This is a genomic window from Gaoshiqia sediminis (assembly GCF_025907915.1).
GTDB lineage: Bacteria > Bacteroidota > Bacteroidia > Bacteroidales > Prolixibacteraceae > Gaoshiqia > Gaoshiqia sediminis.
In genome coordinates this window covers 1-57,671 of sequence record NZ_JAPAAF010000024.1, presented here as the reverse complement: position 1 = coordinate 57,671, position 57,671 = coordinate 1, and the positions used below count along the sequence as shown (strand labels likewise).

General features: G+C 46.3%; 35 protein-coding genes (1 of these 35 running past the window's edge). 5 read left to right on the top strand and 30 right to left on the bottom strand.

Annotated elements, in window-relative coordinates; translation table 11 throughout:
- Positions 1-1,024 carry the 3' portion of a glycosyltransferase family protein gene (locus N2K84_RS14290; RefSeq protein ID WP_282592502.1) on the top strand. The gene continues 128 nt to the left of window position 1, outside the view, so only the last 1,024 of its 1,152 coding nucleotides appear in the window; its start codon lies beyond the left edge, outside the window; its stop codon occupies positions 1,022-1,024.
- Entirely contained in the window at positions 987-2,420 is a 1,434-nt protein-coding gene (locus N2K84_RS14285) for a redoxin domain-containing protein (RefSeq protein ID WP_282592501.1), read from the top strand. The genes N2K84_RS14290 and N2K84_RS14285 overlap by 38 nt, the downstream gene beginning before the upstream one ends.
- 47 nt (positions 2,421-2,467) lie before the next feature.
- Here N2K84_RS14285 and N2K84_RS14280 read toward each other — a convergent pair whose 3' ends face one another.
- The 10 genes from N2K84_RS14280 to N2K84_RS14235 form a co-directional block, all read right to left on the bottom strand.
- Positions 2,468-3,718 carry an MFS transporter gene (locus tag N2K84_RS14280; RefSeq protein WP_282592500.1) on the bottom strand — a complete coding sequence of 417 codons (1,251 nt, stop codon included), beginning with the start codon at positions 3,716-3,718 and terminating at the stop codon, positions 2,468-2,470.
- Positions 3,711-4,478 (bottom strand): creatininase family protein, encoded by a 768-nt coding sequence (locus N2K84_RS14275; protein WP_282592499.1) that lies wholly within the window; start codon positions 4,476-4,478, stop codon positions 3,711-3,713. Before N2K84_RS14275 ends, N2K84_RS14280 begins: the two co-directional genes overlap by 8 nt.
- Positions 4,471-5,661, bottom strand: coding sequence for a n-acyl-d-glucosamine 2-epimerase (locus tag N2K84_RS14270; protein WP_282592498.1), 1,191 nt, complete (start codon positions 5,659-5,661; stop codon positions 4,471-4,473). Before N2K84_RS14270 ends, N2K84_RS14275 begins: the two co-directional genes overlap by 8 nt.
- Positions 5,662-5,702: 41 nt before the next feature.
- On the bottom strand, positions 5,703-6,881 hold the full coding sequence (locus tag N2K84_RS14265; RefSeq protein ID WP_282592497.1) for a tRNA wybutosine-synthesizing protein 4 beta-propeller domain-containing protein: 1,179 nt from the start codon (positions 6,879-6,881) through the stop codon (positions 5,703-5,705).
- 3 nt (positions 6,882-6,884) lie between these two features.
- Positions 6,885-7,814 carry a dihydrodipicolinate synthase family protein gene (locus N2K84_RS14260; protein ID WP_282592496.1) on the bottom strand — a complete coding sequence of 310 codons (930 nt, stop codon included), beginning with the start codon at positions 7,812-7,814 and terminating at the stop codon, positions 6,885-6,887.
- 59 nt (positions 7,815-7,873) lie between these two features.
- The gene (locus N2K84_RS14255) at positions 7,874-8,548 is read right to left on the bottom strand and encodes a GDSL-type esterase/lipase family protein (RefSeq protein ID WP_282592495.1); all 675 of its coding nucleotides are present in this window, start codon (positions 8,546-8,548) and stop codon (positions 7,874-7,876) included.
- Between the two features lie 43 nt (positions 8,549-8,591).
- On the bottom strand, positions 8,592-10,559 hold the full coding sequence (locus N2K84_RS14250; protein ID WP_282592494.1) for a family 20 glycosylhydrolase: 1,968 nt from the start codon (positions 10,557-10,559) through the stop codon (positions 8,592-8,594).
- Between the two features lie 21 nt (positions 10,560-10,580).
- Positions 10,581-12,197 (bottom strand): sialidase family protein, encoded by a 1,617-nt coding sequence (locus N2K84_RS14245; protein WP_282592493.1) that lies wholly within the window; start codon positions 12,195-12,197, stop codon positions 10,581-10,583.
- A gap of 130 nt (positions 12,198-12,327) precedes the next feature.
- The gene (locus N2K84_RS14240) at positions 12,328-13,806 is read right to left on the bottom strand and encodes a RagB/SusD family nutrient uptake outer membrane protein (protein WP_282592492.1); all 1,479 of its coding nucleotides are present in this window, start codon (positions 13,804-13,806) and stop codon (positions 12,328-12,330) included.
- Between the two features lie 18 nt (positions 13,807-13,824).
- Positions 13,825-17,094 carry a SusC/RagA family TonB-linked outer membrane protein gene (locus tag N2K84_RS14235; RefSeq protein ID WP_282592491.1) on the bottom strand — a complete coding sequence of 1,090 codons (3,270 nt, stop codon included), beginning with the start codon at positions 17,092-17,094 and terminating at the stop codon, positions 13,825-13,827.
- 136 nt (positions 17,095-17,230) lie between these two features.
- Between N2K84_RS14235 and N2K84_RS14230 the strand changes: the two genes are divergently transcribed.
- Positions 17,231-17,965, top strand: coding sequence for a FadR/GntR family transcriptional regulator (locus tag N2K84_RS14230; RefSeq protein WP_282592490.1), 735 nt, complete (start codon positions 17,231-17,233; stop codon positions 17,963-17,965).
- 189 nt (positions 17,966-18,154) lie between these two features.
- On the opposite strand, the gene N2K84_RS14225 is transcribed toward N2K84_RS14230, so the two are convergent.
- The 3 genes from N2K84_RS14225 to N2K84_RS14215 all read right to left on the bottom strand — a co-directional run bounded on the left by N2K84_RS14225 (position 18,155) and on the right by N2K84_RS14215 (position 25,468).
- Complete coding sequence (locus tag N2K84_RS14225) at positions 18,155-21,493, bottom strand: glycoside hydrolase family 2 TIM barrel-domain containing protein (RefSeq protein ID WP_282592489.1); 3,339 nt, start codon at positions 21,491-21,493, stop codon at positions 18,155-18,157.
- 213 nt (positions 21,494-21,706) lie between these two features.
- Positions 21,707-24,001: a family 20 glycosylhydrolase gene (locus tag N2K84_RS14220; protein ID WP_282592488.1), complete on the bottom strand. Its 2,295-nt coding sequence runs from the start codon at positions 23,999-24,001 to the stop codon at positions 21,707-21,709.
- Between the two features lie 12 nt (positions 24,002-24,013).
- Positions 24,014-25,468: a Gfo/Idh/MocA family protein gene (locus N2K84_RS14215; protein WP_282592487.1), complete on the bottom strand. Its 1,455-nt coding sequence runs from the start codon at positions 25,466-25,468 to the stop codon at positions 24,014-24,016.
- A gap of 461 nt (positions 25,469-25,929) precedes the next feature.
- On the opposite strand from N2K84_RS14215, the gene N2K84_RS14210 reads away from it, so the two are divergent.
- A complete protein-coding gene (locus N2K84_RS14210) occupies positions 25,930-27,015 on the top strand; it encodes a LacI family DNA-binding transcriptional regulator (RefSeq protein ID WP_282592486.1) in 1,086 nt (361 codons plus the stop codon).
- 130 nt (positions 27,016-27,145) lie between these two features.
- Here N2K84_RS14210 and N2K84_RS14205 read toward each other — a convergent pair whose 3' ends face one another.
- From N2K84_RS14205 to N2K84_RS14155, 11 genes are all read right to left on the bottom strand, one after another.
- Positions 27,146-29,602 (bottom strand): glycoside hydrolase family 2 TIM barrel-domain containing protein, encoded by a 2,457-nt coding sequence (locus tag N2K84_RS14205; RefSeq protein WP_282592485.1) that lies wholly within the window; start codon positions 29,600-29,602, stop codon positions 27,146-27,148.
- A 291-nt stretch (positions 29,603-29,893) separates the two neighbouring features.
- Complete coding sequence (locus tag N2K84_RS14200; protein ID WP_282592484.1) at positions 29,894-30,958, bottom strand: MraY family glycosyltransferase; 1,065 nt, start codon at positions 30,956-30,958, stop codon at positions 29,894-29,896.
- A 486-nt stretch (positions 30,959-31,444) separates the two neighbouring features.
- A complete protein-coding gene (locus tag N2K84_RS14195; RefSeq protein WP_282592483.1) occupies positions 31,445-32,875 on the bottom strand; it encodes a glycoside hydrolase family 125 protein in 1,431 nt (476 codons plus the stop codon).
- A gap of 119 nt (positions 32,876-32,994) precedes the next feature.
- Positions 32,995-35,154, bottom strand: a complete 2,160-nt coding sequence (locus N2K84_RS14190) for a GH92 family glycosyl hydrolase (RefSeq protein ID WP_282592482.1) — start codon at positions 35,152-35,154, stop codon at positions 32,995-32,997.
- Positions 35,155-35,172: 18 nt separating this feature from the next.
- Positions 35,173-36,276: a glycoside hydrolase family 43 protein gene (locus tag N2K84_RS14185; RefSeq protein ID WP_282592481.1), complete on the bottom strand. Its 1,104-nt coding sequence runs from the start codon at positions 36,274-36,276 to the stop codon at positions 35,173-35,175.
- A gap of 194 nt (positions 36,277-36,470) precedes the next feature.
- The gene (locus N2K84_RS14180; RefSeq protein ID WP_282592480.1) at positions 36,471-37,601 is read right to left on the bottom strand and encodes a glycoside hydrolase family 76 protein; all 1,131 of its coding nucleotides are present in this window, start codon (positions 37,599-37,601) and stop codon (positions 36,471-36,473) included.
- 66 nt (positions 37,602-37,667) lie between these two features.
- The gene (locus tag N2K84_RS14175; RefSeq protein WP_282592479.1) at positions 37,668-38,810 is read right to left on the bottom strand and encodes a SusE domain-containing protein; all 1,143 of its coding nucleotides are present in this window, start codon (positions 38,808-38,810) and stop codon (positions 37,668-37,670) included.
- A gap of 9 nt (positions 38,811-38,819) precedes the next feature.
- Entirely contained in the window at positions 38,820-39,944 is a 1,125-nt protein-coding gene (locus tag N2K84_RS14170) for a SusE domain-containing protein (RefSeq protein ID WP_282592478.1), read from the bottom strand.
- Between the two features lie 35 nt (positions 39,945-39,979).
- Positions 39,980-41,599 carry a RagB/SusD family nutrient uptake outer membrane protein gene (locus N2K84_RS14165; protein ID WP_282592477.1) on the bottom strand — a complete coding sequence of 540 codons (1,620 nt, stop codon included), beginning with the start codon at positions 41,597-41,599 and terminating at the stop codon, positions 39,980-39,982.
- 12 nt (positions 41,600-41,611) lie between these two features.
- Positions 41,612-44,962 carry a TonB-dependent receptor gene (locus N2K84_RS14160; protein ID WP_282592476.1) on the bottom strand — a complete coding sequence of 1,117 codons (3,351 nt, stop codon included), beginning with the start codon at positions 44,960-44,962 and terminating at the stop codon, positions 41,612-41,614.
- 218 nt (positions 44,963-45,180) lie between these two features.
- Complete coding sequence (locus N2K84_RS14155) at positions 45,181-46,155, bottom strand: FecR family protein (RefSeq protein ID WP_282592475.1); 975 nt, start codon at positions 46,153-46,155, stop codon at positions 45,181-45,183.
- A gap of 176 nt (positions 46,156-46,331) precedes the next feature.
- On the opposite strand from N2K84_RS14155, the gene N2K84_RS14150 reads away from it, so the two are divergent.
- The gene (locus N2K84_RS14150; protein ID WP_282592474.1) at positions 46,332-46,907 is read left to right on the top strand and encodes an RNA polymerase sigma factor; all 576 of its coding nucleotides are present in this window, start codon (positions 46,332-46,334) and stop codon (positions 46,905-46,907) included.
- A gap of 50 nt (positions 46,908-46,957) precedes the next feature.
- Here N2K84_RS14150 and N2K84_RS14145 read toward each other — a convergent pair whose 3' ends face one another.
- The 6 genes from N2K84_RS14145 to N2K84_RS14120 form a co-directional block, all read right to left on the bottom strand.
- Complete coding sequence (locus N2K84_RS14145; protein WP_282592473.1) at positions 46,958-47,932, bottom strand: glycoside hydrolase family 43 protein; 975 nt, start codon at positions 47,930-47,932, stop codon at positions 46,958-46,960.
- A gap of 74 nt (positions 47,933-48,006) precedes the next feature.
- The gene (locus tag N2K84_RS14140) at positions 48,007-49,113 is read right to left on the bottom strand and encodes a Gfo/Idh/MocA family protein (protein ID WP_282592472.1); all 1,107 of its coding nucleotides are present in this window, start codon (positions 49,111-49,113) and stop codon (positions 48,007-48,009) included.
- A gap of 57 nt (positions 49,114-49,170) precedes the next feature.
- Entirely contained in the window at positions 49,171-51,456 is a 2,286-nt protein-coding gene (locus tag N2K84_RS14135) for a GH92 family glycosyl hydrolase (RefSeq protein ID WP_282592471.1), read from the bottom strand.
- Positions 51,457-51,606: 150 nt separating this feature from the next.
- Positions 51,607-54,861 (bottom strand): alpha-mannosidase, encoded by a 3,255-nt coding sequence (locus N2K84_RS14130; protein WP_282592470.1) that lies wholly within the window; start codon positions 54,859-54,861, stop codon positions 51,607-51,609.
- A 37-nt stretch (positions 54,862-54,898) separates the two neighbouring features.
- Complete coding sequence (locus tag N2K84_RS14125; protein ID WP_282592469.1) at positions 54,899-57,181, bottom strand: GH92 family glycosyl hydrolase; 2,283 nt, start codon at positions 57,179-57,181, stop codon at positions 54,899-54,901.
- A gap of 280 nt (positions 57,182-57,461) precedes the next feature.
- Positions 57,462-57,671: glutaminase domain-containing protein (locus N2K84_RS14120; protein WP_282592468.1), on the bottom strand; the 210-nt coding region annotated here is incomplete at its 5' end.

The following is a 57,671-nucleotide window of genomic DNA, read 5'->3' as shown; positions in this document are numbered from 1 at the left end:
AGCTTTACACCAGGCCGGGGCGCATATCCGGCTGCATTGTTTTGAGTACGACCGCCCACCCGCTCCCGAACTTGAAAAACTGTGCGACCAGGTGCATTATTATCCGCGCAAGATGGGCCTCCGGCGGCAGCTGTCGTGGCTCCCCTACATTGTTACCAGCCGGAACCATCAGGCATTGCTGGAAAACCTGCTGGCCGACATTGCCCCCGTTTTGTTCGAAGGGCTGCACAGCTGTTACTTTCTCGACCATCCGCTGCTGGCCGCTTATCCCAAGTTGGTAAGGGCACACAATCTGGAGCACACCTATTATCATTCGCTGAGCAAGTCGGAAAACACCTGCCGGAAATATTACTACCTGATTGAGGCCCTCCGGTTAAAATACTTCGAACGGAAACTGGAAGAAGCCTCGCTGATCCTGGGCATTTCTGCTACCGAAACGGACTACTTTCAGGAAAAGTACGGGCACAGCCTGCACCTCCCCGCCTTTCATCCGTTTACCCGGATCAGCTCGCAGGAAGGGAAAGGCGATTACATTTTGTACCACGGGAACCTGAGCGTCAGCGAGAACCAGCAAGCCGTAAGTTTCCTGCTCGATGAAGTCTTCTCCGAAATCACCTGCTCATTTGTTGTTGCAGGAAAGAACCCACCGGGATGGCTGATTGCAAAAATAAAAGACATCCCCCATGTTACGCTGGTTGAAAATCCCTCCATCGAAAAGATGGACGTTTTAATCCGCGAAGCCCACATTTGCCTTATTCCGACATTTCAGTCCACCGGCTTAAAACTGAAACTACTGGCTTCTCTTTTTGGCGGAAGGCATTGCATCACCACCCCACAGATGCTGGAAGGCACCGGGCTGAACGACCTTTGTCATGTAGCCGGTTCGGCCCCGGAAATGATCGCCCTGATCAATAGATACCTGGGGAAAAGCTTTATGAACACCGAAATTCATCAACGCAAAGAACAACTCGACAACCTCTACTCGAATGAAAAAAACGCTCAAAAAATCATGGCTGTCCTTTAAGCTGTCCCTGTTGTTTGTGTTGCCTGTTGTCGCCTCCGGGCAGGGCTATTCCATCCGGCTTTCGCTGTCCGGCCACGCCAACTCCCAAGTATTGGTAACGTACTACTATTTCGGGAACATCTACGTGAAGGACACGCTGCAAACCAACCCGGAAGGGCTGGCGCTTTTTTTCGGTTCAAAATCCCTTCAGCAAGGCATTTACCAGCTGTACTTTGATCAGGAAAAACAAGTTGATTTTCTGGTCGGCCAGGATCAGAATTTTGAAATTAGCCTGGAAAATAAAACCTCATCCCCGCAAATCAAAGGAGCCTGGGAAAGCGAAAAATTCCAGGAATACCTCAACCGGGTTGCTGAACAAAAGTCCCGCTACGATACTATTACAGCAAAAAAAGAACAGTATAAGAATCAGCCTGATTCGGTCAGCCGGTACAACCAACAACTCCGGAAAATGAATGAGAATCTAACGAGCTTCCGGTTAGAGGAAGGTCTGAAATTCGCGGATAGCTTTTACGGGAATTTCATGACTGCCAACCAGGTACCCAAACCCGAGGAAAACCAATTGCCGGCGGCCAGCCTGAAAAACGATTCGCTGCGCTGGGTATATGAATACAACTACCGGGCAAAACATTACTGGGACTATTTCGATTTGAGCGACCTGCGCATGTGGCACACGCCCTACATCAAAGAGCGCCTGAACAATTTCCTGAACAAGGTGCTGCTTCAACATCCGGACACCGTGCTCCCGGCAGCCATCCGGCTGATCGAGAAGCACAGAAACAACAAAGCTATCTTTCAAAACCTGACGTCCTTCATCCTGAACAACAGCATCCAATCGCGGATCATGGGCATCGAAAATGTGTTTGTCGGGCTGGCCGAAAAATATTACTTGTCGGGGCAAGCCTTTTGGGTCGATGCCCAAACGCTGGACTACATCCGGCAGGAGGTTGCCATCCGCAAGAACAACCTGATGGGCAACACGGCCAGTGAATTGCTGTTGGAAGATGCCAACGGCGAGTTTCACAGCCTGAAACAACAGGCAACCAACTATACGGTTGTCGCCTTTTGGGAGCCTGAGTGCGGACACTGCAAAACCGAAATCCCCCGGCTTTATCAGGAAGTATTTCTAAAAGCGAATCCATCCAACCTTTCGGTGTATGCCGTTTACACGATGAACGACAAAGATTCGTGGCTCCGTTTTGTGGAAGAACACCAAATCCGGGACTGGCTCAACGTTTGGGATCCGCATCAGTCATCGAATTTCCGGTATCTGTACGGGGTACGCACCACCCCTTCCCTCTTCCTGCTGGATAAGGACAAAAAAATCATCGCCAAGAACATGGATGTCAGCAACCTGAAACAGATTTTGAGTTCGCTGGGTGTTTTGCAGCCGGAATAAATCGGCCTGCTATCCACCCAAAATTATCATTCAGTCCTTTGCTGAGATTAATCCTCCGTTTTATCGGCAACGTTGGGTTTCAGGGTGATCAGTTGCAAGACGACAGCCAGCGCCACGGGAATGGCCAACAACGCGAGATCGTGTCCCAGGTTTCCGGCGTCGGTTGATTTTCCCAACCAACTGGTAATAAAGGCACCGGCAAAAACGCCGGTCATATTCATTAGCCCGTAACCGGCAGCACGGTGACGCGGCGAAACAAACTGGCACAGGATAGGCATATTATTCGCGTCGAACATGCCATAGCCAATTCCAAACAACATGCCGCCACCCACTACATACGCAAAGCTGTGGCCGAAACCGAGCAATATCAAGGAAGGGATCATCAGCGTCAGCCCGATGGCGCCCGTATAAATACGGCCACGCAGGTTGCGGGTGATCCATCGGTCGGCCAGGATTCCGCCTCCAATAACGCCAATAAACGAAGAAAGCGCGATGGTAAAGGTACTCAGCGGACCGGCAACCGACATGTCGATACCCAGACTTTCGGAGAACAAGGTGGGCAGCCAGTTTTTGGTGGCCCATCCCGGAAAACTTGGAGCGGCAAAATAGAACAGAATCACCCAGAAACTAATGGTTCCCAGCAGCATACCCAAACTATGCCGTACCGATTTGAGACCGGAAGCAAATCTTGCCGGTTCTTTCGGCTTAATTTCGGGAGTTCGTTTTTCCTTCAAAAACAGTAAGAGGACGACACTGTAAACGATGCCCACCAATCCAAAACTGTGGAAGGCCGTTTGCCAGGTCCAGGTATGGGCCACCGTAGCGCCAAAACCACCCAGTGCCTGCCCGAAATACAAACCGGTCATGTGGATACCCACAGCCAGTGAGCGTGTATTTCCGCGGTGATAATCGGCAATCAGCGCCAGCCCGGCCGGGATGTACAACGCCTCGCTCACACCCATCAGCGCGCGAAGCGCATATAATTGATCGAAACTGGCGGCATAGCCCATCGCCAGCGTAACGCCCGACCACACGCCCAAGCTGCCCACAATCAACCACTTGCGGTTGATCCGGTCGGCAATCAGGCCGGCCATCGGGCTCATCAGCCCGTAAATCCACAGAAAGACGGCCATCAGCCGGCCAAAATTCTCGGCAGTTTCCAACTCCTGAATATCGCCCATCATGGCTACCTTCATGGTCGAAAGCATTTGCCGGTCCATGTAATTTAAAAGGGCTACAACCCATAAAAGGGCAACTACAACCCAACTGTATGCCTTTTCTTTATTCGAATTATTCATAGATCTCATTTATGTTACAGGAAGAAAGCTCCGTAATAAACTTCGCTATCTTCTGTGTTACGTCGTTTAAAAAATGCGCTCCCTTTTCAGCAGTTGCCTGTTTGGGATTTCCAACGCCTGTGCTTTCCGTTATGGAAGTCCATTGGCGCTGGGCCCACGCCCAACGAGCCTTTAATCCTTCCGGTTTAAAATTCTTAGCGCTCCCGTCTCCGGCAATATCGAGGGGCAATACCAACCCCGGCACCAAATGCATCATGACACTTGTTTCAAGTTCACCGGCGTGATCTCCCGGTTCGTCAAAATACGTTTCGGCTTTACAAACTTTCCACCAGTCGATACAACAAATAAATACCTCGGGATGTGTAACAGACAATTCCCGGATCATCGGGATAAAATTATTCCCCCCGTGCCCGTTCACCAGAATCAGCTTTTGAATACCGTGGCGTTTCAGATTCTCAACCAGGTCTTTCAAAATGACCAGTTGGGTCGAAGGCATCATGTTCAAACACAATTTCAAATCCAGTTGTCCGGTATTGACACCCCAGGGTACGGTTGGGAGAACGATTACCCTTGCTCCTTCCTCCCACGCAAGCCGGGCGCTTTCCAGCGCGACAGCCTCCGCCTGAATGACATCGGTAGCGAAGGGCAAATGATAATTATGCGGTTCAATGGCCCCCCATGGCAGAACCGCTACATCGTAGGTTTGCTGTTTCACGTCGGCCCAACAGCTTGCTGAGAGATTATAAAGTTGTTTACTCATGTTTTTGATTTTTTGCATGAAGCTTTTCCAAGGTAGAATAGCATTGGTACAAACCTCTCGGAACGTGGAAACAGCCCTTCCATTTTCCCCCTTTCAGAGGCAAAAGCACTTCTCCCCGGCGATTCAGATAACCAAACCATTCATCATATTCCGGATCGGCAAAATGCGACCAGGTGAACTCGTGTACCGTTTCGAACCAGCTCAAACATTCTTCGTTTTGGGTTAGATAATACCCTTTAATCAGGCTGATCAACGTTTCGATATGCACCCACCATAGCTTCTGGTCCCACTCGAGTTGCTGCGGCGGATTTCCCTTGATATCCATAAAATAGAAAATACCGCCAAATTCGTTATCCCAGCCATAATTCAAGGTATCCAGCACAATCTTGACCGCCTTTTCCAACAAAGCCCGATCGTTTTTTCGCTCGGCCAGATCCATGATAAACCACATGGCCTCGATGGCATGTCCGGGATTTAACAAGCGGCCTTCAAAACAATCCGAAAAGCCACCCTCGGGCGTTACGTTTTCCAGGATGAGGCCGGAATCCGGATGGTAGAAAACCTCCATCACTTCATGAATGGCCTTGTCAATGGTTTGATCAACCAGCTCTTTGGGAAGAAGATGCTCAATTTCCAGGGCCAGGTTGCACAAAATCATGGGAAGTGAAAAACCTTTCAACGGGCGGGTTCCCTGAACCAGTTTATTGTACTTTCCCTTAGGATCGTTCTGTCGCTTTAAAATATTATCGAAGGTCAGTTTGGCCATACGGCCATATTCTTCGTTGCCGGTAGCCTGGTAAAGCTGGCCGAAAGCCATGGTGGCAAAACAATCCGAAAAAATATTGTACGGCTGCACCAGCGGTTTTCCTTCGCGGGTCAGCGAAAAGTACCAGTTCAGGCTTCCATCGTGCCCGTATTGCTGCAAAAAACGGGCGCCGTGTTCGGCCATTTCCAGCCATTGCGCTTTCTTTTCCACCCGGTTGTACAGCGACGAAAACATCCACACCTCACGGGCCTGAAGCCACACAAATTTGTCGGTATCAAACACGTTTCCCTGCCGGTCGAGACAGGTATAATACCCGCCAAACTGCTCGTCTTTCGAATGTTTTTCCCAAAAGGGAACCACCTTTTCAAGCAGTTCCATTTGGTACTTTGATGCTGTTTTACTAAAATCCAAACTCATTATCCTGTTTTTTTGTGATGAACGGTGCCCGTGCAACTGAACTACTCGTCCAACGAAATTATTCCCCGTGTGATAACTGCCGATCGTACCCCCGGACGGATTTCGCCGCCGGGAATGATAATTTGCTGGTCCCACCAGAAAGCGTTTGTGGTTACCTGAGCCAGTCCGTCCAAAGCGCCGATCCGGCTTAATTTACCGGTGAGGGTATTGAACAGATAAACATCCCTGGAAAAACCCGGATGATTGGTCAGGTTTTCCGCCTTCTGCTGCTGAATTTTTTCGCGCTCATCGGCCGTTTCCGCTTTGGCAGCAGCATCAATCAATCGTTCCGTTTGGTTGAAAATGTTGCCTCTATCGCCGCCAAAAAGTAAAATACCATGCTCACCAACGGCCAGTCCGGTCCCCGCAGAAAAGCCAAATACCTCATCTCCCTCCACCTGCAATTTTCCAGCCTGCTGCCATTTGTTTTTTGAAGGAACAAATTTCCAGATATCGCTTAAAAAAGTAGATGTGATGCCCGATTTATTTCGACCGCCCAACACGAAGACACAGTCTTCCTGACCGTCGAACTGGCAAGCTACCACGGCGTGCGAAAGGGGCACGGGCAAATCGGGCAAGGCTTTCCAACCGGAATCAACTGCTGCCAGGTCGAGCGCAAAAAAGTGGCTGGTAGCGCCCGCCAAATCAAGTCCGCCGGCGAGGTACACCACCGAACCCTTCTGGGCGGCACCCGCGCTGGTCAGCCCGATGGGCAAATGCGGATAATCCGTTATCCGGATCTTTTCGCCGTCCACCGAAATCATAAAAACCCGTTTAACAGGGCCTTCAGCTGTTTCGCCCCCGATACTCAGCACCCCTTTGCCGTTTGAAACACAGGCGCTGTAAGCCAAAGGCACCGGTAACTTTTCATCTGGCTGCCACCAATCGTATTGGTTGTTTGCGTTTTGTGTCAGCACATAAATCCGGTCGTGATACAGCTTTGTTCCTCCCTGCCAGGGCATGGCATCTTCAAAGTTAGAGCCGCCTGCCACGATCAAGTTGTTTTGATAAGCCCCCGCAACCGGCCCGGCCAGGCCTAGCTGAACAGTTTTCTCCTGTGCCGGGGGAATGACGGCCAACGTGTCCCAGGTAATTTTCATTATTTTACTTTCTATGGTTTTAGGTTGATTGCAGGCCAACAAAAACAGGCTAAGAACCAATCCCCATCCAAAACTTTTCACTTCCTACAATTTAGAGAATAAATCTTCCATGTTCAGCGAATTTACATCGGCTTCAAATACCTTGTAAGCCTCGGCCGTCATATTTTTAACCGGCAAACGGAATTCGCCGCATTCCAGGCCAACGTACCGCATATAGGCCTTTCCGGTAGCAATGCCTCCGTATTTGCCCAGCAGACGAATCATATCGATCGATTGTTGCTGCAACTTACGCGCTTCAACAAAGTTACCTTCATCGTAAGCTTTAATCAACTGATGATACAAGGGTGCGGCATAGTTGAACGTACTTCCCACACCGCCGCGGGCACCCAACACAAGGGCCGACAGCAGGTTTTCATCCCTTCCCCAAAGCATGTCGTATTTGCCTTCTTTATAACTCAAACAGCTCAGAAAGTCCATAAAATCCTCGTGGGTGTATTTGATCCCGGCCAGGTTGGGAATCATGGAATCCGCTTCTTGTAAGAAATCGAACATAGATACATAACAACCTGTCAGCACCGGAATGTGATAGAAATAAACCGGCAACTGAGGTACCGATTCAGCAATTCTGGCACAAAATTCAGCCAGCGCCTTACCCGAACCCGGTTTAAAATAGTATGGCGCCAGAATAGCGATGGCATCCACACCCATAGCCGCCGATGCCTGCGCACTGTCGATACACTCGGCATACGAAGTTCCGCCAACCAGGTTGATCACTTTCAGCCCCTTCTTTTCCTTATTCCTGGCCGTCCAGGCTTCGGTAATCGTTTCTTTTTCTTTTTGTGAAAGCGAAACGCCCTCACCGGTTGAACCGTTGATAAATGCGCCAACTACTCCATTTTTTTGTAAAAAATCATAGTAAGTCGGTATCAAATCAATATTTATTCCCCCATCAACATTCATCGGAGCAAACGGTGCTGCGATGAGTCCTTCAATTTTCATCATTCTTGTTTTCATAATCCGTATATTTCCTTCAATAATTTATTAATCAATTTATTACCCCCTAATTCCTCTGATTATAAGAGCCTTTGTATAATTGTCGCCCATAACTGATAACCTTCTCCGGTCAGATGCAGTCCGTCATTAGTATATGAAGGATTGATCCAATTATTGTCTTCATTTTTAAAATGCGAGAACAGATCCACAAACGGAACAGAAGTTTTGGCACACCATTCACGCAACTGTTGATTGATCCACATGATCTCCTCAGTTTTTGAGCAGTGGCCGGAAAACTTGCCAAACTCCGGATTGACCGGTAAAATGCTTTGGATATACACCTTGGTTTTGGGTGAATGTTCTTCGATCAAGCTTGCGATTCGATATATGTTGTTAAAAACCGTGTCTTTTGAAATTCCCCGTGCCAGATCATTAATTCCTATTAACAGGAAAACCTTGGCCGGCTTTGATTCGGTGACTTCATACAACCGAAACAGCAGTCCTTCGGTAACATCGCCGCTAATGCCGCGATTTTTTATTCTTTTATTCTGAAAAAGCTCGGCCCATTCGCCACCGTCTGTTATACTGTTTCCCAGAAAAATAATTTCCTTTTTGGAGTTTGGAAGACTTTCAAACAGCGTTCTGCGCTGCTCATAATACGTTGTTTGAAAGGATTTTTCCTGTCCGTCAGCGGTGACCACCAGCATGAGGTTCAAAACGAGAACGATGGGTAGTGTTAATTTTATTATGCTCATTTATCTGTCTTTTTTTCAGAAGTTAAATTGGTATAAAGCGATTCTAACGTTCTTTTTTCAGATCAGCTGAAAATCGCAAGTCCTTGACCTCACTCACCGTGAGATAATCAAATTGAACCGGCACAAAGGTGAACATGCGTTTCCAGGTGTCGTTTTTCACCGGAATTTTCAGCAGCACTTTGTTCCATCCTTTTTTCAGGTGAATGGACGCGGGTTCTCTGAAAAAGTAATTTTCGTCGGTGAATGGAATTTCTTCGGTATTGCTGGCCAGACCCGGTTTATTCCATTTTGGAGCGGCAATCAGTTCGCCGTTCAGCCAGGCTTTCGGATGGGTATTGTGCCATTCGCCATCTTCCGGAAACGGTCCTCCCCGGCGGCCTGCCGAGCGCGACCAATCGTGGAATCCAATCCACGCCCCCACGGTTTGTGCTTTTGGCGACCAAATTTGGGTGTAGGCGTAATATGTTCCCTCTTCACGGGGGAAGTAAGACGGGTAGCCAAAAAAGTGTGTCAGGTGAATGGTGCCGCCTACAAAAGGCCCCTGCCAGGTATAATTGGCCGAATCGATCTGGTACGTTTCCAGCAATTCATTTTCGACCGGAAATTGAACTTCAACATCGCCGCCATGGGCAATCGGTCCCAAAACCCTCCACTCCATATTGGTTTGTTTCACGTAGGGGAAGGGTTTTCCGGCGAAATATTTATCGCGGTGCTCGATCAGGCGATCTTCAAAAGCCCTGAATTCATTTAGCAACTCACTTCCTTTTTCGGGCAGTTTGACAAGGTAGTTTTCGCCAATGTCTTTTTGCTGCCCGGTCCACGATGTTTCGCTGTAAGTGAGTATTCCCGGGTACACCGGATTTTGTGTGAGAATGTCGTATTCGTCATTGACATTATTGTCGTTCCAGCAACACAAAATCCCTCCCATCCGCAGCGAATCGCCGTGAGCAGCCCCGTTAATGCGTTCGAAGTATAATTGTGTAATACCGGCCAACGGATCGAGGTGATTGAGATAATTCAAGCGCGAATCAAGATAACGGTGCCCCGGTTTTGGGTGCCCGTTTGACGACCACAGTTGCGTGATGGAAACTGAATCGCCCTCAATATGTTGTCCCGGTCGCCACACAATAAGTTCGCGGCCGTGGTGTTGCGTTACCCGCTCAAGCAGTGCCGGCAACAGCGTTGGCGACGGTTCTTCGTAATTGTGCCAAACTTCATCGGTTCCCAAATGAATGTAGGGCATTACCTCTGCCGGAGCCAGGCTGCACAATTCATCAACCAGATCGATCAATACCGGTTGCACGCGCGGATCGCTCATCGATTCAAATCCCATGGCCTTGCGAAAAGCCGCACTGTGTCCGGGAATGTCGAACTCAGGAATCAGCGTAATTTTCCGATCCTGGCAATAAGCCACCAATTCTTTAAAATCTTCCTGTGTATAGACTTTACCTTTTTCGCGCGTCATGCTTTCCGCTGTGTTCAGTTGCGGATAAATTTTGCTTTCGAGCCTCCAGCCCGGATTTTCGGTGACATGAAAATGAAAGACGTTATACTTGTAAGCCGCCAGCACATCAATTTGCTCTTTCAGCATATCCATGGGCTGGAAATTACGGCCCACATCCTGCATAAAACCACGAATGCGAAAAGCCGGCCAGTCAACAATGGCACAGCCTTTCAGGTAACGTTTCCCGTTTTTTTCGAAAACCAGCTGTTTTACAGTTTGCAGGCCGCGGTAAATTCCCGTTTCGCTTGTGGCTTCCAGAATAACGGAATCAGCTGAAACATTCAATGTATAAGCTTCATTGCTGTTTAACTGAGCCTGCGGAATTGCGGGTACAATCCGTTGTACAAAACGGGCACTGCTGTCGGCCATATCAAACTGCTGTGAGCTCCACTCTAATTGTTGTGGCATGGGAATCAACGCCGGAGCTGGTTCTTTTTCTGCCTTGCATGAAAAAAGCAGCACAATGACGATCAAGCCTATCAATGGTTGAAAATGTAGTCGGCTCATTATTATTGGTTCAGTTTTTTCTTATTTGATGATGTCAGAAACAGGAATGCTTTGAAAGTAAAGCTCCTTTACCCCTTCGTATAAAATTCCAACGGTTTCATCATCAATCATCGTCATGCAGGAATAACCAAAGCCTCCAGGTTCATAAATCTCCAGCTGAAACTCCTCTGGCCAGCTCATTCCTTCGTCCACACTGCCTTTGATGGTCATGTTGGTTCGCTGGTGTTTGTTGTTCGGGTTTGAAAAGAACAGCACCCGTTTCTTTTCGCCATCTACCTTCAGATCGGCCGAAATAATGCTGGCCATGCAATTTGGTTCTTGCAAAGCCGAATTCGTTGTGGGATGAATTTCCCAGGTTTTTCCCAGGTCTTTTGTAACAGCAACTGCTCGTCCGTTGGTTTCCGATTTATCTTTGCGGTTTTGGTCGTCGCGCATGTTCAGCATCAGGCTGCCATCCGTTAGCTGAACCACCTGAGCTTCGGTGGTATTGGGTTTGGCGCCGGTTCCAATCTGCCAACTTTCACCGCCATCGGTGCTGTAAACGATGGTTGAATGACTGGTATATTGTCCGCCATCCAAGGCTTTTTCGCCAATATCGGCTTTAAACTGCGCCGGAAAAACGAGGGTGCCATCTTCCAGCGTAATCCCGCGTCCGGGACCTTGCAGCAGCAGTTGCCACGAAGGATCTTTAATTTGATCAGTGATGTTAACTGTTTCCGACCAGGTCAATCCATCGTCGGTACTTTTGGCAATGATAAACTGTCCGGTCTCCTCGGGACTCATTCCGGGTTTTGAGGCCCACCAAAGCATATCTTTCTCCGTCGCGCCACTCATCCACAATCCGGCTACCCAAAGCGTACCTGTTGTGTGGTCGTATAACACGCTGGGGTCGCCAATACCGTTCAGCCGTTGCGAACGTCCACCCCATTCGCCCATGTCCATAATCACTTTCATGGGTTCCCAGGTTTGTCCGCCGTCGGTACTGCGGCTCATGCCGACATCAATATCCTCCTGTAAATCTTTGCTGTTGTTATAACGATTGTCGTAAACGGCGATGAGCGTTCCTTTGTTGGTTGTCACAATTCCCGGAATGCGGTAAGTATCGCAATTATCCTGCCCCACAGCGCGCAGCACTTTGGCCAGTCGATACGTATGCGGGGTCGCTGGCCCTGACGAAACTACCGAGCCGTCACTAAAGGTCACATCGACCCGATCGAGCTGCAAGGTTGACAACAGTCGGGCGTTTTGGTTAACCGAAAGATTGAGATGAAATAGCTGCACCGGTTGAGAAGCGCTTACCGATCCCTCGATTTGAGTTGTTTTACCAATTTCAGTAGAGGTACCAAACAGCAATTCGTTGTTTCCTTCATACGCGATGGCAGAAACGGATGTGAGGCAGTCGGTATCACTTTCAGGTGTAAAAACCACTGTCACCCCAACAACTTCGATTGCCTTATTTTCCTCTCCGGTCTGAACCTCCAAACGTATCAGTTTGTCGTTTTCCTGCCCCGTAAACAGTGGAACCGATGCCTGAACGATTTCCACGGAAACGGAAGCGCCATCCGAAGTTTCAGAGTTGGCTTTTTCGCACCGAAAAAAGGCTAGCAACATCATCAGCGATAAAACAAATAGCTTCATTTTTTTAAGTTTTTTAGTTTCGTTGGTTTTAACGGATATTGGAGGCTGATCAAAAAAATTCCTGAACAGCCTCCTTATCCTGTAAAGCTACCAAAAGCTAGTAAACCATCATCTATCTATCACGTCTCAATTAGTACCCTTCGGTTTGTGTCAGTTCCGAATCATTGGCCAACATACTCTGCGAGATGGAATAGTAAATTTTATAAGCTTCGGAAGCGTTTAAAGTTGCCACTTCATCGAAAACGATGCCATCGCCCGCGCGCACCAAATCCCACCATCTTTTTCCTTCGCCTACAAACTCTTTCAGGCGTTCATCCAGAATAGCCTGGGTATTCTCAGCTTTTGTTCCATTCGTAAATTCGTTTCCGGCGAAATTTTCGCCATATGCCCGTTCGCGAACTGCGTTGATTTCTGCCGAAGGATCTTCATTCAGGTTATTCTTGGCTTCGGCCAACAGCAACAGCACATCGGCGTAGCGATACAACGGAACATTGTTGTAGTTTTTGCGTGAGCCATCGTCACCAATTATTCCCAGAAATTTAGCAAGTACAGCACCTTTGTAAGTAGCATCCCCGGCTTGATACGGAAAATGTACCGCGCCATCGCTGTACAAGCGAACAAAGGTTTCCCGGCGTAAATCGTTGGCGTCATCCATTGCCAGCAACAGTTTATCGGACGGTCCAAAACGGCTTGCCCCGTTAACCACCAGGCTGGCTACCGAATTTCCGGCATCATCAAACAAGCCTGCAAAATCGACCGCACGCCCGGTAAAGGAAGCGTAATAGTTATCCGCCTGGTCTTGCTGATAATCGAACGAGAAGATGAACTCGTTGTTATTTTCATTGGCCTGTCCCCAAAGCTTGTTATACTCTACCAGACTGAACCCGGTAACTTGCGAGAGAGCATTTTTTGCTTCGGTGAAATCGGCCGTACCGCCTCCCAATACTTTGCCCGACCACAGGTAAACATCGCCTTTCAGGGCAAGGGTAGCTGCTTTTGACCAATACACATTCTTATTCAACCACAAACCGTTATCGCTGCCAAAATATTCGAGCGACTTGGCAATATCGCTTTTGATTTGCTGCATCACCTCCGCTTTTGGCGAACGCGGTTTTTTCAGCTTTTCCAAATCAACCTCGAGCAAGGGTTCGGTGCTAATTGGCACATCTCCCCAGGCTTTTACCATGGTGTAATAAATTTGTGCCCGGATGCCGTAAACCTGTCCAAGCATATGATTTTTATCGGCCTCATTGGCAAAAGTGACATTGGGAGCATTGGCAATAAAATCATTGATGTAATGCAGAAGTCCGTAAAAGTTAGCCCAGTTGCCAAAGTGTACAATCGAGGTGCTAATATTGTTATCAATCAGATCGGTTCCAAAAGGAGATTCAATCGTGTTTCCTCCCCAAATGTCGGAACGCAATTCGCCCATCTGCCAAATCGTGTAGGCATATCCCCGGTAGCTGGCATAAATACCGGTATGGGCAGCCTTCACGGCTTCTTCAGACTCCCAGAAGCCATTGTAGGTCAGTTCACTCTCCGGCTGCATGTCGAGTTCACAGGCGCCGAAAAGAGCAATTGATAGTATTAAAATGATATATTTTTTCATGTTCATTGTAATTGAGGATTAAAAAGTTACGTTTACACCAAAAGTCACTGTTCGTGGCAAGGGGAAGCGCCCCATATCGATACCATCGCCGGATTCTTCGGGCGAACTACCGGAGAAATCATTGAAATAGGCCAAATTCGATCCGGTTACATAAAGCCTCATATTTTGGAAAAGGTCTTTTACCACTTTTCCGCTCAAATCGTAGCTCAGGGTTACTTCGCGAAGGGCCAGATAGTCGCCTTTTTCCCACATCCGCGAGCTGCTGTGGTCCATCGAACCCTGGTCGCCACCGGCTGCCAGGTGGTTCCGTTGCCGGTCAACTAAGGTGAAAATCGGTACGTCTGATGTTGGATTCTCGGGAGTCCACGAATCGCGGATTTCTAATGGTCCGTTTTGGTTCCCCTGTGTCTGGGAAATTCCTTTCACCCGGCGTCCGTTGATGATGTAATGACCTACAGCAAAGTCGGTTTTCACAAATAAGCTGAAGTTTTTGTAGCTGAAATCGGAGGTGAACCCACCGGTAAAGTCAGGTGTTCTTCGGCCAATCACAACGCGGTCCAGGTAGTTGATCACGTCGTCGCCATTCTGGTCTTTCCAGCGTGCATCGCCCAGGAAGCGGGTGTTTTTACGGTAAGCAAATTCCACGGTCCTGTCGGCATGCTCATCAATTTCGGCTTGGGTTTTATATACACCATCAAACACATAAGCCGTAATCACATCATAGCCCACACGTTCGCCTTCCTGCAATCCACCAACGTATTTTGTTCCTCCAGTTTTGGGGTCGTAAATTTCAGTTCCTCCCTGACGGTTTTTATCCACACCATTTTCAGGTAACTGTTGAGCAAAGTTACGTACGCGATAGTAAGTTAATCCCAGGTTCCAGTTAAAGTCATTGGTTTTAACGACATCAGCATTCACCTGCAGTTCAAGCCCTTTATTGCGTAGCGTTCCATTATTGGTAGTAATACCGGAGAAACCTGTCCACAAGGGCAAGGTCAAGTCGGCCAGTTTATCTTCCACGTCACGGATGAAGTAATCTCCAATCACAGTTACTCGGTTATCAAACAAGCCCAGGTCCAAACCAAAGTTTAAGGTTGTTGAACGTTCCCATTTAAGGTCAAGCAATGGCAAGCTTGTATTTAAGTATCCTGCCTGGGTATCATAAATTGTTGGGATAGGCCTACCATTGCCATCCAGCAAGGGACCATAAACTCCAAACACGCCAAAGTTACTTAAAATGTCGATGTTCCCATTTACCCCATAACTCAAGCGAGGCTTAACTTTTGAGACATACCGCTTTACTTCAGAACGACTGAAGAAATCTTCATTATGGATGTTCCATCCGGCAGAAACCCCCGGGAAGAAACCATATTTGTTATTTCCTAAGCGAGAGGTTCCATCGTAGCGGAAGGTGAATCCAAACAGGTATTTGTAATCAAAATCGTAGTTTACCTGCCCAAACAAGGAAGCGATTTCATACCCTGTATGACGCGAGGAGGGAATACCATTGGCTTCAGCACCTACGTTCATGGTATAGATCAAATCCGTAGGAGAAAGGCGAGTTCCTGCACTAAACTCAAAATATTTCTCTTCGAAATACTCCGTTCCAACCAAAGCACTCACATTGTGTTTATCCTGAATGGTTTTCTTATAATTCAACAGACCGGTAAACTGATTCCGCAATGTTCTACGATGAGAAGCGGAGGCCGCACGCTCCGTGTTCAAACTTCCTGAATTTAGAAAGGCTTTATTAAATGACTCATTGGAATTGTTGATCGTAAAATGACTTCCGCGAACGGTCAAAGTAAAATCATTCAAAAATTTATAATCGAATTGTACCGACCCGGTGAGACGTTGCTCCAGGTTGTAACGGATAAATTTATCGCGGTAATAGAGCGGGTTCCCAAATCCCAGGTAGGTCCCGGGCTGATAGTCGGTAGATAAGCTACCGTCGGGATTATTGTTGTAAATCCTTGAGGTTGGCGCCAAACCCGCAGTACGCTGAAACAGGTTATACTCGCTGTCGAAAGGCAAGTTCTGATTTGAATGTGCATAAATGAAATTCGAAGAAACTTTCAGCGCATCCGTCAACTTGTAAGAAGCATTAAAGGTTCCCGAGTAGCGTTTGAAAGCAGAACCAAACACCAACCCGTTGTCGTCCATATAACCAAGGCCCAGATAATACGTTCCTTTTTCATTTCCGCCATCAAAACTCAGGCTATAATCCTGTGCATGACTATTTTGATAGAACAATTCATTCATCTGATTTTCCTGAAAAATCAACGTGGTCCCCGGGTTAACCGGATCCTCGATGGTTTGCCATCCTTCGTAATTTAATAAATAGCGATTGGCATCAGACAATACCATGGTGGTATAGATCGAATTCGTGGTGTTATTTCCGGTAGCAGCAGCATGATTGCCCGTTAAAAACTGGTCGAGCCAGGCATAGCCCATCACCTCCTGGGCACTTTTCACGGCCATCCGGTTAAATTTTACGTAGTCGGCAGCGCCCAAATAATCCATTGGGTCCTCGCGACGTTCATTACTGGTAAACTTGGCCCTGAAGTTGATATTCGATTTGCCCACTTTACCTTTCTTGGTGGTTACCAGAATTACCCCGTTGGCTGCCCTTGCCCCGTAGATGGCTGTTGATGCAGCATCTTTCAGTACTTCCATGGATTCAATATCGTCCGAGTTCAACGCATAAAACGAACCCGGTACCCCATCCACCAAAATAAGCGGACTACCGGTTCCCGAGAAGCTGGTTCCGCCGCGTACCACCATGCTCGGCGTAGAACCAGGCTGGCCAGTGGTTTGGGTCACCTTTAAGCCGGCAATCGTTCCCTGCAAAGCAGTTGCGGCATTCGAGCGGGGTGCACTTTCCAGCACCTTCGTATTCAATTTTGAAATAGAAGTCGTCATTTCGGCACGCGACTGCGTAGAATAACCGGTAATAACCACTTCATTCAAAGCAGTCACCTCTGTTTTCAAAGCCACATTTATCACCGATAAACCTGCTATTTTCACAGTCTGTTTCTCAAAACCGACCATCGAAAACTCAAGTTGTTCACTTCCGGCCGGAACGGCAAGGGTATAGTTCCCATCAAAATCACTAATGGTCCCGGTTGTGGAACCTGATATAACCACGGTAGCACCGGGCAATGGTTCACCATTTTCGGCATCAGTGATTCGCCCCGTGATGCTCTGCTGGGCAAAGGCATGACTGTTAAGCAGCACCAGCAACACCAATAAACTGATTGACAGCAATTTTTCTTTCATTCTTCTCATAAATTAAGTTTTTTCATTCCATGATTTGCGCTTTATGTCCTACATAAGACACAACAAAAATATCGAATGATTTTTTAATTCCAAATAATTTCCGAAATTTGTTGCTTTATGTAGGACATATTATAAAACACCCGATATGGAAAAAGCAGACAGAACCGATATGTTATCAGCCATTGATACCCGAAGTTTGGTAGATAAAGTTGAGATGAACCTGGTGGAATATTTTACCAGAAAAGCGTTGCAGCCGGGCGATGTCATTCCGAAAGAAGTAGAACTGGCAGCAGCCATGGGCGTGAGCCGGACAGTTATCCGCGAATCGTTGAACCGCTTAAAAACGATGGGGATGATTGAATCGAAAAAGCATAAAGGAACGGTTATTAAAAGTCCGAACCTGGGTTCGCTTTTGCAAAAATCGATGATCCCGCATATTCTTGACAATGCCACACTGAAAGACATTTTTGAGCTCCGGCTGGTGCTGGAAATCGGGATCGCTGATCTGCTCTTTACACACAAAACCCCTGAAGACCTGGAGGAACTAACACACATTGTAGAGCAGGAACCGGAGTTTAGCGAGGATGTTTTATTTGATGTCAGCCACGAGATAAAATTTCATAGTAAACTGTATGAAATGACCCGTAACGAAACACTCCGCAACTTTCAGAACATCCTTCTGCCTGTATTCAACTACGTATATGACAGCGGATTAATCAATAAACCCGTGAAAAACATTCGTTATGTATCGCATAAAGGACTGGTGGATGTCCTGAAAAACGGCACGCCTGACGAATATCGGGTGGCGATGCGCAAACACCTGGAGAACCATTTTCAGCGAATCTCACTAATCGAAAAAAGCGGGAAAGAGACATCTTAAACCAGATACATAGAAAACGAGGCTGTCATTGTGTGACAACCTCGTTATAATTTTGGGAAAATTTCTGACAGCAGAAGCATTATAATCAGAAATATATGTCTTTCTACAACTACTAACAGATCCTCCAACACCGCTAATCAGCACATGTCGCATAAATCCGCGCCAACGTTAAAACAAACAACGATTCCATTAGCGTTGTAGCATTTTGCTAAGTTTTTTACAGTTCTCAACCGTCCCGTTCTCAAGCGGAACCATAAAGAAGCTATACTCATGCCGCTCTTGTCCGCTTAGGGTATATTCTTTTTGCGGACGGGCGCCCCAGCTGTTATCACCACCCAGGCCGCGTTGTCCCAAGTCGATATTCAGCTGCACCAGATCGCGCTCCTTGATGTCGTTGATGTGCTTGCTGCCATTCACTTCAGGAATTCCGTCAATACGAAACTCGGGCTCCACCTCACTGTTTCCTTCGTAATCCAGTCCCTCGGTGGTATCAAAATCTTCGTTAGGCATATGCAGGGCGCTCATGCCTAAACCAACTTTGGGCTGATTAGCAACAATCAACAAACCTTCGCCTTGCTCATTACACAGCGCCCACCAGCCAACATCGGTCCGGTAGCCGTTTTCCTGGGGCCGCACATAAGGCACGTAATGCTCGCTAACACTGGCTTGATAGAGGTCGATGAAAGTGGAAGCTTTGCGATCGACATAGTTTTCCCAAGGGCCACGACCAAAATACGTGATCTGATCGTATGCTTTTGGCAATTGCATGCGCATGCCTACACGGGGAATATCGGCTTTATAGTCGGTCGTATTCAAATGGTTGGAAACTTTAACTACACCGGTCCCGGCAATTTCATACACACTGACAAAGGTCGTATTCACCCCAGGCAGTTGGTAGGTTACTTCCAGCTTGACAAGGTTTTCAGCCAGCGTTTCGGTTTCCATCGCGATCACTTCAGAAAATAACGAAGCTTTTTTCCATTCGCGGTTGTTGAACTGCATGCGGTTTCCAAAATCGTTGTCGGTTGGCGCGCGCCAGAAGTTGGGTTTCGGGCCTTTGCCATCTTTCAGCAGTTCTGTGCCTTTATATTCGAACGAAACCGGACGACCTTCTGACTCATTAAACACGAATCGAAAATCGTTGTTGGACACGGTAACCTGCTTGTCGCTTTGCTGAACTGTCAGGGCTTCACCATTTGAAGCCAGCACGGGCTCCGGCTTGAATAAGCCGGCAAGTTCAATCTGTTCGCGGGCCACTTCAAATCCAGCAGGCAACAGCCCCCAGTCATTTTTCAAGGTAGCCGACAGGTGGACAAAATAGCGGGTATTGGCTTTTTGCTCCAGACCATCCAGCGAGATTCGAATCATCTGTCCGGTGTGGGTTTCCACGTCCAGCTCATTAAAATGGGCGGTCTTCATCACTTTGCCATCCGCCTTAATTTGAGCAGTAAAGTTAAAGGCGTTCAGATTGGTAAAATCGTAGAGATTTTCAACAAACACACGCAGCTCGTTGTGATTATTAACCCCCGCAGATTTAAAATTGATAAACTCGTGCGCTTTTTTAACTTCATATAATCCGGGTTGTGCCGAGCGGTCGGGAAATACAATTCCGTTGTTCAGGAAAGTATTATCGGTGGGCATATTCTCGCCATAGTCGCCACCATATGCGTAAAAGCGCTCGCCTTTTTCGTTTGTTTTCCAAATCGACTGGTCCACCCAATCCCAGATAAAACCACCTTGCAGGTTGTCGTACAACTCAATCACGTCCCAGTAGTCCTGAAAATTTCCGGTGCTGTTTCCCATGGCGTGGGCATACTCACTGGGAATAAACGGCCGATTGGTTTTGTGCTTGCCGATGTACTCAAAAAAGGCAGGCGAAGGGTATTGCGGCACCACAATGTCGGTGTTCCAATCCATATCCAAAATACTGCCGTCGTGATCTTTATACGTACGCTCGTACTGCACGGGACGTTTTTGCGGGTCGGCGGCTTTCATAGCTTCGTAACCAGCGTAAAAATTTACGCCATTGCCGGCTTCGTTACCCATACTCCAAATAATGACCGACGGATGGTTCTTATCGCGCTCCACCAAGCGAACCATGCGGTCAACATGCTGGTTCTCCCACTCCGGTTTTTTGGCTAATGAATGCTCACCGTAATACATGCCGTGCGACTCAATGTTGGCTTCGTCAACCACATAAATTCCATGTTCGTCACACAATTCATAAAAACGGGCCCCACGCGGGTAGTGGCTCAGGCGAACCGCATTGATGTTATTTTCTTTCCACAAGCGAATGTCTTTCATAATCATCTCTTCGCTCATCACATGCCCTGTTTCCGGATCGGTTTCCTGGGCATTCACTCCTTTCAGGGTAATACGCTGCCCATTGACCAGCAACAAACCTTGTTTAATTTCAACCGTGCGAAAACCAACTTTGATGGCCGTAGCTTCGAGGGTTTGGCCTTTCTTGTCCTGAACCTCCAACAACAAGGTGTATAAATTCGGATGTTCCGCACTCCAAGGTCTTACCTTCTCAACGGTTGCCGAAAAAGCTTCCGTTACAGAAGCCTGCCCATTAACTTCCAACTTATTGGAATCGCTGGCCACTAGCCCACCCTGCTCATCAATGAGTTGATAAGCCAGTTGAATTTTCTGCGCTTCGGGCAGATGATTGTTCAGTTCTACCTCCAATTGCAACTCACCATTTTGGTAAGCAGCATCGAACGTTGCGCTGGCCTCAAAATCGCGAATACGTAGCTTGGGTTGTGCATACAGATAGACGCTGCGTTCAATTCCACTGATGCGCCAAAAATCCTGGCATTCCAAATACGAGCCGTCAGTCCAGCGGAAAATTTGCAGCGCAATGGTATTTTCACCTTTCTGAAGAAAAGGCGTAATATTGAATTCGGCAGGCAACTTACTGCCTTGCGAGTAGCCCACATAGTTCCCGTTAATCCACACAAAGCCGCCTGATTTCATGGCACCGATGTGCAGAAAAATTTCCTTGCCATTCCAATCGTCGGCCAGTACAAAGCTGCGGCGATAAGATCCAACCGGATTGTACTCGTGGGGTACTTTCCCCGGATACTTCGGGTAGATCCCGTCCAGTTCAATATCATCGGCTACCGGTGCTTTGTGGTCTGCAAACTCATATTGATGGTTGACATAGATAGGAACTCCGTAACCTTCCACCTCCCAGTTTGAGGGTACTTTGATGTTGTCCCACGCTGTGACATTTTCTTCCGGATTCATGAAACTGGTCGGCCGATCTTTTGGCGAACGCACCCATTTAAATTTCCAAATTCCGTCAAGAGACTGCCGAAAATTGGCTTGTGTCGCTTGGGTATTTAAAGCTGCTTCCTTCGACCCGTGCGACACAAAAGTGGCGTGAGCCGGTTCTTTATTTTCGCCAATCATTTGGATGTTTTCGACGTAATTCCAAACGTTGATCATTGGATCAGGATGTTGGGTAAATCCGACTGTTCCAAACGACAAAGAAATAATGATGAGTAGTATTCGTTTTCTCATGATATTGATATCAAAAGATTTGATTAAGAAAAAGGGGTGCAAAAACTCCGTGGAACACTGTGATTAATATCTATCTCTATGATTTAGTTATTTATTGTTTAACCACAGAGGTGCACAGAGTTACACACAGAGTTTCACGGAGTCATCACAGAAAAGTTTTCATCTTGTTAAAACAACTTCGTCTTTTCACAAAGTCATTTATTGACGACCAATTCAATAGGTAAAATCCTCCAACTTAACCGTCGTGTATTGTTCATCCCCGGCCTTTTTGTACTCAACAACAAAGTGGTTCCACGATTGCGGGAACCCGCCAATGTTGTTGTTCAGATAAATAATCTTCACCGGATGTTTTCCTTTGGCCAGGGCAATCATGGCATTGTTACGCGAAAAACGTTTCACTTCGCCATCATTGTTTATCAGCAATTTATCACCAATAAAAAACTGGTCGAAATTGGTTTTGAATTCATAAACGCCATCCTCGGGGATTTCAAAATAACCGGCCAGTACCGCAGCTGTGGGAGATTGGTAATTATTTATCGTTCCCAGGTTTTCTTTTGTAACCACGATATCAGTCCAACTCTGAACCGATTCAATATCTTTTACCCAAATGAAAGTACCTTCAGCATATTTGCCTTTCAGCCCGGCATTGGTTGTTTCAACAGCTACAGCGGGTACCAACTCCTGTTTTTCAACCTGGATGGTCCGCACACTGCTCATCTTACCGCTATTCAGTACCGAACGGATTTTAACTGTCGCATGATCCGTGAAGATCAGTGGAGATTCATAAACTGTTGAATTTTGATCAGGTTCGCTGCCATCGATCGTGTAAACCATTTTTACCGATCGGGTTGACGTAAATTCGAGATTTGCAGTATCGGTAAAAGCAACCAGATTTACCAGTCCCTCGGGGAGCGGTATGTGGTAATTGATTCCATGATAGTCGAGGCGCACAAACTGCGGGTCCATGCGTTTCAGAAAATCGGGAAAGTCTTTATTTTCTTTCAGCGTCCAGCCTACTTCGGCCAAGGCAATGATGCGGGGATAAATGCGGTGTTCGAACAGTTCCGGCGTGTACATGTATTCCGACCATACATTTCCCTGTGTTCCCAGCACATGTTTGGCCAGTTCACCTTCCAACTCAGCGGGAACAGGATCATAACCGTACGACTTTTCGAGGGTAGTATAGCCGCCGATTGCTACCGGTTCCACCTTGCTGTCGCCCTGATAATGATCCAGATACACCCAACCGCCTGGGGTCATCACCACGTCGTGCCCTTGCTTGGCGGCCTCAATGCCCCCAGCTTCGCCACGCCACGACATCACCGTAGCCGATGGTGCCAGTCCACCTTCCAGAATCTCGTCCCAGCCGATCATCTTTTTACCGTGGGCCAGCAAAACTTTTTCAATGCGCTGCACAAAATAGCTTTGCAACTCATGTTCATCTTTCAGGCCTTCCGCTTTGATGCGCTTCTGACAATCAGCACATTCTTTCCAGCGATCTTTCGGTGATTCGTCACCTCCAATATGAAAATATTCATAGGGAAACAGCGGTACCACTTCATCAATAATATCTTCGAGGAATTGAAAAGTTTCCTCTTTTCCGGCGCAATACACATCTGGCTCAACGCCCCATACATTACGCACCTGGAAAGGCCCTCCGGTGCACGACAAATGCGGGTAGCCCACCAAAGCAGCCAGCGAATGTCCCGGCAATTCGATTTCGGGTACTACATTGATAAATCGCTCTGCCGCGTAGGCCACCACTTCCTTGATTTCGTCCTGGGTGTAATAGCCGCCATATTCCGAGCCATCACCCTCGATTCGCTTCGAGCCTAGTTCGGTGAGCAACGGATATTTTTTAATCTCAATACGCCAGCCCTGGTCTTCGGTCAGGTGCCAGTGGAAAGTATTCATTTTGAACATTGCCATGACATCGAGTTGCTTTTTAATGAATTCAACGGGCACAAAATGCCGGCAAACATCCAGGTGCATTCCGCGCCAGATAAATCGAGGCTCATCGTTTACCCGAATGCAGGGCATCGTCCAGCAGGCATCTTTCGCCAAAGTCGGACTTTCAATCTCGGGAGGAAGCAGTTGCAACATGGTCATCAGTCCATAGAAAGCACCGCGTTCCGAGGCCGCTTTTACCGTGACACCAGTTGTGGTAACGGTCAATTCGTAGGCTTCACTGCCTTGACTAAAAGAAGGATCCATCTCAACGGCAATGTAATTTTTGCCGGGTTTCTCACTCGTAGTTTTCAGGGCAAATCCTGCAGCCCGAACAAAACGTTGATTAATCAAATCGACTGATGCAGCCAGCTTCTCATTTTCGGGAAGCACAAAAGCCGTTTTGGAATTTACAGTGAAAGCGCCTTCCTGCTGAACCATGTCGTTCGGCTGAGGAACAATGGCAACAATCAAGTCAGACTCACTACAGTTATTATTACAGGCAACAACTGTAAATAATACCACACAAAGCGGAATAAAATTTTTTAAAAGCATGCTCATGTATTTTTTAGTTTAATTGATTTCCAATTGAGTTTTCGATTGCGGATCCGTCTGAACCCGGCGAACTTCCGTATTTCCGCCTCCCGCAAGGGTTAGATTTACAGGTGCGTTATGTTTCCAGTTTCCACGGGTAAAATCAGGCACATCAATCGAATTTGAACGGTTGGCCACCGACCATTCGCTGAGCGGGGCAATGACACTCCACAAAGCTGCGTCATACACATCCTGATCCAGCGGAAGGCCATTCCGAAGGCAGTCAATCAGGCGCCAGTCCATCATGAAATCCATGCCGCCGTGCCCGCCAATTTTTTTGGCCATTTCGCCCACTTTCCGAACAATTTCGGGTGTATATTCCTGTTCCAGTTTTTTAAATTCTTCGTCATTTATCCAACTGTGCCCGAACGAAATCCGTGCAGGATCAGGCCATTTGCGGGCCATCCCCTTCGTACCGCTCAACAAATGGATGCGCGAATACGGACGCGTAGAAGTTACGTCATGCTGAATCATGATGGTACGCCCTTGATAGGTTTTCACCACAGTTGTATTCATATTCCCCCGATATTTCTTGCCAGCAAATTCGGAATAGAACGAATCTTCTGCAGCAAGCTCATTAGCCCGGGCAGCCATTTGGAAGTCGTTTGATGCCATAGATACCAGGTAATCCATCTGATCACCCCGATTGATGTTCATGGCCTGACAAACCGGGCCTAGCCCATGTGTTGGGTACAAATTGCCGTTGCGGTAATTCTCTTTCAAACGCCACATACCGTAATAGCCATTCTTATCAAAATTCAAATCCAGCAAGTTGTGAATGTAGGCCCCTTCGCCGTGAACTAACTCGCCGAACAAACCCTGGCGGGCCATATTTAAGGTCAACAATTCAAAGAAATCGTAGCAGCAGTTTTCGAGCATCATGCAGTGTTTGCGAGTCTTTTCCGAAGTTTCCACCAGTTCCCAAGCCTCATCAAGGGTAACGGCTGCCGGTACTTCTACGGCCACATGCTTTCCGTGGTTCATGGCATAAACGGCCATTGGCGTGTGCAAATGCCAGGGAGTGCAGATGTAAACCAAATCAATATCATCGCTTTCACAGAGGGCCTTCCAGGCATCTTCGGAACCAAAATATTCCGTTGCATCGGGCAAGCCTGCTCCCCTTAAATGCTTCTGAGAACCTTTCACCGATTCGTCACGGATATCGCACAGGGCTTTGATTTCTACACCTTCGATATGTGACATCCTGACCACCGCTCCCGGACCGCGCATCCCCAATCCAATAAATCCGACACGAACCACCGGAATTTTGGGGGCAGCATAGTTGCACATATTAAATGAAGAAGTGGATTTCCTACTCACCCGGTTTTTGCTCTTTTGATCTGATTCTAACGACCAGGCAGGCACACCGGTAACGGCCATGCCAACCCCAAGCGACAAGTGCTTCAAAAATGAGCGACGATTATTGTTTTCCATCTGATTAGTTTTTACGGTTTTCTTCACAAACAAGCCCGACACACAATGGGCATTCTTTTAACACGACAGCAGCGGCGACTTGGGCTCAGTTGATTTTTTCACACAAAACATAGCCCCACAACCTTGCATGAGCGACAAATATATTAAATTTGCGTGTTCGTACACACGATTTTTCATCAAAAAATGTTTTTTCCTGAGAAAAGTCTGCTATTTTTACCTTCATGACAGAACACGCTTAACAATAATGACCTATAAACATGCAAGTCACTGGTTTTAAACGGCTATATAGATATCTTTTCATGTACAAAGAAGAAAGTAGAATAGGAATGAAAGCAGTATTTCCGGATAAAACTAGTTATAAAAGAGCCAAAGAAAAGAAGGACACATTACAATCATCATGTACGTACACTACAGCAGGCAGGCAAACAAAATAAGAAAAAACAAAATCTGATAAACCAACTATGGACAAAAGAAATTCATCGAAACGAACTGTAGTCCGGATAAAAGATATCGCCCAAAAAGCCAATGTCTCGACAGGAACAGTGGACCGGGTTTTACACAACCGCGGAAGGGTTTCGGACGAAGTTTCCGAGCGTGTTTTGCGGATTGCCAAAGAAATGAACTATGAGCCGAATCTGCTTGCCCGGGCATTAGTATCGAAAAAAGAATACAGAATTGCCGCAGTCATCCCCGATCCTTCGGTGGATGCTTACTGGGAAGATCCAAAAAACGGAATCGCAAAAGCCGAGGCAGAACTACGGCAATACGGTGTTTGGGTGGACCAGTTTTTATTCAGCCAGTATAGCGTAGATAGTTTCAAAGAAGCCGCCGAAAAAGTTTCAGTTTCAGGTTACGATGGCATCCTGATCGCGCCCATCTTTTACAAGGAATCGCTGGCCTACCTGAGCAAATGGAAACGGCAAAACATTCCATTCAACCTGTTCAACACACATATTCCCGATTACGAACCGCTGGCTTATATCGGGCAGGATTCGTATCAAAGCGGGTTTCTGGCTGCAAAACTGCTACACTACGGGCACCCTACCCCGGCGACCTTTATCGTAGCGCATATTGACGAAGATGTACCAAACTCGTCACACCTGATACGCAAAGAACAGGGTTTTATCGATTATTTTGAACAGCACGGGAACGGCCAATTCCGGATTGCTCATGCCGACTTAAAATACAGCAGCGCGAAAGAACACTTCCGGACATTGATTACCAACTTATTAAATGAAAATCCAGACACCCGGGGTATTTTTGTAACCAACTCCAAGGCATTCACTTTGGCAGAATACTTGTTTGAAAATAAGCTTGACAATATTCATCTGGTAGGATACGATTTAATAAAACAAAACCTGGCTTTTCTGGAAAAAGGGACCATCAATTTCCTGATCAACCAGAATCCCAAAAGGCAAGGCTATTATGGCATCCAGCTACTGATCGACCACTTGCTTTTCAAGAAAAACATCCAACCAATCAAGTATCTGCCATTAGATATCATCACGCAGGAGAACCTGCATTACTATATCGAATCCGAGATCTAATCTTCAACCAATCAGCACAAAAAAACTAGTCCTGAACCGGATAGGCACCACCTCTCCCCTTTCAGGACTATAACTTCGGAATAAACCGGCTAAACTTTGACAACCCTCGACATCAACCGGCTCAATCAGTTCATTTTACGTCTATTTCCAAAGAAGCAGCCTTTAATCCTTTTGCTTTCGCTTCAAGTTTTAAAATCCCTTTCGATTCGGAGGCTTGTGCTATTACGGTCAGCTGTCCGTTAAACGCATGCATTTGCGGCAAGTGAAACAAATCCAGACAGGTGGGATCGCCATTAGCTGAAGCTTTATACTTGCCAGCTCCATCAGCAAAAAAATGAATGAGCCGCTGGTCGTTCGGGCACAGGATGCCATCTTTGTCAACCACCCGAACGGTAATGTAGGCCAAATCTTTTCCATCGGCGCTAATTTCCGTGCGGTCAGCAACCAGTTCCAACTGGTACGGCTTGCCGGCAGTCTTCACGATTTTATCGGCCACGGCATTCCCTTTCGCATCAAAAGCCACCACTTTCACTTCACCCGGTTCGTAAATCACATCCATCCACATCAGGCGGTAGCGGTTTTGCACTGTGCTGTTGTTTTTGTGCTGCTTGCCATAGCTTTTGCCATTTACAAACAACTCGGCCGACGGGTGATTGGTATAAACAAAAACCGGCACGGTATCGCCCTCTTTTCCTTCCCAATTCCAATGCGGCAACACATGCAGCGTTTCCTCATTTGTATTCCAAATGCTGCGGTACAAGTAAAACCGGTCTTTCGGAATACTTGCCAGATCGATGATCCCGAACATCGAGCTGTGGTTTGGCCAGCCATTGGTGTCGTACGGACTTGGCTCACCCAAATAGTCGAAACCGGTCCATACAAATTGGCCCATGCTCCACTCCTGATCGTCGGCCATGGCAAAATCCTCATCCGGAAGGTTCGACCAACTGCAATACTCAAAATCGTAAGACGAGGATTGGTGGTCATCGTATGTGGCATTGGCCTTTTTCTCCACCGGAAACTTATAAACCCCACGTGAACTTACCGTTGACGAAGTTTCGGACCCCAGCACCAGGTTTTGTGGCAACTTCTCATAAGCCTCCTGATAACGATGCACGCGGTAGTTGAATCCCGGAATGTCGAGCATCGCCGCAAAGCCATTTTTCAATACGCACGACACCTGGTCCATGCCGCAAGTTACCGGCCGCGTTGGATCTTCGCGATGACAAATATCCTGCAGAAATTTAGCGACCTGGTAACCATCGGGGCTGCATTGGGTCGGCACTTCGTTGCCAATGCTCCACATGACCACGCATGGGTTGTTCCGGTAATTCCGAAGCATATTGACCATATCTTTTTCGGCCCATTCATCAAAAAAACGATGGTAGCCGTTTTTGCATTTGGCGCGGTCCCACTCGTCAAAGGGTTCAATCATCATCATGAAACCCATTTCATCGCAAAGTTCAACCAGCTCGGGAGCCGGCATGTTGTGCGCCGTGCGGATGGCATCGCAGCCCATGTCTTTCAATAAAACCAACTGGCGTCGCAAAGTGGCCGTGTTGACAGCTGCCCCCAAGGGACCCAGATCATGGTGGTTGCATACTCCTTGAAATTTGCGGTGCTGCCCGTTCAGAAAAAATCCTTTGTCGGCAATGTATTTGATATCCCGAATTCCAAAGCGTGTGGTGTACTCATCAACCAGTTGATCCTGAAAATAGACTTTTGATTCGGCCTGGTATAAAACAGGCGATTCGGGCGACCACAAGGCCGGGTGATCGACAATAAAATTTTGCACGAACGGCTGTCCGTGATTGATCTTTTGAACGTTGATTTTGCTGGCAACCACCTGTTTGCTTTCATCCAGAATCACAGTTTCAACGCGAACATCGGCTCCTTCGGGCACATTCGCCAAAGTTGTTTCCAACTGAACGGACGCGTAATCATCGGAAACAAATGGCGTGGTGAGGTAAGTTCCCCAAACCGGCACGTGAATGGCGTTGGAAACAATCAGGTGCACGTTGCGGTACAATCCGGCACCGGGATACCAGCGCGACGACTGTTCGCGGTTTTCCAAGCGGACTGCCAAGGTATTGTTCTGTCCGTCGGCATTCAAGAAGTCCGTCACATCCACATGAAATGAATTGTAGCCATTGGGCCAAAAAATGGCTTCCTGCCCATTCACATACACCCTTGCTTCGCTCATGGCGCCATCAAACAGCAGGCTCACCCGGCGCTGATCGGGTTTGAAATCAGACACACTGAAAGAAGTGCGGTACCAGCCCACACCCACATAAGGCAAACCTCCGGTACGACCGGTTTTAAGCGATGCCTTTTGCTCCATATTTTGGGTGATCGCCACTTCCTGTAAATCGTTCATCTCGTCGAATGGCCCATAAATCGCCCAATCGTGGGGCACAGAAACCGACTCCCAAGCATGATCGTCAAAGCCGGCAGCACTGGCTTCCGGAAAATCGCCTTTGGTAAACTTCCAATCCTTATCCAGCAAAACAGTATGACGGACATCCTGCGCATTCAGAAAATGACACAGGATGATCATTACAAATCCAAACATGAAGATTGTTTTCATCCTGAAAAATTAAGTTAGCAGATTAAAAAATAGCAGTATAAGGTTCATCATAAAATTGAATGACTTCTTTTAAATGAGTTGGCGAAAGATACAAAACCACGCTGAATATTTTCAAACAGGCATGGATTCATGTAGCTCCAAACATATAATTCGCCCCGAATGACCAAACCAGAAAGTTTTATAACCCGTCATTTTTCAAAAAAAAAGAACAGCAGGTGGTCTTTTTGCAAACACCTGCTGTTCTTCGGGGAGAATGAACCTCTTACTGTTCTTTAGGTTTTGGATTGATGGTTAGCGGTAAAGAGTTTTCCCCTTACGATAGGGTTCCATGCCATCCGAACTTCTTTTCCAGCTCATCAAACGAATAGTCTTTGGCTCGGCATCCAATGCCCCTTCGTTCTCAACACGGGCCTCAATCAGTTTTGTCCTCCGGTAAATTAATCCAACAGATGAAAAACTAATAATCAACATAAGCAGAAAGCCGGATGTTATATCCAGATAATGTTGCAATGTCAATGCTATCAGCGCGAATAAAATAGTATAGGTCACTAAGAAACCACTTGCCTGAATATGGGTGAGCCCCGAGCGAATCAGCAAATGATGAAAATGGTTCATATCTGGCGAAAAGGGTGATCGTTTGTTATAAATCCGCACTGCAAATACGCGCAACGTATCCGTAATCGGGACTATGAAAAGTCCCAATGCGATCAACGGTGCCTGCTCCAGGTAAAACTCATTAAACGTCATGTAATTCAGTTCGCTAAATTTAATAACCATGGCAGCCAGAAAAACTCCCAGGATTAACGAACCGGTATCACCCATAAAAACTTTATTTTCCCCGCCCCACAGGTTGAACCGCAAAAAGGCGAGCAAACTGCCACTCAAGGCAAAGCAGGCAATGCCATAATCGGAGTATCCGGCAAGGTAAAACCAAGTCCCCAAACTGGCCGAAATTAACAAAGCGACACCGGAAGCCAGGCCATCAATTCCGTCAATCAGGTTAAGAGCGTTGATCAAAAACAGCACAAACAATACTGAAAACGGGATACTAACCCAATCATTCAGCTGAGCCAAACCTGCAAATCCGTATGGGTGAACCAACCGGAAATCACCAAATACAACCAATAAGAAAGCCGCAGCAAATTGCACAAGAAACTTCTTTCGTGCAGAAATAACCATAATGTCATCCTTTATTCCGATAAAGAACATCATGATGATAGCCGCAAACAAATAACGAAATCCGGGGGATGAATTTCCCTTCAGGTAGATCAGAGTACTGAGCAATAAGCCAATAAAAATGGCCACTCCCCCCAAGGTTGGCACAACAACAGTGTTCAGTTTCCTATGGTCCGGCACATCAAACAGGTGTTTTGCATGTGATATCTTGACAATAGGAGGAATAACAAGGTATGCGAGTAAAAAACTTGTTAGCAGGTTTAACAGAACGGATATGTGCATGGCTTTTAAGTTTGTGGCAAAGATAAAGCAAAATGTTAAATCTGAGTGATTGAACGTGTTAAGACAACGTTTTATTTCACGAACGATTGCTTTTCACCCCCTAAAACGTTCAATTTCCCGCATGAAGGCCCATCTTAACATTTTGTTAACTTTTAGATCTCCAAGGAAAATGTAATTTATCGTATGTGATTTGGAAACCAAATCTGGAAAGATCTACATCCCACTGTCTTCAGTATAAACACGTAAGAGATCTCTTAAAATCAACCGGGCAGGGATATACCACAAATAACTTAAAAAAAGAAAAAGGAGGAATCTGTATCAAATTCAGCATAAACATAAAGACCCAAGATATGGCGATCTCGGGTCTTTTTTGTCATAATCAGCCTATTCCAACAATTTTTCTTTTCCTTCGTTCACCAGTTTCAACACCAGTTCGCCAAACAGGGTATTGGCCCAGGCAAACCACGACCGGGTGAAATCGGTCGGATCGTCCTTGTGAAAGGTTTCGTGCATAAAGCCGGTATCGGCATCGGTGTCGCGCAAAGTGCGGATACACCAGGCGATTTCCTGATCATCCGAGCTGGTCATGGCCCGCATAATGATGCTCATGGGCCAAACCATGTCGTAGCCCACGTGTGGCCCACCAATCCCTTCGGCCGCTTTTCCCTTAAAGAAATAGGGGTTGTCTTCGCTCCACACCAGCTTGCGGGTATTCTTGTAAATTTTGTCGTTTTTATCGACCAGCCCAAGGTAAGGCAGCGCCAACAAGCTCGGCACGTTGGCATCGTCCATGAACGTGGCATTTCCGAATCCGTCCACCTCAAAGGCATACACTTTACCATATTTGGGGTGCTTCACAATGGCGTACTCCTTAATGGCAGCTTCCACCTCATCGGCCAAACGCAAACACTGCCCGGCAAAGGCCTGGTCGCCGGTCACATCCTGGCTGATTTCGGCCATTTGTCGCAACGACACCACGGCAAACAAGTTGGAAGGAATCAAAAATCCATAGGTTGTCGCGTCGTCCGACGGACGGAAGGTTGAATTAATCAAACCGACCGGTTTCAATGGGCGGCCGTATCCGTGATTGGACACGGTATCCAACTGCTGGGGTGTTTCCCGTTGAAATTTGTAAGGCCCCAAATCATCTTTGCGTTGTTGTTCGATGAACGTCTTCACAATTAAGGCTGCGGCCTGCTGCCAGTCGGCATCAAATACGCTCTTGTCGCCGGTTGTCTTCCAGTAGTTATAGGCCAGGCGAACGGCGTAACACAGTGAGTCAATCTCCCATTTGCGTTCGTGCAAGCCCGGTTTCATATCCGTCAGGTCGCTCATCCAGTGCACTTCTTCATCTTTCGTTTTGTTGAAAGCATTGGCATAGCGGTCGAGCAATACGCATTGCGTTTGACGGTGGACCACCCCGGCCAGCAAGGTCTTCAACTCCTCGTCTTCGTTGGCCAGCGGAAGGTAAGGCCATACCTGCGCGGTGGAGTCGCGCAGCCACATGGCATGAATGTCGCCGGTAATGACAAAGGTGTCGGGTTTACCGTTCTTTGTGCCGAACTCAACGGTCGTATCGAGTGTATTCGGAAAACAGTTTTCAAACATCCAGGCCAATTTCGGGTCTTTCAATTTGGCTTTAGTGGCGGCAATGGTTTTGTCCACCGCTTTCGAGGTAAAATTACGTTTTCCGATAGCCGGACGGTTGGTTACATAACTCGCCTTGCCCGCAGCGGCAAAGGCTCCGGATCCTGCAACAGCCAATCCGGCCACTGTTAAACTTCCGGTTTTTAAAAAGTCTCTTCTTGTTGTCATATATGTAGTTTCAAGTTTCGAGTTTCAAGTTCCAAGTTCCAAATTGTCGGCAAAGCTTGCGGCATCGTCATTCCGATACCTATCGGAATCTGTTAGCTTTACTTTCCCATGCCATTTTCCTATTCCGTAGTGATGGTCAGCGTTTTGCCCGCCTTTAAGTCGTCGTGTGAGACGAAATAACCATCAACCGGCTGTTCACCGATGCTTATTCCGGTCATCTTCCGGCTTGTTCCAGCTTTCTGAATGGTGAAACGGCTTTGGCCGTCCAGGGCCACGTCAATCTGATCAAACAGAGGAACTGACACGATGTACTCGGCATCGCCCGGCGAGTAGGGATAAATACCCATGGCAGCAAACACGTACCAGGACGACATTTCACCGGCATCATCCATGCCGCACAGTGCCAGCCCGTGTTCGCCCATTCCGTAAAAATGGCTCATGATACTGTCGAGCATGGCCTGCGATTTTTCAGGCTTATCGACGAAATGATAAAGATACGGGAAACTGTGGGCGGGTTGATTTCCGTGGCAATATTGTCCGATGAAGGACGATACGTTTCGGGCAATGTAATTACCGTTCCAGGGAATTGTAAACAACTGATCGAGCTTTTGCTCAAACGCATCCTTGCTCTCATACAATCCGATCAACCCTTCGGTGTCGTGTGGCGCAAAAAAAGCAGACTGCCACGCGTTGGCCTCGCGATACATGTACTCGTAATACGGATATTCGGGATTGAAATTGCTCACCCAGTCACCGTTCTCCAACTTGCCGCGCATCAATCCGGTTGAAGGATCAAACAGGTTTTTATAGTTTGACGTTCGCTTCATCAGCATCTGGTAGTCCTCTTCGCGGTTCAGTTCTTTGGCCAACAGGGCCAGCGAATAATCGTCGTAGGCATATTCCTGTGTTTTGGTCACACCGGCTTTTGCTTTGGTTTCCACATGTGGATTTTCCACTTCGGGCGTTGAAATGTAACCTTTCTCCATGTATTCTAAAATATGAGGGCGCGTACCGCCTTCTTTGGTGGCATTGTTTAAGAGCAACTCATAAGCGCTCCGCACATCGTAACCCCTGATTCCGCGCAGGTACGAACCTGAAATAAAAGGTGCGGCATGATCGCCATGGAAAAAGGTAGGCATGAAGCCGGTCTTTTCACCCTTATCAATCAAGGACTGGATGACATCATTGGTGACATCAGGCGACAGCATTCCGAGCAAAACCAGCTTGTTTCGGTAAGTATCCCACAAAGAGGGATTGGTGTAATAGCGGAAATTCTTCTTCACCACTTCCCCACTTTCATCTGTAAATTCGCCATTCACGTCGCTGCGCAAAGCCGGCCACAAAAACGAGCGATACAAGGAAGAATAGAACAATTCTTTTTGACGCTCAGTCCCTCCGGTCACCTGAATCTTCGACAACAGGCTTTCCCAGGTTTGGCTGGCTTCATTTTTCACCTCGGCAAAAGTCTTTGAACCGACTTCTGCCTCCAGATTTTCTTTAGCATTTTCGGTGCTGACAAACGAAAGACCGACTTTAATTTCCAAAGGCTGATCGGAATCTTCAAAGTTCACTACCGAAATTTCCCCTCTCCCTTCGCCGAGCGATTCAATGCTTTTTATGGCGTGATTGGTTTGCGCGTAAAAGTAGATCTTGCCACCGGTTTGCTGGTATCCCTGAAAGGCCTGCTCACCCTGCGGCTCAATTTGCCAGTCGCTCACCCTTTCGTTGGAGCGGGTTAACTGAGCCACCAGTTTTTTGGCTTGATTAGTTTCGAAGGTATATTTGTGATATCCGGCACGCAAGGTCGAAGTCAGTTCCGCGTTGATGTTGTAGCGCTCCAGCACAACCTGGTAATAGCCCGGCTCGGCCGACTCGCCTTCGTGGCTGAAAGCCGAAGCAAAATCTTGGGGATCCACCTCTCCGGTTACCGGTAAAAACGGAATGTGGCACAAATTCCAATGCCCCTTATTGGTGTGGGTAAAGGCCAGAATCTTCTCGTCTTCGTACTCGTAGCCAGCACCACTGCGCCACTCGGTAATTGGACTCAACTGCACCATGGCATTCGGAAGCGATGCTCCCGGGTAAGTTAACCCAGCCCAGACACGCCAGTCTTTTGGGGGTGTATAACCCACATCAACGCTGTCCTGTAGCGGAGCGGTTCCCAAAAATGGGTTAACGTAATCAGTCAGTTTTTTCTGGGATTCAGTCAGTTTTTTCTGGGATTCTGCGCAGCTGAAGAAAATCAGCAGAACTAAAATGCTTATTGTATTTTTAATCATCGTATTTCCTTTTTGAATTTATTGAGCGTTGTAAATATCTAGTAAGCTTTGGGCTTCCGCCGCTGTCAGCACGGAAACACAGCCGTGCCGGGCATCCGATGGGAAATTGGCATCCTCCACCACCTTCCAGTTCATTAAATAGGGCGACCACGACGCTCCGAAACGGTTGGTCATGCAATAGTCGTAATACAGTAGCCAGCCGGGCTGAACGGGATCCGCGATCACGGTTGGACCTTCGGTGATTACCGGAACAATCTGCCCATCGTTCAGATGTCCTTCCACAATTGCATAGGGGCCTTCCAGGTTTTTTGAAGTGGCCAAACGAATCGCTCGTCTTTCGCCGGTTTTGGCGCCAAACTCTTCCTCCTTGTGAAAGAGATAATAGATTCCATCATGCTTTAGCAAAGTTCCATCGATAACCGAATAAGGCGGTTCGAACAGCACTTTGGCAGGGGTAAATTTTTTCCAATCGCTTGTGCGGCTATACCACAGCCGGCTTTCTTTCCAGCCTGCATCTTTAAATGATGATGACCAAAATAGAACATAGTCGCCCGTTTCGTCATCATAAAACCATTCCGGCGCCCAAATATTTTGACCTAAAGGTTTACCCGACTCATCAACAACGTCTTTCATTAAGGGCAACGGGCCTTCCACCTTCCAATCGATTAAATTTTCTGATGCGACATACAGGCAGGCAGGACCCAGTTTTTCCCGGTCGTATCCTTGGCCGCCTCCGGTTGACAATATTCTCCAAAGGCCATCGGGACCACGGCGGACATAAGGATCGCGCATCCAATGATCCCAAATGGGTTTGTTGCCGTTCAGGGGAAACCAATGGCGTCCGTCGGTCGACAAGGCCAGGTGTAGCTGGGCGACTAACATCGGATCGGGTAAAGGCACTTCAACAGTATTGCCCTCGGCATCGATCTCAATCCGGGTGGGATAACGCTGACGAAAATACGTCAGCATTAACACCTCCCGATCTTTTTCAATTTTGAATTGATTTTCTTCGGACTTACCGCCCGTTTGCATGTTAAAGTTTTTCTTCAAAACCGAGTCTTTTGGTTGTCCCAAACCGGTCAAAAAGAACATGGTGAGTATGACCGCCAATAGAAATTTCATTGTCAACAAATGTTTTTGCACTATTCGCGAATCACTCAAGTTTATCTGGCTCATAATAAGATTTAGTTGGTTTAGGTTATTATTTGCATACAGATATTCTTGATACAAGTTAGCGCGCTTTTTCACTCACGCTGAAGGCAAATTTCATTAAAGGTCATAACCCAGATTAAACTTCGCCACGACGCACCTAAATTTTATTGCGTAATCAAACCTTCGTTTTGCAGCAGAGCCGCCGCTTCGATAAGCATACAACCACTGAGTTGTTCGGGTAGTCCGGTGACAGAACCCGGTTTGACGGTCCAGTTTGGGCCAAATAGGATTGCTGGCTTGGTAGTTCCCTGCGTCCACAATGTTTCTGCATTGTACCGGATAAACTGGACGTACCGTTTTCTGGCCGAAGCATCCAGACGATCCTGGAAGATCAGGTCGGTGAAATAGCGAATAAAGATTCCTTTGAAAAGACCGCCGTCGCCGGTTCCTTCACTTTTAAGAACGGAGTTGTTGGTCAGACTGCTGGTTGTATAGTCAGCAACAAGAACCGCATCGTTCAGATAAGCTTTTTCATTGAAGATTTTATACAGTTCAACGGCAGATCCGATGAAAGTTCCTTGGTTGTACGTAAATACCCAGTCTTTTTTGATCTCTCCGGTTTCGCTGTTGATGTGGTCGTAAACCATTCCGTTATTCATGTTCACCAGCGTTGATTTTTCCCAGTTGTAGATTTTAAGTGCCCATTCTTTGTAGGTTTCATCTCCAAATTCCTGGTAAAGACGGGCGGCCAATATGCAGGCCGGGCCGTTTGAACACGCGTTTTTGCTCCATTCCATTCCCTTTTTCCATGTGATGCCGCCGCCTGCATTGTCATTCCATCCGGTTTTAATGTACTCCCACAATTGTAAAGTAGCTTCCTTAAATTTGGGGTCATTGGTCTCCTGCCAGACGCGTAATGTGGCCAAGGCAATCCATTCCATATCATCATAGAAATCGTTTTCAAAGGTATTTCCGTTTCTGGCCTTCACGCCCTCGTACCAGTTGTCGAAGTATGCCCGGTATCTGTTGTCGTTCGTCCGCAGCCAGGCATCGGTGAGCACATCCAGTGCATGTGCCTGCGGCCAGTAATTCCAATCAGCTTTCCCGTTATTGTCATAGTAAAACCACTTTTGTTCGGCATTCCAGAACGAATTGGCCAGAGACATGCTACTGAGATCTGCCGCTTCGTTCCAGTCTATTCCTTCTTCTTCCGGTTCCGGGACAATCGAGTCGTCGTCACCGCATGATATCCATAATGCAGGCAGTAGTAATGCCAAATACAGCCATTTTCTCATATTTTTTTGTTTTGAATAATAGCCGGAAGCAATCGATTACTCCCGGCTATTGTGTTAGATATCAACTTATTTTGTTATTGAATGTGTATACGGTTGACCAGCTTGCAGATAAATGGTGTAATCTGCAGGAACTCCGTCAAAGTCGCCCATCAGTTTCCACTTATTATCCCACTGGGTGAGGTTGGTTATTAATTTAAGATAATAATACGATTCCGGGCTGGTTGGGGTAGGCCTGGAATCCGTTCCATTCAGCGTGCCCCACTCCAGTTCAGTCTCTGGATAGGCTCCCCCATTTTCTTTCACGAACATACGGAATTTGTACCGTTCATCCCGGCCCCATCCTTCTTGTTTGAAAGTGACAGTCTGGTCTTCAGCCCGGAATATTCCGTTCCCAACGTACGGAAGGTCGAATAGGATATTACCTTCGGGACAGAAGTAGAAACCGATCCTTGTGACCAACGTATAGGTGCAGGCTCCCGTATTAAAATCGAGCGTGATCCGGTAAACGCCTGTCGTAGCGACGCTTGAACTACCGTTTTCCTTGATTAAGCCGTCGGCAGTATAAAATACCCTGGGAGTACCGGAAATGCCGTCGGTGAAATGAAATGCTTCGCCTGCGGTCAGTTGAGTATAGGTCTCGAACTCGCCTCCGGCAACTGCTTTCATTTGATGCGCTTCGGCAAGATCAGTGCCTCCTTCAGAAGCCTCACCTGTTACATAAACATCAACAGGCAGATCCGCGAAACCGGCCAGGCGAGTGATGGTAATACTGCGTTCTTCTTCTCCTTTCATCGCCTTAAGGCCTTTGGAAGAGAAAACGGTCCATTTGAACGTTCCTGTTTCTGAAGAACCGATGCCCATCATGCCGGCTATTTTGTTCAGTTGCTTGTGCGTGATGGTGACATTGTTGTACAATCCGTTATTATCGGCGGACGTCAAATAAACAGGATTGGAAAAGTCGCCATCTGCTTTGTCAAAGGCGATTTGATAGACAGCGGCACCGCTTTCATCAACATCACAATATTCCCACTCAAAATAGGTAGAAGCACCAACTGAAGTCTCCAAAGTTACTTCTTTCCCGTCCAGGGGTTCGGTCAATGCGCTGACTGCTGTCAGCCGGGTATCCACATCGCCTCCGTCATCCTCGCACGCGGCTAAGGCAAAAACCAAAGAGGCTACAACTGTTAATCTGATTACTATTTTTTTCATATTCAGGTTCTATTTAATTACCAAATTATGCGTATAAGGCCCTTCAGCATTCAGGGAGAACATAAAGTCGTATGTTTTATCGCTCCATCCATCTGTAGCAGGATTTTTCCAAATCTGGTTGTTTGTCCACTGCTGTACATCGTTTTTTTCCACCATAAAATAGTACGCTTCGTTACCCGTAGGTTTGCTGTCATTGTTGACGGCTCGCCATTCGGTTTCTCCCGCCGAACTTTCCATCCTGAATTTGTAGCGGTCGTCGGAATTTTCGCCACCGGTGAGGCCCGTAATCGTATGATTGGTCAGTTCCCATACGCCATAGGCTTTGTATGGCAATTCGATCTTCATTTGAGACCAGTTCAGGAACAGGCTGACTTTCGTAACTTCCTTGGTTGTAAAAGAGCCGATATTGAAGTCAAGGTAATATTTATAGACCCCGGTTTTTGAAACGGAAGAGGTTCCCCCTTCCACGATCTTTTCTCCCGACAAAGAGAATTCAAGCGGTGTTCCGGTTGTCGCACTCACAAACCTGAAAGTTTCGCCTTCCGTCAGTTTCGTGTAAATTTCGAATTCGCCGTCAGCCAGTTTTTTCATGACAAGCGCTTTGGAAAGATCATCGCCATTTTCGGTCGCGGCGCCCGTGATGTACAAGTTGTCGGGGATATCGGCAAGCCCTGACAAACGAGTCAGTGAAAGCGTCCTTTCCTCTTCCGCTTTTACAGGATTGATCCCTTTGGAAGAAAAGACAGTCCACTTGAGCGTTCCCTGTTGGGCGGACTCGATACCTGCCATGGCGGCAATTTTATTCAGTTGTTTATGCGTAAAGGTGGCATGGTTGCTACCGCCATTGTTATCGGCCGCTGCAATAAACAGCGGATCAGAGAAATCTCCGTCAGCTTCATCAAAGGCGACTTCGTATAATACCATTCCGCCGTCTTCGGCGCGGGCTGGTTCCCATTCAAAGTATAAAGTGGCCGATGCCGAAGCTTGCAGCGCGATTGTCTTTCCGTTATCCGGCTCGTACAGCGAACCGACTGCCGTTACATCCAAATCTCTTACTTCACCGTCATCGCTGCACGCGATAAACGCGAAGATAAAAGCAGATACTATGAACAGTTTGATCAATATTTTTTTCATACCTAGTTTAATTTTAGATACTGATTACTAAATGATTAATAGCCAGGATTTTGAGTTAAATTTTTATTGATATCCCTTTGCGATTGAGGAATCGCGAACAGATAATCACGTTCACTGTCAAATTTCCTCTGATCCAGTTGGATGTACTGCGTATTACCGGCAGCGAACTTCGCTCCGTGAGGATTTCCGTTCATCACTGTTTCAATCGTTCCCCAGCGACGGATATCAAAAAGCCTCAATCCCTCAATGGCCAGTTCGATGCGGCGTTCACGCCGGATGATTTCGCGAAGGTCTCCCGCCGGGTAGTCCAGCGCGTCAGCATCCGTGAATCCTGCACGGACACGGAGCACCCTGATAGTCTTGTTCCAGATGGTCTCGTCCATTTGCCCCAATTCATTTTTAGCCTCTGCATACATCAGCAGTACGTCTGCATACCGCATCAGGATCAGGTTCAGACCTGCTGCAACACCAACCGGCGCTGTGGGGTCAAAATATTTCCTCAGGTAATATCCTGTTCCTGTTGAATTTTGCCCCGGACCTGCATATTCGTCCAGATTAGATGCGCCCGCAGCCTCAGATGAACCGGGCTTGATATAGATCGTAGAAGTGGTTCCATCACCTTTTGTCCATTGGTATCCATGGTAAACGATGGTGGCTTCGAAACGCGGATCCCTGTTCACATAAGGGTTATCTTCATTGTATCCTGAATTTGCATCGCTAATGTTTTTCCCGTTTTTCATGATATAAGCATCGACAAGTTCCTGTGTCGGGGCAAAAGCATTGATTCGTCCGCCCACCGAAATAGGAATGGCATCGTAAAATTCACTCCATGTCCTTTCGATCAAAACATAGCCAAGGTCGAGTATTACTTCATCGTTGTATTCATTTTCGGGCATAAAAAGGCCTGAATAGCTGGGGAAAAGCTCGTACTGTCCGTATGTACCATCCATGATCTCTTCGCAGATGGAAGCCACATTTGTCCAGTCATTTTCATACAAATAGGTCCGTGCTAACAGCGTCATGGCTGCTCCCTTTGAGATCCTGCCGTTATCGAAAGAGGCATATTCTTCCTTAACCGGAAGTATGGTTGCAACCTCGTTAAGCTCTTTTCTGACGAAATCGAGCACGTCGGATTTTGGCGAGCGAGCGATATTGTTAGCTTCCTCCAGGCTCAGGTTTTGCTCGAACAAGGGGACATCGCCATACTGGCTTGTCAGCCTGAAGAACAGGAACGCGCGGATAAACCGGGCTTCGGCTTTCATCCGGGCCTTCAGCGTTTCATCCATATTGGGGACGATATCAACATTTTCCAGAAACGTATGGCAGGTTTTAATTCCTTCATAACTATTTCTCCATTCGTTCGCAAAGCGACCAAGGGCAGCATCGGCCTGTCCGGAAGTGATGATCTTTTCATCGGTATTTCCACGGCCTTCATAAAGGTTGTCAGACAACCGTTCGTTGGCAAAGAAATAGTTGGCACCAAACATCTGGCTATACGCCATATTTAAAACAGCAGAAGCTTTTTCCGGTGATGTCCAGTAGTTCAAATCGGTAAATTTATTCGTGGGCGCCAAATCCAGGTCATTACACGAAGTAAAAAATGCCAGGAACATAGCAACAATTCCTACGCTGTATTTTCTTATCTTTTTTTCCATGGTGTACGTGAGTTAAAATTCCAATTCCAATCCAAATCCATAATAGACCAATGTAGGATAGTTACGGGCGCTGTTCGCCCCAACACCGCCTATTCCTCCCATGTTATTCCCGAATTCGGAAGATTCCGGATCAATAAACGAGTTTTTGGAGAAAGTCAACAGGTTTTGCGCGTTAACACTCGCACGTAACTTTTGAATTCCCATCCTTGATGTTAATCGTTTTGGCAAGGTATATCCCAACTGGATGTTTTTTACCCGAAGGTAAGCCCCATCCAGGAGGTAGATGTCAGAACCCGCTTTTCCCCAATTGTTTGACGAGGAAGAAGAACTCGGGGCTACAAGGCGCGGCCACTCCGCATCGGGATTGGTGGGCGTCCAAAAGTCCAACTGATGCTGATAAATTGCATAGGAATAGTTAGAATGGAAAGGTTCAATCAATTCACCGCGAATATACATATCGCGTTTTCCTACTCCCTGCAGCATGACGCTGAAATCGAAATTTTTGAATGAAAGATCATAAGTGAAACCGAACGTGTATCTTGGAAAAGCATTCCCCAGTACCACGCGGTCTTTCTCGTCAATAACTTCATCTCCGTTAATGTCCTTATACTTCACATCTCCGGGTTGGACCGAAGCTCCAACGGGAAGCGCACTATTCGCGATTTCCTCGAAACTTTGGAAATATCCGTCGGTTTTATACCCGAAATAAGAACCCAGCGCTTCTCCTTCGCGAATCAACTTGTATAACTGGTCGTTCTGGTCGATCCGTTCTTTTCCACCGAAATCGGTGATTTCATTTTTTGAGTCGGCAATGTTCAGGTTGAACCTGTGATCGAAATTTTTCGACCTCAGCCGGTAGGTAACAGTAGCTTCCCATCCCCTGTTCCTCATTTTACCGGCGTTTTCCTTCGCGGCGCTACTTCCGAATACCGTAGATACCTCGGGCGAAAGCAGGATATCTTTTGTTTCTTTATTGAAGTAATCGAGCGTCACATACAAACTTCCTTTTAGGAATGAAGCGTCTGCTCCAATGTTCAGGTTGGCCGACTTTTCCCATGTCAAATACGGGTTACCGTAAGTGTATCCTGTTCCCGGTACGGATTCGTTGTTGAATACATAGGTATTTTGATACATTTGATAGACCGTTTGATAAGAGTAGTTGTCCACATTCTGGTTCCCCAACACACCATACGAAGCACGGATTTTCAGGTCGCCAACACGGTTGCTGTAGCTTTCCATAAAACTTTCGGTGGAAAGTCTCCAGGCAGCGGAAACCGACGGAAAGAAGCCCCAGCGCTGATCTTCAGCGAATTTTGATGAACCGTCGTACCGGAACGTAACATCCGCATAGTATTTATCCATGTAACTGTATCCTCCACGTCCGAATACAGAGGTGATGCTGGTTTGATCGGTATCTCCGTTGCTGTTTTTGTTATCCTTGTTTTGCACCGCATCGTCCGTGGTCGGAAGCCCCAGGTCTTCGTCTGTATATTCCCAGGCGATCCGGCTTGCTTTGAAGGTGTAAGATTCGTTTGAAACACCCACCAATCCATTCACATGGTGAACAGAATTGAAGGTACGGTCAAAGTCCAGCATAAACTGCGTACTCAAGGTGTACCTTTTGCTGTTATAATCTTCGGTGAGCGTGTTGGAATGAATATATGAAACCGGGGTTTCAAGGTCGGCAGATGAGTACAACGGCACTTTCTTATCCCTGCGGAAACGGTGGTGCTGCGTCAGGTCAAGCCCTACGAGCCCTTTTGCTTTCAAGCCTTCAATAATACTGAAATCAAGGCCTAAGCTGCCGATAAAATTATCTTCATCCTTTTTTTCATAGCCTCCGTCTTTCAGGCGGGCCATGGTGTTGTCGTCTCCAATCACATCGTTAATCAACCATTTGCCGTCTTGCTGAAATTTGTAATAGTAATAGGGAGGAATGCGGGACGAATTGATAATGGTATTTCCGGTTCCTCCGGCTATTGTCTTTTCATCCCTTTTTGTATATGCCATTAAAGAAGTGAGCTTAAACCTGCCGTATTCGGTTGTGTGGTTGGAACGAAAGTTATAACGTTTCATTCCAAAATCACCAACAAAATTACTTTCCTGATCGAAATAACCGGCTGATATCATATAAGTACTATTCTCATTACCCCCGGAAACACTCATGTTGTAATTTTGCTGGAGCCCTTTTTGCATAATTTCATTCAGGTACCAGTATTCTTCACCGCGGTGCTCATATAAATCGCGGATTTGCTGAGGCGTAAAAATCGCTGCGTTCCCTACATTAATGTTCGCCTGGTCGCGAAGCATGGCGTTTTCCCACCCCTTCACCGGCTGAAACAAAATATCCGGGTTCTCATAGCCAACCATGCTGCTGAACTTGACCACCGGTTTTCCTGTTTTTCCACCTTTTTTGGTCGTGACGAGAATTACACCGTTAGCGGATCGGGATCCGTAAATTGCTGCGCTGCCGGCGTCTTTCAGCACCGAGATATTTTCGATGTCATTCGGGTTCAGGTTGTTCAAAGAGCCGGTACCTGAAATCAGTCCGTCGATAACGATCAGCGGGTCATTGTTGCTCATCGTACTAACTCCGCGGATGTTGATATTCATGTTGTTATCGTTCGGGTTCATGCTCTTTTGCTGAATGATCAGGTTGGCCGAAGCTCCCTGAAGCGCCTGCGTGGCGTTTGCCACCGGGCGGTTTTCAATCAGGTTGGCATTGACCTGATCGACTGCTCCAATCAGATTTTTCTTTTGCCGGGTACCATAACCGATCACCACAACTTCCTCAACTCCAATAACATCTTCTTTTAGGTTTACATTTATGGTCGATTTACCACCAACAGAAACCTCCATTGATGCCATTCCGATAAATGAAAACTGCAAAATCGCGTCGGCCGGCACATCATTCAAGTTATAATTTCCGTCCAGATCGGTGATCGTTCCGATGGTGGTCCCTTTTATCATGACCGTTGCTCCCGGAATCGGTTCGCCTATTTCGTTGGTCACCTGCCCTTTTACCAGAAGAGGTTGTGATGAAAGAATACTTACTTCAGATTCATTTTTATTGAAAAGAGCGATCTGACGTCCTACAATTTTGTAATTGATATCCGTATTACTGAATAACTCGTCCAGGATATCCTGAATGTTAGTATTCCGGGTATTAATTGAAACATTCTTCTCAATATTTATATCTCCTGAAAAGAAAAACCGGAACTCGCTTTGATCTTCTATTCTGCTCAAAACGCTGTTAATGCTGACATTCTGCATCGACAAGGAAAGCTTTGTCGTCTGAGAATACGTTTCGGTTGCAAAGACTGACAAAACCGAAAGGCAAAGAATAAACACACTAAGCTTCATAATCATTAGAAGTTTTAAGAAGAAATGTCCCAAAGGGATTTCCCTCAATCTCTTTTTTTTCATAAGTTTGACTCGTTAAGATTAATAATTTTCCTAAATTATTTTTCATGAGGTGGGGAAGTTCGCGGCTTTCCCACTTCTTCGTTTTATACCTCCGTGGTGGTATCTGTTTGTTTAGCAAGAGTTATACTACATAGGCCTTTATGTTTAAAAATTAATTAGTTATCAGCTTTTAAAATCTCTAATCTCCTGAGATTTTTGTCATATTCATAATGTACCGAAAGGGTGATCTCCATCAACTCCATCACCTCGCGAATAGATTCAAATTCGATATTCGCGGTCATTCGCTTCTCCAGCAACGACTCGTCAACCACATTGATTTCAATATTGTACCAACGCTCTAAGCGTGTAATAACCTCTTTTAAAGGTTCATCCTTCAAAATCAACTGATTATTTATCCAAGATGAAAACAATTTGGTTTCGACCTGGGCTAATGTAATTTCGTGCGCTACAGTATCCACTACTGCCTGCTGCCCCGGCAACAAGGCCACTTGCTTTTTCGACTTTGTCTCCAATGTCACTTTACCACGCTCAAGAGTCACTGCCGGAATTTCATGATCGTAGGCCATCACATTGAAAGCGGTTCCTAAAACATCAACTGTAAAAAGGGCTGTTTTGACGCGAAAAGGCTTCTCGCCTTTCTGCACATCGAAATAGGCTTCGCCGGTCAGTTGAACCAGACGTTCGTCACCTGCAAATTCCTGAGGGAAACGAATCGACGAACCTGAATTTAGCCACACTTTTGAACCATCAGGCAAAACAAAAGAGGTTTTCGATGCCAAAGGCGTGGAAATAGTTTGGAGCACATCTCCTGGTTGGTTATCTTTTTGCAATTGAAAGTAAAAAGCAACGGCCAACGGAAGGAGCAAAATCGCAGCAATGCGTGTCAGGTAAGTCAAAAGGACGGCTGATTTCCCGCTGCCCTTTTCCTGCTTATTAATCTCGTAGTGAATTTTGTACAAAGTATTGCTCAAATCGGGCGTTTCTCCCGATACAGGGATACTTTCCCAATTTTCCTCCATTTGTTGCTCTAATATCAACTGGTTCTTCTTGATAGAAAACAGCTCGACAAAAGACTTAAAGTCTTTCTCCGAGCAACTATTCTTCAAGTAATTTTCGAAATATTTTTTCATTGATTACTACTTTCAAAAAGGTAAACGCACTGGTGAGACAATACCCCTGCTCCGATTTGCATTTTTTCCCATTTTTTACGTTGACCCGTTTGGCATGTTGTGCTTTTGTACTCCTAATACTTGAAAAAGAACCGAAACATTTTCTATTTTTGAAATCCTTTGCAGAAAAACGATTGATGGAAAAAAGAATTCTGGTCAAACAGCTAAAGTCTGATAACAAACATGCGATCAATGAATTGTATCAACTGTACAGCAGTCGCCTTTATCGCTTTGCTTTTGGCTACCTGAAATCGGAAGCTGATACGCTGGACATTATTCAGGAAGTATTTATCCGGTTATGGAACAGTCGCCACCAATTGAAAGATGACACCAACCTGGAAGCTTTTTTATTCGCTGTTGCAAAAAATACTATCATCTCTATATTCAGAAAAAAGATAACAGAGATCGCATATCTGGAAGACCTGAAATTACTCGTAACCCAAAACAGTTCAGACACAGAAAGCCAGGTAGAGTACAATCTGTTGTCGGAGAAGATAACTCAGTTGGTCAGTCAGCTCCCAGAACAGCGCAGGCGTATCTTCATCTTGAGCAAGGATAAAGGATATACCAATCAGGCAATTGCCAATGAACTTCATATTTCAATAAAGACAGTGGAGGACCACATGACCAAAGCCCGAAAATTTTTAAAAGAAAATTTAAAAGAGTATGGTTTTGTGGCCATACTCTTTTATGAAATGTTTTTACACGTTTAGTCGGCGATCATCTACGGGACAATAAGTTGCCCGATTACAAACGACTTCAGCTAGCGTATTTTTCTTTTCTGAACTCCTTCAAAGGTGATTTTTACCGGTTGAATGAATCCATCTTTGTCAAAAACAACCCGATCGATGCAGGTTACGCGGTAATTGGCATCGGTTTCTCCCAACGGTCGGCGATGATAAACAATGTACCATTCGTCTGTTCCCGGCACCTGCATCATGGAATGATGGCCAGCACCGGTGGCCACAGCAGGGTCTTGCTGAAGTACTTTACCAATCCGCTTAAAAGGGCCAAAAGGCGAATCGGCAATAGCGTAGGCCACACAGTAATGCGGGCCTCCCCATCCACCTTCCGACCACATGAAATAATATTTACCATTACGGATAAACATGAATGGGCCTTCCACATATCCTTCGGGGGTAATTTCTTTGAAGAATGTTCCATCCTCAAAAGGTTCGAAACCGGTAAAATCGTCCTTCAACTTTACGATATTACAATGACGCCAGCCACCGTAAATCATGTAATACTGGCCGTCCTGATCGTGAAAAACAAACTGGTCGATTGGCTGAGCACCATTATGGAATTTATCCAACAGCGGTTTTCCCAGGTAATCCTTATAAGGTCCTTCGGGCTTATCAGAAATACCAATTCCGATTCCGCCATATTCCTGATCGCTCTGGATATCATTTGCGGCAAAAAACAGGAAATATTTCCCATCCTTTTCAACAATAGCCGGTGCCCACATCGCACGTTTGGCCCATTTTACGTCTGCGGTGTCAATAATGTGCGCATGTTTTTTCCACTTCACCAAATCAGGTGAAGAAAAAGCATCCAGGTGTACTTGCTGTTCATACGGAGCAGAATAAGTTGGATAAACCCAGTACTTATTCCCGAAAACTATTCCTTCCGGATCGGCATACCAACCATCGAAAACAGGGTTGCCGGCATGCTTTTGGGGTTGTGCAAACACAGAAACTGCACACAATAAAAGGATTAAATACAAACTGATTCTTTTCATATACTCTATTCAAATTTGTTATCCGGCAAAGCCGGAATTTAGTTGATTTATAAATAAATTGAATTGAAACGGTCCTATCGCTTCAGGTAAACCGTTTCGCCGGTTTTTGCCGACTCGCGTGCTGCGTCAAGTATCTCGACCACTTGAATATTATTTTTCAAGCTATACAATCCGAAATCTTCGGGTTTTATTTTCTCCTGGATAACATCGGCAAAATAGACAAACGGATCTTCATATACAGCAACATCACCGTCCGTTACTATCAGCGCTTCCTCCCCTTTCATACCTTGTGTCCTGACACTCATGTCCTGGTTATTGCTGGTTTTAATGTACCCGCTAACTCCGTAAATCTCCATGTCCTTGCGGTTAAACGGCCAGTTCCACGATGCCTGAATAATGCATTGTGATTCAGGATATGAAACGATAATTGTTGCTTCATCGTCGACATTGGGATAGACATCCGGTTTGAATTGGCGGGTAACAGCGGTCACTGAAACGGGCTTCTCCCCTTTGGTCAGTGCGGTCATAATGTTCGCTCCGTAGCAGCCAAAATCAACAAGAGCTCCTCCGCCATTCAGAACAGGGTTGGTTAACCACTCCAGAAAAACCGGATCGCAACCGATTTCCTTTGGCCCCTGATGACCATCATGAATGACCACCTTTCGTATCGGTCCGGTCACTTTGCCTTCGCCGACCATCTCCATCGATTTGGCAGTTGTGGGGTACCACGAAGTTTCATAGTCGGTCAACAAATGAATTTTATATTTCCCGGCTAATTCTTCCATGCGCTTTGCGTGTTCCATATTCACTGCCAAAGGCTTTTCAACCATCACATCAATGCCGCGCGGTGCACAGGCTTCAACCACGGCAAGATGATCGAAAACAGAACCGAAGGCCACCACGGCATCCGGTTTTGTATCATCCAGCATTTTGTCCAAATCAGCATAAATTAAGGCCGGCTTAACCTTGAACTGACTGGCCAGTTTTTGTGCCAGTTCCTGATTCGGATCGCAAATACCAACCAACTCAAAATCACCTTTGCCAGGTCGTCCCAAGATAAACGAAATGTGTCCGTGGGTCATTCCGGCAACCGCCAGTTTTATTGGCTTTTGTGCTTGAAGATTACAAGAAATCAGCAAGGCCAGAACCAACAGTAAGTTATTACGCATTCTCTTCTTCATATTTTAACCTTCCCATTAAAATTAGCATTTGTATTGAACCGGACAAAATCCCGGGAATCACTCCCGCCTGTTAGCCGTTGAAACAGAAAACGGCAGATCGCTTTCCTTTGTTCCCCGGCCTTTATTGGGTTGACTTTCCATTTCCAACTGCAAGATTCCTCCACTCACAATATCCTCATAACGAATATAATTTTGGGAGTAGGCTACGCCATTCAAACTCGCAGACTGTATGTAAACGTTTTGCCGGTTGTTGTTTTTAGCTTCAATAACAAACTGCTTTCCGTTTTCGAGTGTAATGGTTGTTTTTTCAAACACCGGGCTACCTAGCACATATTCATCCGTACCCGGGCAAACGCTGTAAAATCCCATCGCACTCAGCACATACCACGATGAAGTTTGTCCCTGGTCTTCGTCGCCGGGATAGCCATTTTCAGTTCCACTGTAAAGTTTGTCCATCACCTCACGAACCTTCTGTTGTGCTTTCCAAGGAGCGCCAGCGTAATTGTACAGGTAAATCATGTGCTGAATGGGCTGGTTGCCATGAGCATACTGCCCCATTTCAGCCATCTCCATTTCGGTCATCTCGTGAATCTTTCGCCCGTAGGTCCCAACATGAACAGTATTGGGAACAGTGAACACAGAATCCATCTTTGAGATGAAATTTTCTTTTCCGCCGAGCAGGTCAATCAGTCCCTGCGGGTCCTGAAAAACTGACCAGAGATAGTGCCAGGCATTCCCTTCGGTATATGGTCCACCCCACTCATACGGGTCGAAATCAGCTTTCCATTTACCATTTTCATCCCTACCTCTCATAAAGCCGACAGTGGGATCAAACAGATTTTTGTAGTTGTACATTTGGCGTGAGAAAACATCTTTATAAAATTGATTCCCGGACATGTCAGCTAACCTGAAACCACAAAAATCATCGTATGCATATTCAAGCGTTTTTGCAGTCGCTTCTCCGTATTTTGGATAAGGAACATAACCAAGTGTGTAATATTCCTTCCAGCCATGACGACCGTTTGCAGGTCCCCAAGGGCCTTTGTTAGTGGCTTCGTGATAGTAAGCGTCCAGCGCTTTTTGCGGATCAAAGGTTCGGATGCCCTTCGCCCAGGCATCTGCAAATAATGAAATGGCATGGTTTCCAATCATACTTCCCGCCTCACCAGGAAAAGACCACGAAGGTAACCAGCCACATTGTTCATATGCATCAAGCATGGCTGCTACATAACGCCCGTGCATAGTTGGATGCATCAATGCATTCAGCGGGAACTGTGCACGGAAGGTGTCCCAGAAACCGGTATCTGTGTACAAATAGCCCTGGTGTACTTTCCCGTCGTACGGGCTGAAATAATACGGATTTCCATTCTCATCCAGTTCATAAAACTTACGGGAAAACAAACTGGCCCTAAAATAACATGAATAGAATGTTGCCATTTCTTCTTCAGTTCCGCCTTCAACTAAAATACGGTTCAGGTGGTCATTCCAGATTTTCCATGCAGCTTGCTTTGTATCTTCAAGAGTTTTATATGAACCAAGCTCTGATTTCAAATTTAATTCTGCCTGTTCCGGGCTGATATAGGATGAAGCAACTTTGGCCTGCACTATTACCCCGTCATCAAATTTTAGCCAGGCACCGGTTCCACGGCCTTCTTTTTCCTTTTCACCTGCCCATTTTTCATTTTTCCTGTTTTCCCAGATTCCGTATGAACGAACAGGCTTATCAAATTGAATGACAAAGTAGTTTTTGAAATTTTCAGTCAACCCTCGACCGTTGTGAACATAGCCAACAATTTTATTTTCTTCAGGAATAATTTTCACACTGCTGAAGCCGGTATACCCATCAAGAACAACATAAGAGCTTTTCCCTTTCTGAAATGAAAACCGCAAATGAGCACCACGCTCAACCGGTGAGATCTCAGTAGTAATCTTATTGTCAAGAGCCACTTTATAGTAATTCGGTTTGGCAATCTCATTTTTGTGGCTGAATTTGGCCGCCCGACCAAATTGGTCAACCTCGAGATTACCGGTAACAGGCATCAACGAAAAAACACAATAGTCATTTGTCCAGGAACTACATTGATGGGCCTGTTGGAAGCCACGTATCGAATCTTTCTGAAACTGATATTTCCATCCGTCTCCGTTCCTCCCTGTTTGGGCAGCCCAAGTATGCATCGCAAAAGGTAATGCTGTCGTTGGGTACGTGTTTCCGCGAGTTAACTCAAAACTGGAGTTTGTGCCTTGCAGGGTATTAACATACTTCACAAGATCGGTAGGTGCTTTGGCTCTTGAAACACCCGTCATCATCAGTGCAATAAATGCAATAACGAATATCTTTTTCATATTGAGAACTGAAAAGGTAAAACAAAAATAGGCTTCCGCTACCCTACAGATAAACGCTCTGAGCAAGTTAATGTCGGTAAGTTTACTGCTTTGCAGCGGAAGCCTAAAAAAAATCAGGGCAAGTGCTAATCTAGTAGCAAAAATCCGTCATTATTTAGAAGCCACAGCCGGAGTACGCAACTCAACCTTTGGGCTGTCAGCAAAATCGTCGAACAATGGCTGCAACGGTTTCACGTCGCTTTCAACTCCATTGGCAACAGTCATCGCTAAGATCCGAATCCGGTCATCATCGGGCAAAGTAATTGTTTTTGCTCCAGCCGGTATTTTTAGTTCATATTTGTACAAATAGCAATACTGATAAGCAACATTTTGAGTCGGATATGCCCGATGACAATGTGACGCAAACCAGGCAATATTATCCTGCTTGAGGAATGGTTTATCAATGCTCAGCACGGTTCTGCCATCCAAATCAAAATTACGGTTGTAATGCTGACCAATGTAACCGGTCCATCCCTGAATATTCAGCGAAGTTGACACATCACCCAGTTTGAAATCGGCTGTTGTTTCACGAACTGCCGAGGCCAAAATGTACAAGCTGGTGTAATCACCTTCGGGCAATGAAATTTTTTGCCCCTTGCACGAAATGGCGTTATTCGCTTCATCAGCCCGGCTTCCCATGGCAAAGCGGATACCTTCGCTTGTAATTTCATCAGGAACAAGTTCTGCAGGCAACGATCCGCCGCGTCCCAAACTTCCGTCCCAGCGGTTATCATCAAAACTCATCACATCCTGATCAAAATCCAAAGGAACAGGCTCTTGCATAATTGTTGGAGAGGTAACTTTTGCATCTGCCAATTTCACAGCAAAAGTCCGGATAGTATAGTGGCTCAAGTCAAACGAAAGTTGATTGTTTGCAAAACCAGCCTGTCCAATTTTTTGCTCCTGCCCGTTCACCTCGAAAGCATCGGCAATGTTACCGGCAAACTTCAAATTCACTTTGCTCAGGTCAGAACCCGAAAGTTCGTTCACACGCACGATGTAATAGTCGTCATTTTCCATTTTTTTCACGGCCATCACACCGGCTTTTGGCGTATCAACAGAAAGGAATGAAGTTGCTTTTCCAAGTTTCCCTGCATGCTTTGGCGCTTCGAAAGCCAACAATGGTTGGTTGAAGAATTCTCCCTGCCATTGCGATTGTCCATCAACCCAGCTTCCTTTGTGTCCATAAATTCCGTAACGGAATTCCTGCTCTCCCCAATCCTGAGAATCCTGATATCTGAATGAGCGCTTTGCTTCGGGAGTGTACAACAAAGTTAAACGCAACATGTTATCAGCAGGTTTGTCTGAACCGTATTTGCAATCTTCCAAAATAGTCACACCATAATCTCCTGCCTCATTTGTCAGGTCGAACCACTGTTTCGCCGGGACTTCAAATTTCACGCTGTCGTTATTTGCGCGCTGCAATGTTCCAACTCCCAGATTGTAAGTAGCCTGTTTGTTGCTTACAGTCAACGGGAAAGCTGCTTTCAGGCTCACGCCTGTTGACTGCCAATCCACTTTATTGTCAACCTCAACGCGTTTTCCGGCATCGCCGGCTGACAAGCTAACGACCTGAGTGATTTCAGAGTTTTGTCCTTTACGTTTAATTTCCAACGCGACACGAACTGCTCCTTCTTCAATCACTTTGATTGAAGCCTCTTTGTCCATATAATCAATCGGGGCATTTTGGCGGTCTTCCCAGTCCATGTTCCAGGCAGGCCATTCGGCAGGAGATTCAGCAAGGAATTCCAGACGTGCAGGTTTTGCCAACAATTCTTTCCCGGCTTTTTTATCGAAAACGCTCAACATGTCACCGTTGTCAGCAAATTTCACTTTGTAATATTCATTTTCAAGCAACTTGTCACCCGCAACCAGAGTTGAAGATTTCGAAGCTTGTTTCGTTGTCTCACGAACATCGTAAACCGACATTCCTACCGATTGAACTTTAGCCAGGAAAATCACTTTCAACGATTTGTCTTTTCTTTCCACTACCTGGGTTGGAACTGCTTTTCCTTTTTCGTCATAAACCTGAACATTTGCAGGAAGCGTCTCATAAGAAATCTCGGCAGTTACAACATCCTCACGGTTGCTGGCAACCGGATTGTAAACGACCACAGCTTTTCCTTTCACCTGAGTATTCAACTGGCTTGTCAATTCGCTTACCGAACTTTTAAGGACTTCCTGAAAACCGTTTGCGGCGATAAACTCGTCATTCCACGCGTATTCATAAGCTTTCGGAATACTGGTTCCCGGAAGGATATCGTGGAACTGGCTTCCTAAAACAAGATCCCACGAGTTATTTATCTTCTCAAACGGATATTTAACATCGCTGGTCCAATCGGCCATAACTGCCAACTGTTCCGCTGATTTTGCAAGCAATTCATTCTTGCGGTTCAAGCGCTTCATATAAGCCTGAGAAGTCATTGATCCGGCACTGTGCTCGATCAAAAGCAGATCACCTTTATAAGTCGGCAGCTTTTCTCTGATCTCGGGTGTAATGTCTTTATACATTTGATCAGATGAAGTCAGGATCACCTTGATCTGGCTATCACTGTTATGCAAGCTTTCAATGACATTTTTCACGTCGCGTTCGCGGGGGGCACCACCTTCATCACCAACACCGTAATAACGGTAATCGAATGAAATGCCATATTTCGCTTTGTCTTCATCCAAACGGGCTACCCAGGCAGAATCAATGTCCAGCCGGGGTTTTACACCACCATTATAATTGGTTGCGTTGAAAGCAGCCACGATACCTTTATCATCAGGCCCGTTCCAAACACCAACATTGAACGGAATCCCCGCAGCTGAGCGCCAGGTCAGCTTTTGAGTTGAGAATCCCAATAGTCCGCAATGATTCCAGATTGTAGGCAGGTTGGCAAGAAAACCGAAGCAGTCAGGCAACATATAATCCTTGCTTTCCACACCAAATTCTTTGCGGAAATAGTCGTTGCCATACAATACCTGACGAATCAACGATTCGGAAGATGAAATATTAACTTCGCCTTCATCAACCGATGAGCCGGAAACATACCACCTGCCATCGTGAACATACTGCTGTACCTTTTTATACAATTCAGGGTAATACTCTTTCATCATCTGATACCTTCTCGATCCTGTAAAGTTGAAAACGTAATCGGGATACTTTTCAAACAGATGAAAGTTTTCAAGCATGGTGTTTTTAATGTCCATATTAATCGTCGCCGGGTAATCCCAGTTCCATTCAGAATCCAGATGTGCATATCCGACAGTGTACAACACTTTATCTTTCGAAATGTCATATTGCTCACGTTTTTTCAAAGGTTGGGCAATAATCATAACCGGATAAAAGAGTGCTATAAAAAGAATGAATATAACTTTTCTCATTTACTTGAATTTTTGTTAGTTGATTATTGGTTTATTATTATTTCACTTTTGAAAACGAGTAAGGGAAATCGGAATCTTTTGTCCCCCGCTTTTTGTCAGGTTGATCGCCCATGTCGAAGTTAATGGTAGCTCCGTCCTGCAAATCATTATAGTTGAAATAGTTCTTGCTGTATGATTTTCCATTAAACTCGATGCCTTCAACATAACGGTTTGTTGCACTGTTTTTGGGTGCGTTGATTTCGATCTTGTTACCGTTTTCCAAACTAACAGTGATCTTCTTGAACAGTGGCGCACCAATCACATATTGAGGAGTTGCCGGTGCAACCGGATAGAATCCCATTGAGCTGAAAACATACCATGCGGAAGTTTGTCCGTTGTCTTCGTCGCCGCAATATCCGTCGGCCTGCGGCGTGTATAACCGATCCATCACCTCACGCACCCAATGCTGTGTTTTCCAAGGCTGCCCGGCATAGTTGTACAGGTAAATCATGTGTTGAATAGGCTGGTTACCATGCGCATAGTTACCCATGTTCATGATTTGCATTTCTCGAATTTCATGAATGACACCACCATAGTACGAATCATCGAAAATTGGAGGAACGACAAAAACAGAATCCAGCATGCCGACGAATTCCTTTTTGCCGCCCATCAAATCAATTAATCCCTGTACGTCATGAAAAACAGACCAGGAGTAGTGCCAGCTATTTCCTTCCGTAAACGCGTCACCCCATTTAAACGGGCTAAAAGGAGACTGGAAAGTTCCATCTTCATTCCGTCCGCGCATCAGGTTATTTTCCTTATCGAATACGTTTTTATAGTTCATTGCGCGTTTTGCGTAAATCGCTATTTCCTTTTCAGGCTTATCTAAGGCTTTACCCAACTGATAAATACAATAGTCAGCAAAGGCATATTCGAGCGTGCGGGCAACATTTTCATTCACTCCCACATTATAGGGAACATAGCCCAATTTATTGTAGTAATCAACGCCAAAACGGCCAACAGAATGTAATGGGCCTTCGTGAGTTGTATTTTTCACTACCGCATCCCAAAGCGACTCAATATCATAACCGCGCAAACCTTTCAGGTAGGCGTCAGCCACAATCGTCGCCGAGTTCGAGCCGATCATACAATCGCGGTGACCGGGGCTGGCCCACTCCGGAAGGAAACCACTTTCCTTGTAGGCATTGGCCAATCCTTCCTGAATTTTCTCGTTTAATGAAGGATACATCAGGTTGAAAAAGGGGAACACAGCACGAAATGTATCCCAGAAACCATTGTCGGTAAACATGTAGCCCGGCAATACTTCGCCGTTGTAAGGGCTGTAATGTACCACTTTTCCATCAGCATCATATTCATAAAATTTGCGGGGGAAAAGCATTACACGGTATAAGCAAGAATAGAATGTTTCCAATTGAGCATCCGAACCACCATCAACAGCAATGCGTGATAATTCTTTGTTCCAGATATCCTCGCCTTTTTGTTTTACCTGGTCGAACGAGTCATCGCCTAGTTCTTTTAGATTGCGTTCTGCCTGTTCGTAACTGATAAACGACGAAGCAACACGGGCGCAAACCTGCTCGCCTTTTGTTGTTTTAAATTGAAGGGCAGCTCCCACGTGATTATCCTGCAAGTCGCTCACACCTTCCACAATCTTGTCGGTGCTCCACACGTCGCTTTTCACGAAAGGCTTATCGAAAACAATTACAAAGTAGTTTTTAAAGTTCTCGGAAATACCGCCGCTGTTACGGGTAGTGTACCCAATGATTTTATTTTCTGAAGGAATGAGTTTGATATATGAACCACGATCGAATGCATCAACCAGCACGAAGGATTTTTCATTTTCCGGAAAAGTGAACCTGAACATCGCTGCCCGTTCGGTTGGCGTGATTTCGGTTGACAAATCGTAATCAGCCAGGTAAACCTTGTAATAATGCGGCTTGGCAGTCTCAGCTTTATGCGAAAACCAGCTGGCCCGGTCTTCTCCCTTAATTTTCAGCTCACCAGTCATCGGGAACAACGAAAACTGGCCGTAGTCGTTAATCCAGGGGCTTGGTTGATGGGTTTGCTTGAAACCCTGGATTTTGTTGGCATCGTAGCCGTAAACCCAACCATCACCCATTTTATTGGTTTGCGGTGTCCAGAAATTCATCCCCCAGGGTAAGGCAATAGCCGGATAGGTATTTCCTGTTGAGAGTTTAAACTCTGAATCGGTCCCCATCAGGGTATTTACATAATCGACCGGTTGCATTTTCTGTGCTTGTACTCGAATGGCAGAAACACAGAAAAGCAATGCGACCAAAAAAATTAATCTTTTATTCATGGCTATTTCATCTGTTTATTTTTTCAATTCGAGTTTCTATAATTTTCGTATCTCATGGAATACCACCATTATAGTTCAGTAACGGATGGAACTCGCCAAAATAATCCTGCTCCTGTGTGAGAAGCACAGCTCTTATGGCTCGTTTCGTTATTTTAAAAAGCTATAAATCCAACTTTAATCTGCCTGATTCTACAACCGGGTTTAGGCATTAAATTCCTGCCAATTAATTACCAAACAAAATCAGCAGGCGAAAAATGCTCACCTGCTGATTCGCTCAAAATTATTCAAGCAATTTGATGAAGTACCCACCTACCACTGATCGGGCCTGGAAGCCTACCTGCTGAGCATTCGGGGTTTCGTACCAGTCGCTCATCGGAACCCGGTCGGGGGTTTCAGTTACAAACTTGTGTACCGGATCGATGAACTTTTGGAAGGTTTCCACATCGTCGGCCAGGGTAGCGGTCCAAACAATCCAGTCGCTTTTGGTGTA

Excerpts from the sequence above, each read along its gene's own strand:
- N2K84_RS14250 (WP_282592494.1), bottom strand. The coding sequence starts at position 10,559 with ATGAGCCGACTACATTTTCAACCATTGATAGGCTTGATCGTCATTGTG.
- N2K84_RS14225 (WP_282592489.1), bottom strand. The coding sequence starts at position 21,493 with ATGAGAAAACGAATACTACTCATCATTATTTCTTTGTCGTTTGGAACA.
- N2K84_RS14235 (WP_282592491.1), bottom strand. The coding sequence starts at position 17,094 with ATGAGAAGAATGAAAGAAAAATTGCTGTCAATCAGTTTATTGGTGTTG.
- N2K84_RS14160 (WP_282592476.1), bottom strand. The coding sequence starts at position 44,962 with ATGAAGCTTAGTGTGTTTATTCTTTGCCTTTCGGTTTTGTCAGTCTTT.
- N2K84_RS14180 (WP_282592480.1), bottom strand. The coding sequence starts at position 37,601 with ATGAGAAAATGGCTGTATTTGGCATTACTACTGCCTGCATTATGGATA.
- N2K84_RS14130 (WP_282592470.1), bottom strand. The coding sequence starts at position 54,861 with ATGAGAAAAGTTATATTCATTCTTTTTATAGCACTCTTTTATCCGGTT.
- N2K84_RS14275 (WP_282592499.1), bottom strand. The coding sequence starts at position 4,478 with ATGAGTAAACAACTTTATAATCTCTCAGCAAGCTGTTGGGCCGACGTG.
- N2K84_RS14145 (WP_282592473.1), bottom strand. The coding sequence starts at position 47,932 with ATGAAAAGAATCAGTTTGTATTTAATCCTTTTATTGTGTGCAGTTTCT.
- N2K84_RS14175 (WP_282592479.1), bottom strand. The coding sequence starts at position 38,810 with ATGAAAAAAATAGTAATCAGATTAACAGTTGTAGCCTCTTTGGTTTTT.
- N2K84_RS14230 (WP_282592490.1), top strand. The coding sequence starts at position 17,231 with ATGGAAAAAGCAGACAGAACCGATATGTTATCAGCCATTGATACCCGA.
- N2K84_RS14140 (WP_282592472.1), bottom strand. The coding sequence starts at position 49,113 with ATGAAGAAGAGAATGCGTAATAACTTACTGTTGGTTCTGGCCTTGCTG.
- N2K84_RS14240 (WP_282592492.1), bottom strand. The coding sequence starts at position 13,806 with ATGAAAAAATATATCATTTTAATACTATCAATTGCTCTTTTCGGCGCC.
- N2K84_RS14190 (WP_282592482.1), bottom strand. The coding sequence starts at position 35,154 with ATGATTAAAAATACAATAAGCATTTTAGTTCTGCTGATTTTCTTCAGC.
- N2K84_RS14165 (WP_282592477.1), bottom strand. The coding sequence starts at position 41,599 with ATGGAAAAAAAGATAAGAAAATACAGCGTAGGAATTGTTGCTATGTTC.
- N2K84_RS14170 (WP_282592478.1), bottom strand. The coding sequence starts at position 39,944 with ATGAAAAAAATATTGATCAAACTGTTCATAGTATCTGCTTTTATCTTC.
- N2K84_RS14205 (WP_282592485.1), bottom strand. The coding sequence starts at position 29,602 with ATGAAAACAATCTTCATGTTTGGATTTGTAATGATCATCCTGTGTCAT.
- N2K84_RS14135 (WP_282592471.1), bottom strand. The coding sequence starts at position 51,456 with ATGAAAAAGATATTCGTTATTGCATTTATTGCACTGATGATGACGGGT.
- N2K84_RS14155 (WP_282592475.1), bottom strand. The coding sequence starts at position 46,155 with ATGAAAAAATATTTCGAAAATTACTTGAAGAATAGTTGCTCGGAGAAA.
- N2K84_RS14280 (WP_282592500.1), bottom strand. The coding sequence starts at position 3,718 with ATGAATAATTCGAATAAAGAAAAGGCATACAGTTGGGTTGTAGTTGCC.
- N2K84_RS14255 (WP_282592495.1), bottom strand. The coding sequence starts at position 8,548 with ATGAGCATAATAAAATTAACACTACCCATCGTTCTCGTTTTGAACCTC.
- N2K84_RS14245 (WP_282592493.1), bottom strand. The coding sequence starts at position 12,197 with ATGAAGCTATTTGTTTTATCGCTGATGATGTTGCTAGCCTTTTTTCGG.
- N2K84_RS14210 (WP_282592486.1), top strand. The coding sequence starts at position 25,930 with ATGGACAAAAGAAATTCATCGAAACGAACTGTAGTCCGGATAAAAGAT.
- N2K84_RS14195 (WP_282592483.1), bottom strand. The coding sequence starts at position 32,875 with ATGACAACAAGAAGAGACTTTTTAAAAACCGGAAGTTTAACAGTGGCC.
- N2K84_RS14125 (WP_282592469.1), bottom strand. The coding sequence starts at position 57,181 with ATGAATAAAAGATTAATTTTTTTGGTCGCATTGCTTTTCTGTGTTTCT.
- N2K84_RS14215 (WP_282592487.1), bottom strand. The coding sequence starts at position 25,468 with ATGGAAAACAATAATCGTCGCTCATTTTTGAAGCACTTGTCGCTTGGG.
- N2K84_RS14150 (WP_282592474.1), top strand. The coding sequence starts at position 46,332 with ATGGAAAAAAGAATTCTGGTCAAACAGCTAAAGTCTGATAACAAACAT.
- N2K84_RS14185 (WP_282592481.1), bottom strand. The coding sequence starts at position 36,276 with ATGAAATTTCTATTGGCGGTCATACTCACCATGTTCTTTTTGACCGGT.
- N2K84_RS14285 (WP_282592501.1), top strand. The coding sequence starts at position 987 with ATGAAAAAAACGCTCAAAAAATCATGGCTGTCCTTTAAGCTGTCCCTG.
- N2K84_RS14220 (WP_282592488.1), bottom strand. The coding sequence starts at position 24,001 with ATGAGCATGCTTTTAAAAAATTTTATTCCGCTTTGTGTGGTATTATTT.
- N2K84_RS14270 (WP_282592498.1), bottom strand. The coding sequence starts at position 5,661 with ATGAGTTTGGATTTTAGTAAAACAGCATCAAAGTACCAAATGGAACTG.
- N2K84_RS14260 (WP_282592496.1), bottom strand. The coding sequence starts at position 7,814 with ATGAAAACAAGAATGATGAAAATTGAAGGACTCATCGCAGCACCGTTT.